Genomic DNA, 56,353 nt, shown 5'->3' with positions numbered 1-56,353 from the left:
GGCCGCGGCGTCGTGGGAGGCCGCGCCGCGCTCGCGCTGACAGCCCCCGCCTCGCCGCAGAGCGTGGGCCGCACATCACCGAAGGACGTCGTGCTCACCCCCCTGGGGAAGCCGTCCTCCTGGCAGTTGAGGGCCGACACGCGCCATCCCGTGCTCTTCGACCACCCCGTCGACCATGTCCCGGGGATGGTCCTCCTGGAGGCCGCCCGTCAGGCGGCGGCAGCGGTCCTGGAGCGCCCGGCCTTCTCCCCTTCCGCCATCTCGAGCCGGTTCAGCCGCTACGCGGAACTGGACAGCCCCTGCATGATCGGGGCCCGGCGTCTGCCGGACACGGACGACGGCACGGAACAGGTGCTCGTGACAGGCCACCAGGAGGGCGAGGCCGTGTTCTCCTCCACGGTGGTCGCGCCGGCTACGGCCCGCTGACCGCCCCGGTGCGGGCCACCCCGGGCCCGCACCGGCAGCCGGCAGCCGTCAGCCCTCGGCGGCCTTCGCGGGAGGAGCGAAGGCCGCCGCATGATCTGCCGCCCATGTGCGGAAGCTCCGCGCCGGGCGGCCCGTCACGGCACGGACCGTGTCCGCCACCGCGGCCTTGGCTCCGTCCCGCTGCCGCCGCGCACTGCTCATCAGCGCCTCCGCGATCTCCGCGGGCCAGCGGCGCCGCAGCGCGGCCTCCGCCTCCTGCGGCCCGAGTTCCTCGAAGCGCAGCGGCTGCCCCAGCACCGCGGCCAGCTGGGCCGTCTGCTGGACGGCGCTGATCGCCTCCGGGCCGGTCAGTGTGTGCACCCGGCCCTCGTGGCCGTCCCCGGTGAGGGCGCTGACGGCCACGGCCGCGATGTCCCGGGGATCGACACACGCGTTGAGCGAGGAGCCGTACAGCGCGCGAACGACACCCTCGGAACGCACGGAGGCGGCCCAGGACAGTGAGTTGGACGTGAAGGCACGGGGGCGCAGCATCGTCCACTCCATGCCGGAGCGGCGCAGCAGTTCCTCGTTGTCACGCTGCCAGCGGGTGATCAGGTCGTCCGCCGCCCCGTCCGCCACGGCGGCGGCGGACAGCTTGACCACGTGGCGGACGCCCGCCTCGCGCGCGAGCCGGAGGAATCGGGCGTCGTCGTCGGCACCGACCCGTGCAGTGACGAGGAAGACCTTCCGCACGCCCTGAAGCGCCCGGGCCAGAGAACCGTCGTCGGTGAAGTCCGCGCCGACGGTCTCGGCGGCGGGCGTCATCGTCGTCACACGCTCCGGGCTCCTGGTCATGAGTCGCACCGGGATGCCGTCAGGAAGACGGCGCACCAGTTCCCTCCCCACCGTGCCGGTCGATCCGGTCACGAGAATCATTCGCTCTTCCTTTCGCTCGGCGTCAGGCACCCTGCCCGCCCCTCGTCCGGCCCGGTCCGGATCCGGCAATGTCCGTGCACCCCCGGGGCGTTCGGCGGCCTCACGGTGTCGTCACCGCATCTCCCCATCAACACGTCGACCTCCTTGACCCAGGACTGTAAGATACAAACTTGGCGGTTTTTTTCGACTGCTGGTGAGCAAACCGTCAACCATGGGGTGGAGGTGGAGAGTGGCCAAGCAGGACCGAGCCATTCGTACACGACAGGCGATTCTGTCGGCGGCTGCCAAGGTGTTCGAGGAACGCGGATACCAGGCAGCAACGATCACGGAGATCCTCGCGACCGCCGGGATGACCAAGGGAGCGCTCTACTTCCACTTCCCGTCCAAGGAGGACCTGGCACAAGGAGTCCTCAGCGAACAGGACCAGCGCCTGGTCGTCCCGGGACGCCCCACCAAGGCACAGGAACTCGTGGACGTGGTGATGCTGCACGCCCACCGGCTGGGGACCGACCCCATGGTCCGCGCAGGGGTACGGCTGTCCCTGGACCAGCAGGCTCAGGACCTCGATCGCAGCGGGCCGTTCCTGCGGTGGGGCGACGTCGTGACGCAGCTGCTGGACGAGGCCCAGGCACGCGGCGAGCTCCTCCCCCACGTCGCCTGCACGGAGACCGCCGAGGTGCTGGTGGGCTGCTTCGCCGGCATCCAGGCGATGTCCCAGGCCGTCAGCGGTTACAAGGATCTGACGGAGCGGGTCGGCGCCATGCTCCGCCATCTGCTTCCCAACGTGGTGCTCGCCTCCGTACTCGCATCGGTGGACGTCTCGCCCTCGCGGGGAGCCAAGGTCTTCGCGGAGCTGGCGGCCGAGGAGGAAGCCACCGCGGTCCGGGGCTGAAGAGCGGGTGGCCTCGGTGCCGCCGCAGGAGCGGCAGCGCAGAGGCCACCCGTCCGGTACTCCGGTCAGACAGCCGGAGCGATCCTCCGCGCACCACCGAAGTAAGCCGTCAGCGCCGTGTCCATGGTCCCTCCGTCCGACGCCCAGCCGATGTAGCCGTCGGGGCGGACGAGGAGCGCGGCGCACGGCAGCGCACCCGTGGGAACGCAGTGGACCACGCGCAGGACATCGCTCCAGCCACGGGCCTCCCGTGCGTACCCGCTCCCCTGGTCCCCTTGCACGAGCAGAAGCGGTCTTCCCTCCTGCAGCAGCTCGGTCACTCCCGTCGGGCCCTGCGGTGTGCTGAGGACCGCGTTCGGCAGAAACGTTCCATCCCAAGGGGACGAATGCTCCGCGAAAGGCGCGATCACCGTCTCCTGCCCGCTGATCATCGCGCTGAGACAGTCGTTGACACCCTCGGACGTGAGCATGCCTCCGAGCAGTGTCCGTACCGGATCGAGCACCGGATCGGGGCGCATCAGGGCCACTTGGGCCCTGGTGTTGTCGATGACCCGCTGCGCCGCCGGTCTGCGCTCGCTGTCATAGGTGTCGAGGAGCCCCTCGCCCGCGCGGCCCCGCACCGCCAGGGCGAGTTTCCAGCCGAGGTTGAGGGCGTCGAGCAGTCCCGTGCTCAGTCCCTGGCCCCCGATGGGGAAGTGCACATGTGCCGCGTCTCCCGCCAGGAAGACCCTGTCCGCCCGGTAGGCACGCACCAGCCGCGTGAAGTCGCTGAACCGGCTGAGCCAGCGGGGGGCTGACATCCCGACATGGCGTGCGGCGATCCGCGACGCCTCCCTGCTGAACTCCTCCACGGTGGGGGGAAGACGTCTGTCGGCCGGAGGGCGGTCGCAGATGAGCGTCCGCAGGTGGGTGGTGCCGTCAGGACCGTCCTTGGCCACGATCCAGCCGCGGGGCGTACGGTGCCAGCCCTCGCGAACCGCGTCACGGTCGCCGAGCCGGACGACGCCCATGATCGCGGATACGGTCGCCGGGTGCGTGTCGGAGACGAATCCCGCCTGTTCGCGCACCGTGCTGCGGGCACCGTCGGCGCCCACCAGATAGTCGGCGGTGAACGTCTCCCGTCCGCCCGTGGCCGTGGCCACCACCCGGACGCCCTCCCGGGCGGCCTGCACGTCCGTCACCCGGCGTCCGCGGAGCACCCGCGCTCCGGCGGCCAGCGCCCGTGCCTCGAACAGGCGCTCCACCTCCACCTGGGCCACCTTGATGATCGGGTCGGGCTCCGCGGCCGGAGCGGTGATCGACAGACCGGTCATCCCCGCGAAGTGGAAGGGCATGGTGACGGCGTCACCCGAGGCCCTGCGCCGCGGACCGAAGAGGTAGCCGCGCCGGGCGAGGCACTGCGCCGTCCGGGCGTGCAGGGTGGTCGCCTTGGGCCTTTCCGACGTGGCGGCCTCGCGCTCGAGGACCAGCGTGTCGACTCCCCGGCCCGCCAGTTCCGCCGCGACGAGCATGCCGACCGGCCCTCCCCCGACCACGAGCACCTGCGCATGGCACGGAACACCCATTCCCGCCTCCCCCTCCCGGCACCGAAATCCCCTCCCGTGCGCGCCACGAGGGTGATCTGCAGTGCCGAGAGAACCGGCGTACTGCCCGCGCGGCTCCGCGGCCCCGTGCGATCGCTCATCGCCTGTTCGGCCCGAAAAATATACCGGTTGGACGGTTCTCGCTCAACGCTCTTACGGACCATGGGGGCAGGGGGTCGGCAGGAACAGGGCGGCAGGAACAGGGCGGCAGCTCGGGACGGGAGGCCGTCACGCCGTTGAAGGGCACGCCTCCGGACCGCATCTCCCGCACGGAGCGGCCCGCTCCGATCCCTGGTCCGGCGCAGGACCGGGAGCGCGCCGTACGTCCGTCACCGCGGGGGGCCGCCTTCCGCCGGTTCTCCCCCTTCGGCGGAGGGGTCCTCTACAGCGGCAGATCTATGCCCAGTTCCCGCATCGCCAGGGAGGGCGGCCCGCCTTCGGAGCGCTGGGTCTTGCGTCCCTTGCTGCCCGGGGCCAGCGTGCGCGGGTCGACGGCCTCGGCGGGAGCCCCACTGGAGTACAGGCCACCGGGATCGGTGTCCCGGTCGTGCGGCAGCAGCCAGAAGACCCGCCGGCGGAAGGTACCGGAGGAACGGGAGGGCTTGGCCGCCGGTCCGAGCAGGGCGTAGCCGACCATGCGTCCGTCACGGCGGTAGGCAGGTTTGCCGCGCCGGGTGGGCAGCCGGTCGAGGCTCTGTCGTACGTAGTCCAGGTTGCTGGGGTCCTCGAGCCAGACGAGTTCGGCTTCGTGGGCGATCTCGTCCTCTGCGATGAGGGCACTCATGCTGCCTCCTCGTCGGCGAGCAGTCCGATCCCCGGGTAGTACTTCCGCTGGTTGGACAGGATCATCTCCTTGGGCGAAGCCAGCCCCACCGTCTCGCGCACCCGGGCCGCGAAGGCACGGGAGGAGATGGCAGGAGCGCCCTCATTCTGGCACCAGGTCCTGTAGGCGGCGTAGAGCTGTGCCTGTTCCGCCCTCAGGTCCGGGTCCAGCACACACGCCTCACCGAGGAAACGGCCGGTGTGGTCCTCCGTCTCCGCGTACGCGGTGGTGGCGATGCGGACCCGCTCGGGCCCCGTGAGGTTCTTCTCGCCGCGCAGGTAGCGACGGGCGCCGTCGATCAGCCAGTTGAGGATGCCGGGGCCCTCCTCGGTCACCAGGATGTCCGCGAGGTTGTCGATCTTCCTCTCGTCGGAGACGACACGTTCGAACGGGATCAGCCGCATACGGCGCCAGAACGCGAAACCGCCCGCGCCGACTTCGGGGCGGTGGTTGCCGAGCAGCCACAGTTTGTGGGTGGGTTCGAAACTGAAGAAGTCCTGCCGCATCCGGCGGGCCTTGATGCGGTCGCCGCCGGTGAGCAGCTTGACGCGGGCCTCGTCGAACTTGTCGCCCGGTTTGACCTCGCTGCACACGATGACGCGGCGGCCGTGCAGTTCGGCCAGGTCGGTCGGGTGGCCTTCGTAGGGGCGGGACATGAGGAACCCGGGCGGCGCGGCGTCCGCGTAGTCGCCCAGGATCTTCATCAGGACGTCCAGGAGCACCGACTTGCCGTTCTTGCCGGAGCCGAACAGGAACGGCATGACCTGGCCCCCGACGTCCCCGGTGACGGAGTAGCCGAGCAGCAGGTGCAGGAAGTCGATCATCTCCGCGCCTTCGGGTCCCTCCCCCAGCGTGTCGGTGAGGAACCTGTTCCAGCGCGGCGTCGGCATCGGCCGCGGTGCCAGTGAGGTGGCCCGGGAGTGGAAGTCCTTGTTCGGGTCGGGCATGCGGATCGCCCCGGTGCGCAGGTCGACGATGCCGGCCGGGGTGCACAGGACGTAGGGATCGGCGTCCAGGAGGGCCGCGCTGAGGACCATGCCGGGCGCGGACCTGGCCTGCGTGAGCATCGCGTTCATACCGCTGGTGCTCAGGGCGCGGCGGCGGTGCTGCTGCAGCGCCGTGCTGGTGTACACCCCGCGCTGGTCGGTGGTGGCGATGCTCTCCGCCAGGTCGCCGGCGGCCCACATCACCGTGTCGTCCTCGTCGATCTGCCAGCGGGTACGGTCCCAGCGGTACCAGCCGAGGCCCGGGATGTGCCGGTAGTCGTTGGCGTACAGCCGGACGAACAGCTTGGCGTTGCCACGGTCGGTGAGGGTGTCGGGAAGCAGGCCCTGCTCGGTGGCCGCAACAGCGGCCTCACCGCCCTGGGGCGGAAGCTGCACCGGGGCCTGGGCAAGGATCTGCGCGGCGACGGCGCGGGCGTCGAAGTCGAAGAGAGTGTCGTCCTCATGAGTGGTCACGGACGGCTCCCGAAGGACAGGGGACGCAGGGAACCTGCCCTCAGGCCGCTGCGGATGATCGGGGCGTAGCGCCGCTCCTGCCCTGGGCGCGCCTCTTCCGCCGCCTCTTCGAGGATCTTCGCGGCGTCGGCCTCGGTGAGATGCCCCGCAGCCACCATTCCCCCTGCCGTGTAGGCGGCCCGGTTGAGTTTCTCGGAGAAAGCGGCTCCTTCGGGAACGGCGGCGCAGCCGACGACCTCGGCAAGCACCGTGCCGAGGGCACCGGCGGCCTTCTGACGGCCTCCCCCGGCCGCGGCGACCGCCTGCCGCGCGCGGGGCGGCACAGGCCGCGGGGCGGGCACTTGGGGGTGCCCGGCGGCCGGTTGCAGATGTCCGGTGCGCTCCAGCTCCTGCGCCAGCCAGTCGGGCAGCGGCGCCGCCTCCCGCACGGAACCCACGGGCGCATACGTGCCCGCGCCCGTGACGGTGCCGGGAGCGACGATGTAGCCGCCGTGCGCCCGTACGTCCACCTGCCAGGCCAGCGCACGGCCGTTGCTCGAGCCGGCGGAGCACTGCCAGCGGTGGCCCTGGCCGGCCCGGTACCAGACGTGCAGGCCCCCGGACGGCGTCCGTACGCGCATGGTGGCGACGTCGTCGGCCGGGCTCGTGACACCGCGCAGAGCGGCGAGCACGGCAAGCGTGTGAAAGCCGTTGGTGAGCCCGCCCAGGTCGACGCCGGCGGGCACGGGGATGCCCGGCAGCAGACGGTCCCGGTCGGGCAACCCCTGTTGATGGGCGTCGACATCGATGACGACGAGCCCTGCCGGGCCGCAGGCGACCCCCACCCCGAGCTCGGGGGTGCTCCCCCACCAGGCGTCGATCCGGGCGGGGTCGAGCGTGGCGGCGTGGAAACCGTGGCACCAGCGACCGGCGTCGACGCACTCGCATCCCTCGCGGGTGTGCCCCGGGGCCCGGCATGCCGCGCAGTTGCCTGCGGGCGTCTTGCGCCCGGGAGCCAGCGGGTGGACGGGCCAGCCCTGGCGGGCACACCATCCGGCCGTCGCCAACGACCGTGGAACGACCGGCCGCACGGAGGCAGGCTGCATTGAGTCGCGGCGCGAAACCCGCAGCTCATGAGCCATGCACAACCCCCATCAGCGACCGAAGCGACTCAATGATGAACACAGATTAGCGAAACCAGAGTGACGGGGCGGGCACTTGAGGTGGCTGAGGGTGGCTCGTTTCGATGATGGGACGATCCCCCGCCCTCAGCGACCGAGTTAATGCGCCCAGCTACCCGGGGCAGTTCGGCAGCTACTGGAGCTCCACAGGAAAGAAGCAGGTCAGGGACCATGCACAACCCGAAACAGCGACTGAAGCGACTGAAGCCTTCTATATATGACGCACACGCGCACACGCCAATGTCTTGATATACCCCGACCTAGAGTCGCTTCAGTCGCTGCATCGCTGCTCCACCCACTCTGACCTGCAGGTTTGCCAGCGACTATGCAGCGACGGAGACGCCTCTTGGTCGCTTTTCCTCAGTCGCTGCTCTGTTGCCCGGCTGACGGCGGGCAACAGAGCAGCGACTGAACCGGCGTCGGCGACTCAAGCGGTTCTGAGGGCGCTCTGAGGCATACCTGCAGTCGCGCGGCAGCGACCCAAGCGACCGGCCGCGGAACCGGCCCGTCCTTGTCCGCCTGTCCAGGGCCCCGGTCGCTTGGGTCGCTGCCTCTCTCCCAGGCCCCGGACTCCTCACTGTGATCGTGAGGGCTTGGCGAGGGAGGGGCTGGCGTGCGGCAGGAGTGGTCGCCGGAAGAGGTGGTCGAGTGCTGGCCGCCTGGCGTGCCCGAGCGATCAGGATGTACCCCTCGGGCTTCCGCGACTCAGCCCGTACGGCACGTTCCGACCCGACATGGACATCCGCCTCGACCTGTCCACGGTGACCATCCCCGGTCAGCGCGCTCGCGAGACGGAGCGTGCGGCCGCGACCGGCGCTTGACCGGGGCCCGCACCGGTCCGGAAGTCCCGCCGGTCAGTGGTGCCAGGCCTGGCGTTCTGCGGCGCGGGGGTCGTAGGTGAGGGTCCAGTCCTCGGCGATCCGCATGGTGGCGCGCCGCTCGGTGTCGTACTTGTCCCAGCCGGGGTCGCCGATGCGGGCGAAGGAGGTCCAGGCCGCGTGCATCCGCCGTGCCAGGTCTGCGGGTGGGATGCCGGTTCCCAGCAGTGCGTGGGGTCCGTGGGGTCCGTGGAGCTGTGGCAGGTGGGTGGTGTGGGTGGCGCCCAGTTGTCCGTGCAGGGCGTTTGAGCGCCAGGCGAACTCGTAGGCGTATGTGCACGCACCGCTTGTGGCGGTGGCGGTGGCGTTCACGTCGGCGAGGCGGCGGGTGCCGTTGCCGAACAGCGCGTCGCCCAGGATGGCGGAGCGCAGCTCGCCGTCGGTGGCCTGCGGGTGCCGGGCGCGGTAGGCCGCGACGAGGCCGGCGGGGGCGTGGTGGATGCGGGCGGCGGTGGCGTTCACGTCGGCGGGGGTGGAGGCGGTCAGGAGCCCCAGTTAGGTGCGGGTCGGTCGGTGCCGGGCCGGGGAGCCGGTGTGCTCCCCGGCCGGTGTGCGCTTACGGGCGCCGTGCTGAGCGAGGCTCAGTCGTTGAGGTGGGCGAGGATGAGGTTGGGGTCCTTCGCGGTGAGGTAGGCGGCGCTCATGACGTAGACGGTGTCGCCGCGCAGCGCGATGGAGGTCGGGCCCTGGAGGCCGTCGGCGGCGGTCAGGACGGTGGTGTGGGTGCCGTCGGGCCGGATCAGGGCGACCTGGTTGACGGTGTTGAGGGCGGCGATGATCTGGTCGTCGCCGTGGCCTGTGAAAGCGAAGTCGTCGATCCCGGTCAGACCGGTGGCGGCGACCCGGGCGGTTCCGGCGCACCCGTCGGCGAGGATCGGGATGCGGAAGACGGTGCCCTTGTCGAGGTTGGTGGCCCAGACCGCCCCGTTGTGGATCTTCAGCCCGTTGGCGCCGAGGAATCCGGCGGGGGCCAGCGCCGGGTCGGTGGACCAGGCGCTGGCGGTGCCGCCGGAGGTGGGCACGCGCCAGACAGTGCCGAGGGCGGAGTCGGTGACGTACAGAGTGCGGGTGCGGGCGTCCAGGGCCAGGCCGTTGGGCAGACCGGCGGCGGGCAGTGCGGCGATGCGCTGCGGTCGGCCGCCCGGGCGCAGGCGCCATACGCCGGTCAGGTCCGCGGTGCCGGTGGCGTAGAGGAAGTACAGGGTGCCGTCGTGGGCGCGGACGATGCCGGTGGTCAGCGGGAAGCCCAGGGCCGGGGTGTGGACGCCGCCGTCGGCGGGTTCGGGCAAGGTGGCCAGGATCCGTACGCTGCCGCCGCGGGAGACCGCACCGACCTGGCGGGCCTTGGCGAACGTGACGTACGCGGTGCCGTCCGGGGCCGGCGCGATGTTTTCCGGCGTCCGGCCCTTGGCCAGGTCGAAGTGTACGGCGGTACGCACGTGGCCGAGCGGTGGCGAGACGGCGGATGCCGGGACCGGAGCGGCCGACGCGACCGCGGCGGCGGCCAGGACAGCGGCCGACACGGCGGCCTTGGAGAGCTTGGTGAACACGGGGTTCCTTCACTGCTTTCGGGCATGCGGCAGCGACACGCCGACGCATGAGGGTGGATGGATGCCCGGCCGGGATCAGCACGCGCAGGTGCGGGTCAACCGGAGGGAGGGACGGTGTGTGGGGTCAGCCGGTGCTGAGCCGGCTGTCCGAACGGGCAGGGGCGGCCTGGGTGATGGCCTGGGCGAGGAGATCCAGGGCGGCTCGCGCGGGTGAGCCCGCCGCGGTGGTGGCGACCACGACACCGGGGCCCGGCCCCTGACTCAGGGTCTGCTGCATGACGGTCAGTGAACCGACCAGCGGGTGCCGCATCTCGTAGTCGGCGACCGCGCAGGCCTTGACCCGGTGATCGGCCCACATGGACGCGAAGTCCACACTCTTCGCGCTCAGCTCACCCAGCAGCGTGTGCAGTGCGGCGTCCTGCGGGTACTTGCCCGCCACCAGGCGCAGATTCCCCACCACCGCCCCGGCCTTGCTCGGCCAGTCCGCGTACAGGTCGCGGGTATGGGCGTCGAGGAACACCAGCCTGGCCATGTTGGGGCGCTCCGCCGGTACGTCCGGGGCACCGGGGTCTAGGTGTCCGGCGAACAGCGCGTGGCCCAGTCGGTTCCATGCCAGGACGTCACTGCGCCGGCCGATCACGATCGCGGGGACGTTCCCGAGCGCGTCCAGCAGTTGGGCGGTGGGCTCCGTCAAGCGCTCCGGCGCGGGGCGCCGCCGGCTGCGGGGCTTGGCCGATCGGGCCAGGTCGTGCAGGTGCCGGCGCTCGGACCCGTCCAGCCGCAGGGCCCGGGCAATCGCGTCCAGCACCTCCGGCGAGGCGTTGAGCGAGTGCCCCTGTTCCAACCGGGTGTAGTAGGAGGCGCTCACCCCCGCCAGCAGCGCCAGCTCCTCACGGCGAAGACCCGGTACACGCCGGCGCTCCCCGTAGGTGGGCACCCCGACCTCGTCGGGTCGCAGCTGGGAGCGCCGCGTCTGCAGGAAGTCCCCGAGCTGTGATTTCCCGTTCATGGCTCCGAGTATGGGTCGACCCGCAACGCACAGCCTCTCCCTGCCGAGGATAGGCACCAGCGGGTCTGGCTCCCCGGCCCGAGCAGCGATGAGCTGGGCCTCACCGCATCCCGCACTCATCCAGGAGGACGCTTTGAGCACCGCAACCCGCGAACACGAACCCTTCGAGACCCTGGACGCAGCGGATTTCGCCTTCACCAGGCGCGCATGGGTCGACGCCGCCCCCACACGGGTCTACGACCTGGTCAGCGACGTGTCCGCGATCCGCCGGTGGAGCCCCGACGCCACCGACGTCGCCTTCGACCAGGATGCCGGACCCCGAGTCGGCGCCTGGTTCAGCGGCCGCAACCACAGGGCCGGCAAGCAGTGGACCACTCGCTCCCAGATCGTGCGGGCCGACCCCGGCACCGCCTTCACCTTCGTCGTCGGCGGCGCCGAGGACGGCATCGTGCGATGGAGCTGGACCTTCCAACCTCAAGGACGCGGAACCGTCGTCCAGCAGTCCTGGCAACTCCTGCGCCTCGACCCGGTGCTGGGCACCACCCGCAGCGACCTCGACACACTGCGCGACTACATGGCGGACAGCGCCGAAACCACACTGGCCTCCCTCGCACGATGGATCGCCGAAGAACGCCACCCCGACACCACCCGCAGCCCATGCCGGACCTCCAGCTGATCCGCTGTTGCGACAGGCCGACGTTCAGTGTCGGAAGACGAACGTCTGCCGACACCTTGAAGATCACCCGACTCGACAGGCTCTCCCGCTCCGTCCTGCACCTGGTGACCCTCGGCCCCGAACTGCGGGACCGCGGAGTGGGGCTGCACATCATCGAGCACGGCATCGGCACCGAAACCGTCGAAGGCCGGGCCATGTTCGGCATGCTCCGCGTACTCGCCGAGCTTCGGCGGGAGCTGATCGTCGCCACCACCGAAGAAGACCGCCGCGAAGACCTGACGCTCGACTCGCCCTGCCCTGCCCGGCCCTGCCCGGCCCGCCGGGGTGGATACTTTGCCGGTGGATACATCAAGGACTTCCTGGCGGAACACGACGCACGACTGGGCCGGCGCCGTGGACCTCGATCACCTCGGAAGCATCCGGCGGAATGCCGCCGTGTTCGCTCCTGGCGGTACTGCGCACCTGGTCCTTGAGGTCCTCGCCTATGCGGCCGACGAGGCGGAGTGCAACAACGGGGGACGCTGTACCGTCACCCTCCACCCCGACGGCTCGGTATCCGTAGCGGACGACGGGCGAGGTACCGACACCCGCTTCGACGACCACGGCCAGGTCGTGAAGAAGCCGGTCATGGCCACGAAAGACCTGCGGTTCTTCGACTTCCCCGAGGCCCAACTGCTCCCTGATGGTCATCCGCGTCGAGGCATGTCCGTGGTTGCAGCCCTCAGTGAATGGCTCATCCATACCAACCGCCGCCCCAACGGATCCTGGACTCAGCGCTACGCACATGGCGTTCCCGTCACCGGTCTGGAACGCATCGCTGACGACGGCACGACCGGGACGGTCGTCCACTTCCGCCCGGACGAGCCCCTGCGTGCGACGAGCGAGTTGCCGACGGACGAGCTGGTTCGACCAGCCGAGGCATGGCCAGGTCTGGCCGTTGAGGTCGATGACCGGAACGTCGGCTGAAGCGACGCCGGACCCCATGTGGACGCGTGATCCGGGGACTGCCCGCCTCTCGGGGCGCCAGGTATGACCTGCCCGGGACACAGCACTGGCACCAGGCATGTGCGCCCCTGGCCCTCATCGATGTCTGAGCGCACGTCGTCGGCCAGAGGGCTCAACCGCGGACCGCAGCGCCCACCCACCGGCCGGAGCGCTCAGTCGCTGAGCCGAAGCAGGACAGTTGTCACCGGCGGTGGCTGCTGACCTGCGGCTTCGATGGCGGCAAAGCACGGCGGTTGTCACCAGGTCAGCGCGCCACCTGTCACCGACGTCGCGCGAAGCACCCTAGGTGTCACCGGCTCCAACGCTCCACCGGCCGCCCGATCTGCCTGGTGCGGTGCGGGCGGTGGGTGTTGCGGCCATAGGAGTTGTCGTCACTCTTGGACAGCCCTGGTGGCTGGCGTCTGGGCCGGCCGCGGGGCGAGTCCAGCGCGTCTGGTGCAGCTCGTTGCCCATGGTCAGGAACTGGCCCGTGGACAGCGGCCGCGGGTGCTCGTCTTGCCCTTGTTCGGGGGCGTCCAGTGGGACATGTTCTTCCTCCGCGCGGCGTGCGTGGCCCAGGGAGTCAGAACGTGAGTGGTGTGCGAGTCAGTATTGAGCTGGCCTGATGGAGGGAGTTTAGGTTCCCGGAATTTTCAGCCGGTATTTCGTGTGCCCATGGCGCGAATCGCGCTGCCGAGGATCTCGCCCTCAGGAGTCGTGCTCCGGAAAAGGTGATCTCCTTGACCAGCTTCGTTCCGAAAGAGCTGTCGAAGCTCTGGGCGATGGGGATAGCCTTCACGGCCTGGTTGATGGCGCCGGCGCCGACGGCCTTGAGTACGACCTGGTTCCTGGACTTAACGGCATGCCGCAATGACGGAGCCCAGTTCCGGCGGAGGCGTTGTCGACTTGACGCGGAGCTCCTTCTCGGAGACAGCATCCGACTGAGTCTGCACGATAATTGCTCCCTGCATTAGAGTCGATGTTGCAGGAGTCGCGGCGGACGTCGCGCACGGTGTTGAGAACTTCCTGCTGGAACTTCAGCTCCGGAGGCTCGGGGGTGGCCAGCGCGTCGGCGATGCGGGCCAGCACGTAGGCGTCGGCGACATCGTTCCTGGCCGACCCGAACTGCAGCTCGCGCCAACGGAGCCAGCTCAGGAAAGACTGCGGTGACGTCGACCGGCCGCGGCGGAGTAGTACGTACGAAGACCATACCGGCGATCCTGCCACCAGCCACCGACAGTTCCCGGCCGCCTCAACCGGCGCCAGCGCTCAACTGGCCAAGTGAACGCTCGCCGACTCAGCCACAGTGACAACAAGCCTGCCTATGTGACAACTATCGTGCTTCGGCTCAGTCGAATGAGCCGAAGCACGCTAGTTGTCACCAATGGCAGCCGCTGACCTGGGGGTTCAGGGCGGCGAGGCACGGTAGTTGTCACCAGATCAGCACGCTTCATGTCACCAACAGCACGGGAAGCAAGGTTGCTGTCACCAGCCGCTCCGACCCGCCGCACCTCTGAACTGCGCAGCGTTCCAGCTACTCGGTCCGGTCAGCGCGCGCACCGCGACCGGTCACCCGGCGGCGGCCAGGCGGCGCCGAAGCTCCTCTTCCGAGACATCTTCCACGTGGGTCAGAAATACCCACATGTGACCCGAAGGGTCCTTGAGGATGACGGTGCGGTCACCGTGAAACATGTCTTTCGGCGGCTGGAGGATCTCTGCGCCGGCAGCCTCTGCGCGCTCCGCCAGGCTGTCGACGTCCGGCACAAAAACGTGCAGCGTGACGGACGTGCCTCCGCCGAGCGAGGTCGGCGCGGTGAAGGAGCCGGCCTCAGCCTCGTCCACGCTGGCGTCGCCCAACATCAGCGCCGACCGTCCGATGGTGATCTCGGCGTGCAGAATCCCGCCGCCAGGAGCATCGATCCTGAAGTCCTCACGGGCGCCGAAGGCCCGCTGGTAGAAATCGATCGCTGCGGCGGCGTCGTCGACCATGATGTGCGGGATCACGGCATAGCGGTAACGGTCGGGAATCTCGATGTGGGCTGTGCGCTCGGCCATGGCGAACCTCCTTGAAAGGCACCGCTGGTCAGTTCCTGCGGCTCTGGAACGAACCTAGAAGCTCAAGTTTGGTTCAGGTCAAGCGGCGATGTGACCGCTGCAGGTGCCCGCTTGCAGGGCACCTGCCCGTCAGCGCGTGCGTACGTCAGCGATCTTGGTGACAACAAGCCTGCTTTTGTGACAACCACGGTGCTTTGGCTCAGTCGCACTGCCGGGTCTCAGGCAGTCCGCGGCACGTCAGAAGGACACATCGATGTAGTCGATGTCGGTGAATTCGACTTCGAGGTTGTCGGCGCGGCGTCCGTCGTCCTTGAAGTAGACCTCCTGCAGTCCCTCGGCGACGATGCCGCGCAACTGCCGGTCGCCGGCCCCCTGCTGCTGGGCCTCGAAGAGACGGTTCGCGTACTCCGGCGGGAGGTGCACGGTCAACCGCCGCATCCGCCCGTCGTCGGTCGAGCCGATCGGGGCGGTGTAGCCGAACCTGGCGCGGGTCTCCACGGTGATTCCGGTGCTGGTGGCGGCCTCCCGGCGGCGCCGCTTGCGGACCTGCGGCTGCCAGCGGCTGCGGACTTCGGCGTCGATCCGGTCGGCGATGGCCTTCGGCGGGTTCTTCCGCTCGCCCCTGAGGTAGCGCTCCACCGAGCGCTGGGTGACCCCGAGCAGGCCGGCCACGGCCCTGGTCGTCCTGAGCTTGCCCAGCAGGAATCTCACACGTGCCTGGACGGACTTCGGCGGCTCGCGGGTGAAGGTCTCGCGGTCCGCGCGCTCCAGGGCCTCGTGGATGTCCGTCATGGGCTACTCCCCTTCGTCCATGACGGCGTCGCCGCCCTTGATGTGGCGGGCGGGGTTCATGCCCTTCTCCATCAGGTCCACGGCCCACGCCGTCTCCTGGACGCCTTCCAGCTTGGCCAGACCGGGTGTGGGGCCGAGACGGAAGGTACCGGGCAGCGGCTTGTCGTCGCCGGTGCGGGGCAGGAAGTCCAGCGGCGAGGGGCCGGGTGAGGCGTAGACGACGCAGTCCGAGAGCACCGCGAGCGGGTACCGGCCGCTCGCCTTCGCCGTGTTGAGCATCTTGCGGTGCATGTTCACCCGGGCCTTGGAGATGACCGCCGCCCGGATGTCGGGCCGCCAGGTCGGGCGCTCCAGTGCGGGCCAGCGCTCGCCGTCCCGGTAACGGCGGCCCTGCGGGCGCTCGCGCAGCTTGCCGATGCCGCCCTTCACCGTGGACTTGATCGCCGACAGTACGGCGGCCATCCCCGGGTCGGCCTGCTTGTGCTGCTCCATGGCGGCGAGGAACGCGTGCTCGTCGAGGTCCTTGGTGACGCCCAGGTCGGCCATGGTCTCGACGTAGGCGTCCTTGAGGCGGTCGTGCCAGGGGTCAAGGTACGCGCCTGTCTCGCGGCGCAGGTACGCCTCGACCGGGGCGACGTCGTAGCCGAGCTCCTGCGCGTACGCCACGGTGGGCGTGGCGTACCAGGCCGGCCCCTCGGGGCGCCGCCCGTCCGGTGTGAACGGGCTGGGGAGGCGGGGGTCCAGCTCGACGTGGGAGAGGTCCACCAGCCAGCTGCCGGGGATCCTCTTGTCGAACACGGGGCGTTCGACGTGGCGGGGTCCGCCGATGCCGACGGCGAGGCGCGCGGCGGCGGCAAGGAACGCGGTGTTGATGTCGATGCCGACGGCCCAGGGCAGCAGGCACTCCTGGTCGGACAGCAGCTGCGGGTCGCGCACCCACTGGTACGCCTCTTCGTCGAGGAAGCCGCCGGTCCAGCCCTGGGCGACGGGGTGCTCGACGGGGGCCTCCGGCGGTGCCGGGTCGGTCGGTTCCGTACCGAGGGAGCCGGGGTTGTGGCCCTGGACCCACTCGCCGGTGCTGTCGTCCTTCACGGCCCGGGTCGGTGGGCGCATCGCGGTCATCAGCTCCAGGCCGGAGACGGCGGTGGAACCGCGCGGGGTGAGGACGCGGGTGGCGTACACGCCGAGAGTCCGGGCGAGTTCCGCCGGCGGCAGGTCGCCGGCGCCGCCCCAGGCCCGGATGTCCAGCGCGTCCCAGGGCAGGATCGCCAGTTGCACGCACTGCCGCCGGCCGGCCTTGGCCGGGCGGTAGATCCGGGCCCACGGGCCGAAGCCCCGCTGGGTCAGCTTCCACTTCGCGCGGGCGACCTGCTTGACGACCGGGTGGTCTTCCTCGAGCCGGAGCGAGCGGCGGGCCTCGAAGCCCTCCAGCCGTGCCGGGAGCCCCAGTCGTACGGCCGCGGCCTCGGTCAGCACGATCAGCGGATCGGCGTCCTTGCCGTTGCGGTGCAGGCGCGCTGCTCCGATCCCGGACTCGCGCAGCGTCCACTCGACCAGTTGCGGGACGGTCGTGGCAGGGCACTCCAGCACGACGCCGCCTGTGCAGTACGCCTGGCCGTCCCCGTCCAGCACGGCGAGCGGGCCGTGGGGGAAGCGCGGGTCGACGGGCGGCTCGGCCGGGGCCGGCTGCCGCGCGGGGCGCCGGGACGCCTGGCGGCGGGCGGGGGCAGGCTCCGGCTCGTCCACGGGGGCAGCGGCGGCGGGCGCGGCGTCGGTCCTGGCCGGGGTCGGCTCGGCGGGGGCGGTGAACGTCTCGGCAACGGCCGCGGCTCGGGGCTCGGTGACGGCCTCGGGCCCGGCCCCGTCACGGAGTTCCGCTCCGGGTCGCGGCTCGGGCCCGGACCCAGGCCCGTTGCCGGGCTCGAGCGGGTACTTCTCCGCCCAGCCCTCCAGGAGCCGCAGGTACGCCTGCAGACGCGGCGGGCGCGGCTCGGACCGGCCGTTCTCCCAGTTCTTCACGGTCTGCGTCGTTGATTTCAGCGCCTGCGCCAGGCGAGCCTGGGTGATGCCCGCGGCCTCACGCAGACGGGCCCTCTCGTCGGGCGACGGCAGTTGCGGTTCGCCCTCCAACAGCGCGTCCACCGCTGCGAACAGCTCTTCCTGGGTCGGCATACTTCACTTCACCTCGCTCTGGGACCCTACCAGTTTTTAGCTCTGGATTTCCCCCTTCCTTATGCCTGGATTTAGCCTCTGCTTGTGGAAGGAGAGCAGAAGTCCGTGGCCGCCCGGCAGGAACGCCGGTTGTCGACCATGGCGGACGAACTGGTGCAGGCGGCGGAGGAGGGCGACGCGTCCCTGGTGGCCCGGCTGCTGGGGCAGGGTGTCGTGGTGGACACAGCGAACAGTGAGGGGCGTACGGCGCCGGACCTCGCGGCACGTGAAGGACATCGCGAGGTCGTCCGCCTGCTCATCGCGGCCGGAGCGCCGATCCGGAAGTACGAGCGCATCATCGGCGCTCCACGGGCCGCGGGTGCGGCGGCTGTCACGGGCCCGCCCATGCGTGCCGCCTTCGAGCCGGAGAACACGGGAAGCAACAGCCGGGCGTAGCAACACAAACGCCCGAGCCCGGGGTACCGGCACAGACGATCGGCGAGCTGTGCTGTCCCGCACCCGCGAGCTCCGCGCCGGGGATGGCCTGCGATGCGGAGGCCGACAGCAGCTCGGCCGTTCGGCCGAACAGGCCGCGCCTGCCGCACCTGTGCCGTGAGCCGTGCCGGCGCTCCGCCACCCGTCCGGCAGGCCGCGGAGTATCGGCGGCGTGGCGGCCGAGAGTGGCATCGGTAGCGAACCGTTGGCCATGGGCCGCTGCCCATTCGCACCATGCCGGGTGATGGAGTGGGCCGTCGACGGGTATAGTGCCGACTGAACCTTCTTACTCAGGCACAGAGGCCCCGCCAGTCACTGGCGGGGCCTCTGTTTTTGGACGCTAGGCCACCTGCAGCTTGGGGTGTCCCTCCGGCGGCGGAACGGACGCGTACGACGGAAGCTTGAGGTTCGGAAGATCGCCGGCCTGGATGCTCTTCAGCGTGTGCCTGAACGCCGCTTCCATGTCCGCGTGGCTTTCGTACTTGGCCACCAGAGGGTGCAGGCGGTAGCTGTTGCCTTGCCGCCCTTCGTTCCGGGGGCGCAGCACGATGTTGAGGTCGCACAGCGGCGCCATGAGGTTGCTGACGGCCTGCGGGGTGATCTGGTACTCGCGCGCCATGTCCTTCTGGCGTACGGGGAGCTGCCCCCCGAAGTCCGAGCGGAAGATCAAGTACTGCAGGAACTTGACCGCCGAGCCGGAGACGGGCAGCGCCCAGATGCGCTCGGAGACGAGCGGCGACATGACCTCAGCCATCAGTGTCCCTCCTGTGTCCGGTCTTCGCTGACAGGTGTACCCCCTGTATCACCCGGTGCGCCTGCCGTACGCGTCGTCCTGGCCAAAGTCGAATTCCTCCTGGTGCGGTTGCTCGGGGCCGATGTTGTACGGGAAGGCGGCGGGGTCGTGGAGGTGCTCGTCGGCGATCTCCGCGAGGACCTCGTGCTGAGCCGTGCTGTTGCCCTGGAACCACAGTGTCGGGTTGAGGCGGACTTTCCCGTTTCCCACCTGCTCCACCCACTTGTAGCCGCACAAGGCCTTGATGGCTCGATTGACGGTGGAACGGGTGATCTGCTTGGCGTCCTTCTTCTGGGCGGCAAGCCGGTTCAGCCCATCGGTGATCTCCTGCTGGGTGTACTGGGCGATCCCGGTGCCGGGGACCTGGCCGCCGGCGACGAACAGGAAGACGCACAGCTGTGACTTGGTGATGGAGTTGGCCACGGCCAGCTGGGCGAGCAGCTGCGTGAACCAGTTGCTGGCAAGGCTGTAACCGGCGTTGCCCGCCATGTTGTGTACGGCACGCGCGTCGTTCTCGTACTCGAAGGTGACTCCCTTGAGCTTACGGCGGCCCCGGGGATCTTCGGCATGCGCGGCATCGCCGAGCTGCCTTCCGAGGATGCTCAGGATGTCGTCGAACGCGGCGTCACCCGACGGGTTGGACGGCACGATGCGTGGCCCGCCCGGTCGTCGCCGGGCGGGTGGATCTGATGTCACATGACCTCCTCGATACTCAGGCGGTCCCGACACTATCCGAAAAATCAAGCAGGGCTTGTCTTTTGACGCACCGGCGCGCCGAAGAGGCGCCCACGCGCACGCTGGTGGCACCGCCACAGTGAAAAATCAACTCCTGCTTGATCCGATGTGCCCCAAGGCTCAAGAAATCAACTCCTGCTTGAGTTCCGGTGTCGGTATTGCGACACATCTCCACGCTCTCGCTGTCACCGGCAGGAGCGGTCGCCGGGCTGTACGCGCGCGGCTGACCTGCAACGTTGGAACCGGCAGCCCACCGAAACAAAAATCAACCACTGCTTGATCCATGAGGGCAAACGTGTCGGCCAGGTATACATCTCGCCCCCCGAAATGTGCTCCCGGGGACAACACGACTCACGCATACCTGCAGGTCAAAGCCGCTATGCCGGCGCGCGCCTCTTGTAAAGAAGACACCGGTACATCCGGGCCTGTGGCTCCTCACCACTGAAGCCTGCTCGCAGGCTGCTTGACTGCCTGAACCGTTCAAGCAGCCCCTGGCGCGGGCCCAACTGATGCATCAGCACAGGACGATCAGCTGTCACGACCTGCTGATGTCGTACGGCCTGCTTGGCTTGCTGCAGGCGGTGCATGAGTTGGCGATACACGTGCTCCAGGCCCGCTTGCCCAAGGAGGGCGCCCAGCGCCCGACTGGTGCGCGGCCGACGTCAGGAGGCAGCGCAGGGCATGCGGGGAGGGATGGTCCAGCGCATCCAGGGCGCTGGCGCGGGAGTCTGAGGGGCGCGTAGCCCCTCAGCAAGGCCGGTCCAGCGCGGCCTGGGCGCTGGCGGGGTCCGGGGCTGGCCCCGGCGGGGTCCAGGGGCAGCGCCCCTGGCAACGGTCCGCACTTGGACGACTGACAAGAGGAAGTGCCGCCGGTAGTGCGGGTCCACTGCAACGACGTCTCTGGCGGAGAGCCCGCAGCTCCTCGCAACGCGTTGGCCGCCCGCATCGAACTGCCGCCGCCCAGCCGGTCGTACCGGGAAGACAGGACCGCTCCGGAGCGCGAAAGCCCTGCCGTGGTGGGGTCGTTGTGATGGGTCCAGGTCACCAGCGCGAAAGGCGAGGTTCAGGACGAGACCCGAACTTCAGGTGTGGACAGGCCGGGCAGCTCCCCGGACGTCCCCACCTCCGGCGCGAGAAGCCGCAGTTCATCCTCGACGGCAACCTGCACGGACGCACGCAGGTTGCTCAACGGCCCTGGTGCGCTGTCGCCGGCGACGGGTGCATAGGGTCGCGCGCATGACCAGGACCACACCGCCGCGTCCGCTCGACGTGGAGGCGCTCTTCCCCGAACTGACCGCACACCGTGGCACCACGACCCGGCTGCACCCGCGACCGGGAGCCCCGGACGTGTCCGACAGTTCCGTGGGCGGGCCCCTGCTGTGGCCGGTGGACGAGTCCTGGCCGGTGTGCACCGAGCCTCACGGGCGTGAGCTCGGCGGGCGCCCCGCTGACATCCACCGGCGGCGGCAGGTCCTGGATGCCTCCTGGGCCCGGAACCCGGCCTCGGGCCCCACGGAGGACGAGCGGCACCTCCTGCAGGAGCTCGACCGGGAGCACCGCGTCGCCGGGGTTGCCGACACCGACCCGCTGCCGATGATCGGCGTCGCCCAGCTGTACCGGCGGGACGTCCCCGACCTGGCGGCCGGTCCGGACGGCTGCGACCTCCTCCAGATCTTCTGGTGCCCCTTCGACCGGCACGGCACAACGGGTTACGGCATGTCCCTCGACCTGCGCTGGCGCCGGTCCTGCGAGGTCACCGACCTCATGACCACTCCCCCGCAGCCGGAGGTCGTCGGCTTCGACGGATATCTGGCCGAGCCGTGTGTGCTCCACCCCGAACAGGTCGCCACGTACCCGTTCGCCAGCCTGTTGCCGGAGGACCTGTGCGCCCGGATCCACGCATGGGAGGACGCCCTGGAGGAAGCGTTCGAAGAGGCCGGGGACGACAACGCGGCCGCTCCGCCCGCCTACCAGTACGACCTGTCCATCCCACCAGGCTGGCGCGCAGGCGGCTTCGCGTCCTGGCACCTGACCGACCCGGCCCCCATGGACTGCCGCGCCTGCGCGAGCCCGATGCACCTGCTCCTGACCATCGACAGCTCGGAGTGGGACGGCGGAAGCGGCAGCTGGATCCCCTTCGAGGACCGCGAGCTCCCCACGTATCGATACGCCACCCCGACCAAGGTGATCGTGGGCCGCGCCGGCGAGCTGAACATCTTCGCCTGCCCGGCAGATGCCGCGCACCCGCACCGCTGGAACATCCAGTGAGAGGCACGTCGGGACGGCGGAAGCGAAGGCGCAAACACGCCGCCGCCGGTGCTGCCCCGAAACGTGGTCGGCGTCGCTCGCCCTCGCACTGATCCGTCCGGGCACCTTCCTGACCACCACGCTGTCAGAAGATCAGAAGACCCGCCGCCCGCCCGGCGGGCAGAGCCGCGGGGGCGATGTGTGAGGCCGCCCGACGCTATGCGCCTCAGTCAGCCCCAGGTATCCGGCCTGCTGGGCTGCTGCCGCCCGGCGCCGGCGCGAAGGTGCGGCTTCCAGGACCCGGGGCTCCCGGCCACTCCTCGCTCTCCGGTAGCTCCGGCAGGCCGCGGAGCCGGCCGACGGCCGATCCGTACCTGTGCCGTGGCCTTCCCCAGGCGCAGGCCCGGCCTCAGCAGGCCGGTCCACCCGGCCCGCACTCTCGCAACCAGGCCGGGCGGAATTCAGGAGCTGATGCCACGTCAGTCTGTCCACCGCACGGCCGCTTCGAGCCGACCGTGAACTGCTGCCGCAGGCGGATGGCACGGCGCTCGTCAGGGCCTGTTTCGCCACGTAGGCGGTGAGCCGCCCCTCGTCCAGTTGCGCTCCTCGTGCACTCCCGGTTCCTTGCGGGCGGGGCCCGCCGCCGGGCTCTCGTTCGCCGGCGATGTGCTGGACGCCGCCGACTATCCTCACCTGGGCCAGGCGCATCTGCTCGCCGACCGGCAGGAGCAGGTCGAAGAGGCGGCGCTCGAGACAGGGCTGCGGGCCTGCTGGATGGGCCGACGATCCAGTACGAGGCGGGGGTGCGGCGGAATGTGGACGGTACAGAGCTCGTAGCGGCGGTCCGGCGGGGGGATGCGGAGGCCGTGGCCGCGCTGCTGGAGGCGGGAGCGGCCCCGGACACGGTCACGGACGACGGCTTGCCGGTGCTGTGCCTGGCGGTCGCCGCCCATGACGCTGCCGTCGCGGGCGCGCTGGTCGAGGGCGGCGCGGATCCGGACCGGAGGCTGTTGGACGGAACGACTCCGCTGGTACGGGCAGTCGACGGCGGCTCTCCAGCGGTGGCGGACGCTGTGCTGGGCCGGGAGCCCCGGCTGCGCCTCCCGGAGGCCGAACGGGAGCGGCTGCTCGCCCTGGCCCGGCACTGGTACGAGAGGGGCGCGGAGGGCGAACTCCGGTGCAGGACGGGCGCATCCGGCCCCGCGCGCCAGGCCCGGGTGATGGACGACGAGTACCACCATGTGACGCGGCTGACGCTCGGCGGCCTCACGGTCCGCGCCGGGCACGGCGCGATCCTCACAGACCTGGAGTGGGCCTTCCGCATCCTGACGCCCGTGGACGAGCTGGTGGCCAGGGCCGTGGCGCACGGCGATCCGGACCATGTCGACTGGTCGTCCGCCCGGTGGGTCCTCAGCGAACGCCGCAGCAAGGAGACGTGGTCGGCCGTCACGGCGTACCGCCACGACCCGGACCCCGAGCACCGTCGCTTCGTCCTCGAGGTCCTCCACTGGTACCTGATGTGCCCGTCGAGCCGGCGGAACTCCTACGAGGAGGACACGGCGGAACTGCTCGTCGCCTGGGCTACCGAGGGGGAGGAAGACCCCGGCGTCCTCGCCGAGGTGCTCCGCGTCCTGAGCGAGACGGGGCACCGGGAATCGGAGGCCGTGGGACTGCGGCACGCCGGTCACCCTGACCCGCGCGTCCGCGCCCGGGTCCCCGACATCCTGCTCGGCTGGGACACCCCTCGCCCTCCCCTCGGCGCGGCGGCCCGGGCCGCCCTGCTGGTGCTCGCCGGGGACGAGGACCGGGGCGTGCGTGCCGGGGCCGGCGGGGCGCTGATCGCGGCTCACGACGGCAGCTCCGAGTTCACGGACCTCATCGTCGGGCTGCTCCGGGATCCGGTGGCCGATGTGCGCGCGTGCACCGCGGAGGCAGTCGCGGACGGCGCCGACCGTACAGCGGCCGTCGCCGACGCCCTCGTGGCCTTGCTCGACGAGGACGACCTCGTGACGCGGCTCAACGCCGCCTACGGTCTCTTTCGGCGGGACGACCCGCGCACCGGGCAGGCGATCGAACGGGTAGGCCCGCTCCCCCGCCCCGGCTTCGAGCACGACCACCGGCTCTCCGCGTTCCGGAGATGGAAGTGGGACCGCGAGAACCCTTCCGCCGCCGCCGAACAGTGACTGCCCCATGCTGGGAGACCTGACTTCCTCACGGGATCTCGCCGCCGGCGCGGCGCTGCTCGCCGATGAGACCCGCGCAGCAAATGCTGCGTCACAGATGCCACAGGTGCATGGATGCCACGGAGCCAGAAGCAGCGCGCGCCCCACACACGAGAGGGCGGGGTTATTACGGCGTAATAATCGCGGCTTCGGTAGCGACAGGGTCATCGGCGATGGGCGCATCCACCTGCCACCGAGATGCCGAGCAGTCACGTCGAAATCTGATGCGGCCTGACGGGATGGTTCTCGTCTGCCTGCTGTGGCCCTCACCCAGGCAGGTGTGGCGGCCCGCTATGACGACGTAATGGTGCGTGCCTCCAGTGCGACCGCTGGGGGCGGGATTGCATGACGACGTGCCGGCCCAGTACCGAGAAAGGCCCCGCTCCCCCACCGGGCGGTGGGAGCGCGGGGCCTGAGTCAGGCGCTACTGGTTCTTGAGGAGAAGCTCGGTGACCTGCTGTCGGTACTCAGGGCTGCTGGCAGCCACCAGGTCGGCTACGAACGCTTCAGGGGATCCAAGCAGTTGCAGGTAGCGTCCGATCATCTTGTGGCGCTCGGGCTCGAGCACCTTGGAGAAGATGATGTCCATGCTGGCCACACCATCTGCCCACGGCATCTTGATCTGAGGCGGCTTGGCCGCCGGTGCCGAGCGGGGGTCAGGAACCGCCGCGGTCCGTCCAGGGTCCTGTGAGTTGGACGGGCCGACGTCCGGGTCCATTACGTCGTAATGATCGTCAACGGCTGCTGTTCCCTCGACGGCGACGGCGACGGCGACGGGCGTATCGGGCTGTGTCGGTACAGCCGTGGGCTTCGGGCTCGGCTCCGCCTCGGCGTGGCTCTGCTTTCGCGTAGTGGCCGCGGCCTGCTTGTCGGCCTTCTCCTGTGCCCTCTTGTCCTTCAGCTGCTGGAGGTGCTGCGTCTGCTCTTCGGGCTTCTTGCGCCCGACGAGCCTGAGAAGGTCGGCGGGCTCCTCCCCTGACTTGAGCTTCTGCTTCAGCTCCGGGGTGAGGCTGAGCAGGGCGAGCCGCTGGGACACCCAGCCCTGCGATCGGTGGAGCCGGGCTGCCAGGGCTTCCTGCGTGCCGTGAACGGTCAGCAGCTGCTCGAGTGCTCGAGCCTCGTCCAGGTGGTCCAGATCCTGGCGATGGATGTTCGCGACGAGGGCCGACTCCAGGATCTCGTCCGGGTTGCTGCCGAGATCCTCGTCCAGCATCACCTTGATCTTGGTGAGGCCGGCTTCGCGGGCGGCGGCCAGCCGGGAGTTGCCGTCGATGGCGACGTATTTGGTTCCGTCCTCCAGTTCGTCCTCGCGGTCGGGGTTGGCCTCGAGGTAGCTGAAGCGGGACATGATGCTGATGGCCGTCTTCTGGCCGTGGTCGCGCAGGCTGCCTGCCAGGTCCGTCAGATCGCCGAGCTTCGACCTGGGGTTGGCCGGGTTCAGGCTGATCAGGGAGACGGGGAGCTCGACCGGCGGCGGGGCGCCCTCGGTCGGGGCCTTGGTGGCTGCGTTGATGGCTGCCCGGCGAGGGCTGATGGACTGGGCTGCCTGGAACGAGCTGCCCGTGCCGAGCGCGGAGGCCTTGCTGCTCATGCGATCTCCCGTGCGAGTGCGCGCAGGGCCACTGCCTGGTCGCACCTGGGTGCGTAGGCGAGTAGTGGCCGCTTGACTCGCACCGCTTCCTTCTGTTCCTTCAGGTCTCCGATGACGCCGACGACGCGGGGATCCTTTATCGACATCCAGTTCTCGAGGGAGGAGGTGGCGATATAGCCCCGGCGGGCGTCGTAGTGGTTCACCACGATGCCGAGGTACTCGAGCTCGAGGCCCATGTCACTGCGAAGGTCTTCGATCTGGGACGTGAGGAGACCGTATGCGTCTGCGGAGCTGTCCTCTGCCTGGACGACCACCAGCACACCGGAGTTGCCGGGTTCCTCAGCCGGGCGTCGTCGGCCGTAGTAGGCGGCCGCGTCCATGCTCAGCCCGAGGCTGGGCGGGCAGTCGACGAGGATGGCGTCGTAGTTGTCCTCGAGAGGTGTGAGGGCGCGTTCGAGGGCGGCTTCCCGTGCGCGCACACCGGACAGCTTGACGTCGAGGAGGAACGCGTCTGTGCACGCCGGCAGGAGATGCAGTCGGCCTCCGAAGCGTTCGTCGGCGACCTCGACGATGAGGTCACGCAGTTCGCCCTTGCCCTCGCCTGCCATGTGCTTGGTGAGGCTGTCGCCATCAAGAGGCAGAGGCTCGTGGCCGAGTTGCTTGGTCAGGTGACACTGCGGGTCGAAGTCGACCAGCAGGACCCGCTGTCCGAGGCCGGGCAGGTCTTCGTAGTCGAAGGGGGAGTCTTCCTCGTCCTCGTTCAGGAGGGCGGCGAAGTGCTTGGAGATCCGCACCGGGTGGAGTCTGTCGGAGTCCTCGGCGAGCGCTTCACCGATGCCGGCGGTGACGGCGGTCTTGCCGACTCCGCCCTTCTGGTTGCAGACGATGCGGCGCTTGACGACAACGGGCCGTTGAACGTTGGGGGCCGGGTTCTTGTCCAGCCAGACCTGAACCGACTGGGTGAGGCCCTGGACGATCGATACGCCCCGGGCAGCGCAGTCCTTGCGGAAGTCGTCCCACTGGCCGGGAGGGAGCCAGGTCGAGAAGGACCTGGCGCCCGCGGTGTCGATGGGGGAGAGGTTCGCGCCCAGCCCGCGCCAGGCCGTGATTCCCGCCTGGACCGCGTGCTGGATGTCGATGCCGTGCTGCGCCGTACGGATCTTCAAGTCCTGCTGCAGCCCGGCTGGGAGCTTGGAGACGACCTTTTCCCGGTCGCTTTGGGAGGGCGAAGTCATGGCGGACACCTTACTAACATTCAAGATCAGATGTAGCGTCGACACGTTAGTAAGCCACATCGTGTTCTGTTCAGGTCCCCCAGGACTGTGGACAAGTCGGTACGTATCACGGCGGAATGACCCCGGACGGACAGGCGCCGCATTATTACGTCGTAATGAAGGACGCCCCTCCGTCCGTACCGATCGTCTGCGACGCGCATGTGTGAGTACCGGGCGGTGCCCGTCCAAACGCGGATCCCGGAGCATGCCGTGCCGGCCTCAGCGATGGTCTCCCGTCCCCGAGGGATCCTCAGTTGAGGTCTTCCCGCATCCAGACCCGAGGCCAGTTGCCCGAAGGAGGGGGCGGCCCAGCCATGCCAAGGTCACGTCGTGCGCAGGTATAGAACTCGTCACGTGCACGGCTCATCCGCTGCTCCGCCTGTGCCCACCCGGCAGGGTCGCCCTTCAACCCTCGCGCATACAACTCAACGTTCCACACGGCTTCGTGCCATGCGCGGGCAGCGCCAATGGTTTGAGCGTCCCCTACGAGCAGCACCGACTCCCACTCGGCCGCGCGCCGGGACTCGGCCTCGGCGAGCTGCGCCATGCCGTCGTTCGGCTCCAGAGGATCCTGCACATTCGCGAAGCCCCGGGCTGCCCCGATGCGCTGCGCGATACGTATCTGCGCCTTCAAGGTGTTCGCGTAGCGGGCATAGGTGTGGAACTTCTCCTCATCCCAGCGTTCGGCCCGGGCCCGTCGCCACCGACTCCGCTCGGTAAGGCTGGCTACTGCGAAGGAGCCGAGCGCTCCGATGACCACGCCGCTCAGAGCCGGCACTTGCTCCCATAACGTCATCAATCCCCCTATGAGTTGACTTTCGCTCCTCAGCCTCTGCAGTCCACGAGAAGAGGCCCGCAGGACTCCTCCCCATGAGGGAGTGAGAAGAGGCCTGCGCCGTCAGGAAGGTCCCAGGGTCCGCCATCGCCGCCGCGCGAGTATTACGTCGTAATAGGACGCGGCCACGAGTGAGCCCGACCCTGAACAAGCCGCGGTCCTGTGGAGGTGGAAACTCCCTGCGAATCAGGGCTGATCCTGGAGCGCCATCGCTGCCGCGATGACCAACCGCGCCTCCTCGGTCGTTGCTGCAGGTCGAGCAGTGCGCTGCTCGACCTGCTTGAGGGCACGCACGGTGGCGGCGACGTAGGTGGCCAGACTGACCTGCTGGGTCGGAGTGCGGCAGTCGACGAGCACGGCTGCGACTTCGTCCAGCCAGTCGGTGACTTCTCCGTCCTGGATGATGTCGGCGCGGTGCTCCAGGAGCTGGCGGGCGATCCGTTCCGTCAGGACATGCACCCGCCGTGCCCCGTCCTCACGTCGACGCTCTGCTCGCTCGGCGGCCGCAATCCGGCGTTGGGCTTGAGCTACAGCTTCGGGGGTTCGTCGCACGGGCTTGCCATCGAGGGTGCTGTCGGTGAGCGATGAGGTTCTCATTCGCTGGGTCTTGTTGTACGCGGCGCTCGCGGCGCCGACGGAGAGCGGACTCGCCAGCTGTGTCCACTCGGCGCCGGCACTGCGTGCGTGGTCCACTGCTTGCAACTGGTGCCGGTCAATCTGCTCGCGCAGGTACTGCCACAACAAGACGCGCTTGAGCGCGGCTGCTCGTCGAGCTTCCTCCTTGGCCGCGTCGAGGATGTTGACGTTCTTCTCCATCCAGATCAGCGCGCCGTAGAGCTCGTTGTCCTCGGGCATGCCGTCGGCGGTGCCGGCTCGCTCGTACATCTCCCGCAACTCGCCCACGATCGCTGCAGCGTCAACAGAGCCCACGCGCAGAGGGCCCCTGACCAGTGGGGCATCGGGCCTGGGAACCTTGCGTCGCCTCGTCTGCATGCCGATGATTCTCCACCGGTGAGCGATTCACAGTCTGTGAATCGCCGGAGTTGAGATCCTGTCGCACAGGTCTCGGTGCGTCCGGGCCACAGGCATGAGCCCTCTGAACTGCGGCGCATGGGCCGCGCATTCGCACGGAGCGTGGATCCTGCTGGCAGCCCAGTGGTTCTGTGGGCTGCCTCCGGAACGGCGGGAGCGTTCGTGGTGAGGAGCGTTCAACTGCGGAGCGGTCGCCGCCCGCGTCTGCGGACGACGAATATTACGTCGTAATAGAGGTGCCTCATCAGCCGTAGCCGTTCGCTGCGTCGCAAAGGTTCGCGAGGAAGGGCCTGCTGACGTTCCCCGGTGTGAGTTCGACACCGAGGTCGGCGTGGCCGTCGTCGATGATGCGGGCGATGCGGGAGCAGGTCGCGGCCGGCGCGGGTGTCGGCGATGCGGCCGGGTTTCGCGTCGATGGCCTTGAGGCCATGCCGGGCGGGGAACTCGAGGTGCCCATCGTCGCGGTCTCCACCCTGGAACGCGGGCTCCGCGCAGCGAACCGGCAAAGTGCCGATGCTCAGCGACCTGCGCGACTCCGGCGCCTTGGATTCATTCGCTGGTCTGCTGGAGGCTGATGAGGAGGAGGGCGATGTCGTCGACGTGGGCGGGGGCGTGGTGGATCAGGGTGTCGGCCATGGCACCGAGGTTGCCGGGGTCCGTGTGCTCGAGGAGGTCGGCAAGTGCGGCCATGGCGTCGTCGGGGTCGATACCGGGTGCTTCGATGAGTCCGTCGGTGTAGAGGACGAGGACGCAGCCGGGCGGCAGGGGGAATTCGAGGGCCTGGTAGTCGGCTTCGGGATCGATGCCGAGCAGGAGGCCAGGAGGAGGGTGCAGGACTTCGCTGCGGCCGTCGGCATGGCGCAGCAGGGGTCGGGGATGGCCGGCGCTCGCCAGGCAGGCGGCTTGGCGGGCGAGGTCGAGGTGGGCGTAGAGGCAGCTGGTGAACAGGCCCGGGTCGAGGTCGATGAGCAGACGGTTGGTGCGGCTGAGGACGTCGCCGGGGGGTGTGCCACCGGTGGCGTGGGCGTGGACGGCGGTGCGGACCTGTCCCATGAGAGCGGCGGCGTCGATGTTGTGGCCTTCGACGTCGCCGATGGCCGCGGCGGCGTTGGTGTCGTCCAGGCGGATGAGGTCGTAGAAGTCGCCGCCGACTTCCAGACCGTGTCCGGCGGGCAGGTAACGGGCGGCCACGTTCAGGCCGCGGATGTGGGGGAGCGTGTGGGGCAGCAGGGCGGCCTGGAGGCGACGGGCAACGTTGTGCTGGGTGTCGTAGAGACGGGCGCGGTCCAGGGCCTGCCCGACCAGGCCCGCCAATGAGGTCAGGACCGCGCGTTCGGTGGGCGGGAAACGCTGGGGCCGGTCGTAGGCGAGAGCGAGCGAGCCGATCGTGCGGCCGGAGGCGATCAAGGGCAGAAAGGCCCAAGAAACCATGTCGACCTGTACGGCCGGAGGATAGGCGGCTTTGAGGTCGGCGAAACTGGCGAAGAATCTCGGGACGCCGGTGGCCAGCACGCGAGTGGCGGGGGTGTCCCACGTCAGGGGGATGGCGTCGAATCGCTCCATGAGTGCGTCGCTGTAGCCTCGGTGACCGAGGATCTTCAGACGGCCCTCCTCCGCGGCCATCAGAGCCATGGCCTTCGCGCCGAGTGCGGGCATGAGCTGGTCGGCGGCCTGGTCCACGACGTCCTTCACACCGACGGCCTCGGTGAGCGTGGCGGCCAGATGCATCAGGTGGTAGAGCACGGTGGCACGGCTGGGCCCCGCGGCCGCCGCGGGCCGGGTGGCAGGACTTTCCTCGGCGGGGCTGTGGGGGGTCATGCGGACGCTGATGCCGGAAGAGTCCGGATACAGCTCGAACGACAGCAAGGTATCCGGCGGGCGCAGCGCGGTGAACGAGGTGGGCTGCTGGCCGACCAGCGCCGCCCGGTAGCGGTCTTCGACTTCGGGAACGTCCATCCACGGCAACGCCTCCCAGGGCCGGGCGCCCAGCAGATCGTCGGCGTCGGCTCCGACGAGGTCGGCGGCCTCGGGTGTGACGAAGGTGATCCGACCGCTCAGGTCCAGCGCACAGGACCCACCGGGCAGGCGGCCGATGAACGCGGCTATCTCCCCGGCCGGCCCCAGTGCCCGGCCGGGTTCGGGTAGCAGGATCCGCGGTCGGCCCGGCGACAGCGGGTCGCCCTGACCGGCAGCCTCCTGCAGGATGCGGCTCAGACGCAGGCAGCCTGCATCAACGATGTCACGCTCGCCGCGGCTCAGCTGCGGCGGATGCGCCCCGGCCCACAGCAGAACCAGCCCGCCCCACACGGTGCGGCCGGCAGCAAGAGGGGCAGCCGCCAACGCGAATTCATAAGGCAGCACGAGCGAAAGCCGCGGGTAGCGGCGCGCCATCTCCTCCATGTCGCCGACCCAGACCAGGCGCCGCTCCCGCACGGCGTCCGCCACCGGAATCGGATCGGTCAGCCCCACCCGCGTCCACGGAGCCGCGATCTCACGCGGAGTCGCCGTCACCGCCGTCAGCCACAGAGCGTCCCCGCCCTGCGGTAGGACGTAGAGCATGCCCCTGGACGCGCCGCTCTCCCGCACCACGTCCATCAGCGCCCTGTCCGCCAACGGCCTGCCGGGGCCCGAAGCGGCACGGAAGCCGGCCCGGTTCTGGCTCATTCAGCCTCCCCGGGCATCGGCCGACGCAGAACCCCGCATCCGTCCGAAACGCGCCCTGGCCGCCTCGCCACTGATGCCCAGACCTGCCCCGATCTGCGCCCAACTCGCACCGGCCTGCCGGTCGGCCAGCACCGCCGAGCGCACCAACTGCCCCGCCAACAGGGGGACTTCGGCAACCGCAGCACAGTGACATCCTCCAGCCGGCCCCGGCGGGAAACCGAGTTCGCCCACCCGCAGCGCCAGGGACTGCACCTCACCCAGGAGATCGGCACCCACCGACGCCATTTCCTGACGCGCACCGGCCGCCGCCTGCCACCGACGCCGCGCCCGCCACGCCGCCTGACGATGCGCAGCACGGCAATACCGGCGGCCACGTCCCGCCGACTCCGGCAGGACTGCGCCGCACCAGCCACACCGAACATCACCCATATACGGACAATACGCCCGCCAGTCTGTGACGACACCCGGAGACCGGGGCTCAAGCGGTGCGCGCGGCTGCGGCCGGTCTGCGGCAGCCGAGCACTGGAGGGAAGGCCGGCTCTGGTCGTCCGACGAACTGCTCGACTTCCCGTCGCCCGGCGACGTGCTGGAAGCCGTCGATCGACTCGCCCTGGGGGTTTCGTCGAACGGGCCGGCCCCAGGAGTGCTCGCATCAACCCCCTCGCGGCGTGCATCATCGAGCGCCGCGAGCTTCCCGCCCGGTATGGAGTGGAAGGCGGCCGAGGTCTGAGCGGGCGCCCCGCTGCCGGCCCCTGAGTCTGCTGCTGCCCAGCTGCGCTCGCGGGACTTGTCGTAGCCGGTGGACATCGCGGCTACGGTGACGGCGAAGCTGATGACGGTCAGGGTGACGGTCTGTCAGGTCGACTCCATGCCGGTGTCCAGGGCGGAGGCGACCGAGCTGGTGGGCGACGGATGACGTGCTTGTCAGGCCCGCCCCACGGCCGCTCCCTGATCGTCGGGCCTTCACCTTCATCCAGGATGTACGTGCGTATCCAGGATGTACTCGCGGACCACCTTGAGGATCCGCTGCCTCGTCGCGGTCGGCTCGGTCATGCCCCATCCCTCCAGTCGCGTACGCGGGCATGGTCGCGCAGCTCCGCCCGGGACGCCGATGACCGGCCCGCCTCGGTCCAGAACGGGTGCCCCTCAAGCCGGCACGACAACCGGAGCAGGCGACGCCTGAGTGTCGTCGTGCTCTGCGTGGGGATGCAGCGGGCGAGCGCCTCATACGTGCGGATCCACTCGCCCTGCGTCTGCACCAGGTCGTCGGGGAAGTTTCGCGGCATGGCTTGATTAGAGCACGTGTTCGATTTCATGTGCACGGAGACACGCTGTGTCAGCGAGGGCGGGGAGGGGAGCCGTCGCGGCTCATGGCAAGGTTGCCGAAGCTGCTGCCGAGGTTCAGCCGGTGGTCCAGTCGCGGAGCCGGCGGGCGATTCGGGCGACGCCGAGTGTCCCTGCGGCGGCATCGCGGACGAGCGCGACGGCCGCTTTGGGCGGGTAGTCGAGCCGGTGACCGCCCAGAGCGAGGTAGGCCTCGGTCGAGTGCCAGGCGAAGGCCTCGTTCGAGTGCTCCAGGCAGGGGAGTTTCGCCAGGGTCTGCAGCAGGGCGGCGGCTTTGAGGGGCAGCGAGCCGTAGATGTCGCGTTCCATGGCCCGGGCGTTGACGCGTGCGACGGCGGCATACAGCGGGCCGAGGTCGTCGACCTGCGGGTCGCCGTCGAGGAGCTCGGCGGCGTGCAGCAGGAACGTGACGTCGAGCGGGTGCACAGGTTCGGACTGGGTCACGCGGCCTGGCCCCGCTCGGGCTGCTCGAGCTCGACCCTCGCCTGCTGCTCGGCGGCCCGCTGCTCCGCACCGGGGTCGCTGCTGCCGGGTTCGGCGGCGAACGCGGCGCCGCTGCGGGCCATCGACTCCTTGAAGCCCTCCAGGTACCGCTGCTCGACGGCGGTCGCGCGGGCGTACGCCGCGGAGAGGATGTACTCCTGCATGCTCACCCCCTCCTGCCGTGCGGCAGCCGCGATCGCGGCCCGCTGCTCGGGGTCGGGGAAGCGCAGATTCATTGCCTTGGGCTCCGTCACGGCACCAACGGTACCAGTGGTACCGGCTCACGGACAGATCGCTGTCCCCGTTGCGGGATGATCAACTGTGCGCCCACCCCGGGAGCCGGGCAATGGTCAAAGATCCCGGGTCTTCCTGCAGGAGTCCGAGCACCGCCTCGGACGGTGGAAGGACCGGCGGGGCGTACGCATCGTCGGCGCCAGTTGCAGCAGCAGGACCGGCGCGACAGGAATGGCCCCTGACGGGCCTGGAGGCCGACTCCATGCCTTCGGCTGTCGCCCATGGGCAACATCCGAGGGCCGACGCCCGAGAGCCTGCACGGAGCCGCGCAGCACCTGCTCGGCTCGCAGCAGCGTCGCCATCCGGGTCGTCGGCTGCCGCACCTGCGTCGATGGGTACTCGGGGGGCGGCTATGCGGTCACCGGCTCCGGTTCCAGCGAAGGCAAGCGGGAGACGCGGGATTTGTCCTTTATGTGGATGGCGCCGAGCGCTTGGCGGTTCCATCAGTTCAACGGCCTTGCCCCTGCGCCGTGGGTACGGGCCGTCCGCCTCCGGGCGCCCTCGGCGGAGTGCGATCGGGCGTTCCGCGCCATCTGCCGCAGGCAACTCGTAAGTTGGGGTCCGCAACCGTCGGACGGGGTGGACACATGGCGGACCGGGTCGATGTCCTGATCGAACTCTGGAAGGACGAACGTCAACAGGCGTTGCAGGCCGAGGGGCAGCGTGCTGCCCTGACCAACATCGTGATCGTGGTCGTTGCCGCCGGCCTCGGCTTCGTCTCCCAGAAGAGACTCGGTCCATCACTTCTGGTGGTCACCCTGCCGATGATGCTGCTCGGACTCTACGGGGCGCTCAGCTGTCTGAAGTACCGGGAACGCTTCTCGTTACACAGCTCTCAGGCACGTCGGCTCCGCATCGAACTGGGTCGGATCGACCCGACTTTCTCGATCGAGGCAGGGCGGCAGGAGACCAAACGCCGGCACAGGTCACGGTTTTCGTTCCTCGTCAAGATACGTCTCTATGCGTTGTGGGTGGCCATTCATGCCGGTGTAGCGGTCATCGGTGGCATCTTGTCCATCTGCGCGCTCCTGGGCTGAAGGCTCGGGAAGGTCGTGTCCGGCTGCACCGCACGGGTACCTGAGAAGAGGAACTGTGCCGGTTGCTGGGTGTGCGTGACCGGGAACCGCGGTTCCATCCACGACCTGCGGTCCTGCAATCTCAACGCCCGGGCCCGCTCCTTGAAGATCAAGCGCAATGACTGCAGTGAGGGTCGGAGAACCGAACCGGTTGCTCAAGGGGCCGGTGGACGGGTTGTGCACGCTGCCTTGGCGTGAGGAGGCTGCCCCGGCCGCTCCCGCCCCAGGCACGGTGACCGCTGTGGTGCCGTTGCCGACGGCCGGCCGGTCGACGCTCGTGTGCGCCATGCACGCTCAGACGAACCTCCGCGCGGGGCCCCACTGCCGAGCGGGAAAGGACTCGGCAGCGGGGCGCGTTGGTGCGTGTGCCCTGTGAATACGGGCTACGGATGTGGCCTGCGAATCCGGGTCGGCCGGGTCAGCCGTCCAGTCCTTCGGCCGCCTTCTTGATGTCCTCGGCGAACGTGCTGACCTCGGTGTAGATGCCGGGCTTGCCCGGGCGGGCGCAACCCTCGCCCCAGCTGACGATGCCGACCTGAGCCCAGGCTCCCGCTTCGTCCTTGCGGAACATGGGGCCGCCGGAGTCGCCCTGGCAGGTGTCGACACCGCCGGCGTCCAGGAGGCCGGCGCAGAGCTCTTCGCCCGGCGTCAGCTGATCGCCGTACGCGTTCTGGCACGTGGCGTCGTCGATGAAGGGCACCTTGGCCTTGAGCAGGTAGCGCTGCTGGCTGCCGCCCTCCTTGTCCGCACCCCAGCCTGCTATGTCGAACTCGCCGTTGTTGAGCCCGTCGTCCGCTGCGATCGGCAGGGTCGGCAGGTCGATCGGCTTCTCGAGCTTGATCAGTGCCCAGTCCTTGCCCTTGCCGTTGTATCCGGGGGCCTGGAGGACCTCGGTGGACTTCACGCTGACCGCGTTGGGATCCTCCAGGTCGACCACGCCGGCCGTCGCGGTGATGCCGGTGTTGGGACCGCTGCCGTCGACACAGTGGGCGGCGGTCAGCACGATGTCCTTGGCGTACAGCGCGCCGCCGCAGCCCATGGACAGCCGCACCATGAACGGGAACTCACCCTGATCGGCCTTCGTACCGCCGACGACAGTCGCGCCTACCTCACCGCGTGGGGTCGGTTCGGAGGCGGCGTGGGCCGCGCCGGGCTGGAGGCTGAAGGCCGCGAGGACGACGGCACCGGCCGCGGTGGCGCGCTTGAGGTGCTTGAGGTGGTTCGTCAACAGACTTCCTCTCGTGGGGGGATACGCGTCCCGAACCCGGCCCACGAGCATCGGCACACCATGCCGAGGACGGCATGGCAGAGCACCCGCGTACGGCCGTTGTGTCATGGCAGCACGCAGTCGTGCGTCCGAACCCAGTGGGGGATGAGTTCGCAATGCGCCTAGCGATTATGGGGAACATCTGCGCGAGCATCAAGGGCGTTCACGGTCCAACACCCTTTCTTTCCAGGGCTGTTGCGCGTCGCCGCAACAGAGGATCGGCCGTCCGCCGCAGGGGTACAGCGCGTCAGTTGGCCACCGTGGCGCTCAGAAGCGGCCCGCATGACCGGGACAGAGAGACCGTCCGCCCATGACGGCCGCTACTCCAGCCACGCTCCGTCGCGCATGATGACTCTGCCGCGCAGCTCTGGTTCGCCTCGCCAGGCGCGTACGGTCTTCGGCACCACGCGCACATGGAGAAAGGGGCCATCCTCCGTGCGCGGGTCCCATCCGAACTTGCCGGCGAACGCGTCCGCTGCGTCTCCAGGCACGTCCTGGTCGGTGAAGCACTCCGCCTCGCCCTGCAGAAGCACCACATCGAAGGTGTCCGGCAGCGACAGGCGCACCCGCGGTTCCTTGCGGACGTTCCGCGCGGTCACGGAAGTCGCGCTGGTGCACACCCACACCGCTCGACCGTCCCACGAAAACCACAGCGGCACCTGGTGCGGCCCGTGATCAGGGTGAGCTGTTGATACCCATACATCCCGCTCTGTGGCAAGCCGTTCCAGAGAGTCGCGCCTACGTTCCGTCACCTGGCGAGGAACGAATTCCGTGTTCTGCATGAGTGCCGACCCTAGCCAGCAGGCTCGGGGCGCACATGGGGCGTCGGTCCTACTCCCAACGACCGACAACCCCTTCAGCCTTCGCTTCGGGGCGGCGACCGAGGTGCTCGGTGTGGCCGACCGGAGCGCTCAGCCACATTGGTTCGAGGCTCAGGTGTCGCGCCGGTTCACATTGGATTCTCGGGTGAGTGTCGTCGGCCTACGAGGTCGATGACCTTCTTGCCGGCGTCGATGCGCTGGCCGACCGCGGGCACGTTCGCGGACGACTTGACGCTCCGAGCATCCAGCACACACGCGCCGGGTTCGTCACCCCGGTCCTCGGCCTGCCGAACCGGTCGGCGGAGCAGTCCCTTGAGCTGGGCGAACACACCTTCCTTCTGTGCCTCCCCGGGGCGCAAACGATGCCAGGCGGGGGCGCCTTGCGCCTTGGCATCACCAAACACTTTCTCCGGCACAAAAGGCCGTTCGGTGGCCTGTTCGGCTACTTCCCGGACACGGTCACCACATGCTTGCCCACTACGCCGCCTCGCTCGAATGCCTGGTGCGCCGAGGCGATGTCTGACAGTGGATACACGCTGTCGATCACGGGACGCAGTCCACCAGAGGCCACGTGGTCGGCAAGGTCACGCAGCACGACGGTGTCGGGATTGGAGCTCAACGTGCGGATGCGGCGGCCGCCGTGCACACTCGACTCGGCGATCGCCGCCACGGAGGACGCCGACAGTGCGATGGTGGCCATCCGGCCTTCGCGGGTCAGTCGACGCCGGTAGCCGTTCAGTTCCGAGCCGACCGTGTCCAAGATGGCATCGAACGGCCCGATCTGATCCGGCGTGGTGGTGCCGTAGTCGAAGACCTCGTCAGCTCCCAGCTCACGCAGCGCCCCGGCGTGGCTGCGGCGGGCCAGCGCGGTGACGTGCCCGCCCATCGCGTGGGCGAGTTGCACGGCAGCCGTGCCGACTCCGCCGGCGGCGCCACGTACCAGGAGGCGTTCACCGCTCGTGAGGTGCAGCGTGTCCCGCAGTGCGGTCAGCGCTGTTGTGCCCGCGACGACCAGGGAGGCTGCCTCCACGGGCGGGACGCCCGCCGGTGCGGGCCCGATGCGGTCTGCGGGGACCACGACGTATTCGGCGGTCCAGCGACAGTGTGCCGCTTGAGCGGGTGCACCGTGCCCCACACCGGGTCCCCGACCCGGTACTGATGGACATCGGTGCCGGTTGCGGCGACGACACCGGCGAAGTCCAGTCCCACGCCTGTCGGGAACCGGCGTCCGGTGATGATCCGCAGTCCCCCTGCGCGAACGATCGTGTCGAGTCCGTTCACGCTTGACGCCTCGACCGATACGAGGACCTCACCCGCACGGGGGGCGGGGCGGTCGACGTCGTTGATCCGCAGGACATCTGGTGCGCCGAAGCCGGTGATCTGAGCGGCCTTCATTTCATGTTCCTATCGGTGGTTTGCTGGTCAGGGCGGTAGAGGTCGTGGAGTTGCCTCAGGCGACCGGCGGAGCGCAGCGGGTGCGGCTTTCCGGGGCAGCGTTCTCGGGGCGCAGGCGCCTGTGGGGGGTGTGGTGGCCGCGGCGCCGCGTACGCCTCGCCAATGCGATCGTGCGAGGTGGGGCTCGAGCCAGGGGAGGGGGACGACCTTGCCCTGGTTACGGCGGGCTTCGATGCATGCGTGGGCCTGGGCGGCCCCGGCGAGCGGGCAGGCTGCCGGACGGGGACGCCGCGCTCGGCGGCGGCGATCAGGCCGGGCAGTTGCGGCAGAGCCCCGGGATGGCGGTCGGCCGGCTCCATGCCGGTAACCGCATGCCGTGCTGGGCGGAAGCCAGGGTGAGGACTTCGGGCCCGGCGTTCCCGGGGAGGGTGATTGCGGGGGACATCAGGCACTTCCTGGAGGGAACCGCACACACGATGAATCATCCAGTGCGTGTGATTCTTTTGTATCACACGCAGCGTATGATTCGAGTTGTGGCTTGAATCACACGATCTGTATGATTCACCGGTAGAGTGGGGTCCATGCAGCAACCCCTCCATCGCCGCCGGCCGACCTCGAGCAACCCGCGCGTCCAACGCACCCGCAACCGCGTCCTGGCCGTCGCACGTGAACTGCTGCCCCAGGTCGGACCGACCGGGCTGACGTACGCACTGCTGGCCGAGCGCGCCGATGTCACCCGCCAGACCCTCTACCGCCACTGGCCCAACCGGGCCGCGCTGCTCTTCGACCTGATCCTGGAAGGCCCCGACCTCGGCAACTACCCCGAGCCGGGCAGCGACGTACGCACCGTTGCCACCGATTGGCTGAAGAGCCTGCGCGCCGGCATCAGCGAACCGGCCATCCGCACCGCAGTGCTGGCCGTCACCGCCCAGGCCGACCACGACCCCGACAGCGCCCAGGCCCTGCTGCGCATCGGCCAGGACCGCCACGCGGCCCTGAACAAACTGCTGGAACCCTCAGGTGTCCAGATCGACGACGCCGAGTACACCCTGCTCTACGGGCCGGTCCTCGCCCGGCTCTTCCTCGACCGCAGCCCGGTATCCGACGAGTTCATCGACGCCGCCGTCACCCAGTGGCTCACCACGCTCGAAAGGCCGCAGCCGCCGGGAACCTGACGAGCACGGAGGGCACCGGGACCAACGGCGTGACCGGTGAACGGCGGCGCAGGTGGAGACAGACCGCGAACATGGAAGCGAGTCTGCCGTTGCGGTCTCCTCAGCCAGAAGCGAAGCCCGATGCCACTGTTGCGGTGTTCAGCTCAGCCCATGCGGCCCATGCGCTCACCGGCGCCCGCCCGGCCGCGGCCAGGTGGTGCCCGGCCGCGGCCAGGTGGTGCCCGGCTGCGTGGGCCTGGTTACCTTCGATCGGCTCAGTCCCCGAGGCTGTCGTCGTGGACCGGGCGCACGTGGCGTCGGGCCTCTTCTTTACTGAGAAAAGCCGCTGCCGACCCGGCTGCAAGGGGTGTCCGGCGGATCCGGGTGGGGTGAGTTGCGCCTGTCTCTGTGCACTGCCGCCGAGTTGGGCGCACCGGGTGCGGGCGCTCGCGGTTATGACGCGGGCATAAAGATCAATGGACGCAAACGGAACATGGCGGTCGACACGCGCGGCTTGCCGCTGCTGGTCATCACCTGGGCGCCGATCACGCTGATGACGAAGCGTCTGACCCGCACGGGCCCCACCGCCTGGTCGAAGAAGCCGGTGTTCACCGCTGACGTTCCGCCGCAGTCACCCCGTGACCTACTCGTCGGAGTCCTGCTTGCCGAACTGCTGGCGCCAGCGCAGGAAGTCGATGTTCTGCCAATCCCGCCGGCCTCGAACTGGCCCAGGCCCAGGCCGGTGTGTGGATCCGTCGGGATCCACACAGCCAGCTGACTTCGTCGCTCTACCCGACACGCGCGTAATCGATGAACGCGGTCAACGCGTCCACAGTTGCGTCGGGCTGCTCGTCGGGAATGAAGTGCCCGGCCTCCGGGATGACGACGCCAGTCACGTTCTCTGCCCAGGGGCTGATGGAGGCGGCCATGTCGGGGATCGAGCCGTGGGAGCTGGAGATTCCCAGGACCGGGATGGTCAAGTGCCCTGGTCCGCGAGCGAGAGCGTCCTGGTTCTTGCGCGCTGATTCCGCGGCGTCGCGGAAGTAGGCGAGAGACGCTCGGAGCCCTCCCTCGGCTGCGATGGCGGCGGCGTAGTGGTCGATATCGGCGCTGTCGAACGTGTTGGGGGACAGCGTCTTGAACCTCAAGAACCAGTCCACGTAGTCACGCTCGCGGCCGGTGATCAGCGTCTCTGGCAGTTCGGGCACCAGGTGGAATGCCAAGTGCCAGGTCTTCCAGGCCCGTTCGGGATCCGTTGGGATGGCGTCCGGGAGGGTGACTCCGGGAATGCCGGCGTCGAGCAGGGCGACGCCGTGCAGGCGGTCTTGGTACCTCAGGGCGAGCGAGAAGGCGACGCAGGCCCCGATGTCGTGGGCGACGAGCCAGTACTTCGGCACGTTGAGTGCGGTCAGCGCGGCCTGGACGCGCGAAGCGACGGTGTGAGTGTCGTAGCCCCCTTGGGGACGATCGGAGTGGCCCTGTCCCGGCAGGTCGATCGCGATCACGTGGAAGCGCTCGGCAAGGCGCGGCATCGCCTTGTGCCAAGCCCACCAGGTCTGCGGGAATCCGGCAAGCAGCACGACGGTGGGGCCGCTCGACCGGCCGCCTTCCACGGTGTGAAGCCGGATTCCCTCCACGTCGACCCAGCGGTGGGTGAAGCCCGCGAGGTCGCGCAGCGGCAGCCCGGGGACGTGGCTCTGGTCGGGAGAGCGGTTCGGGGCGGTGTCGGTCACGCCTCGAGTCTAGCGCATCTTGGACTGTTCAGTTCAAGATAGGATGGGCAAGGCCACGATGGGCTGGCTCAAGAACGGGGTGCACGCGGGATGGCCGGGAAGAAGCAGTTCGACGTGGACATCGTGCTCGACGCGGCGATGGTCCAGTTCTGGCGGGCCGGGTACGCCGACACCTCGCTCGACGACCTCTCCAGGGCGACCGGATTGAACCGAAGTTCCATCTACTCCTCGTTCGGCGACAAAGACTCGCTCTACCTGCGCTGCCTGGACCGCTACGCCGTCCGGTATGGAAACAGGTACGACCAGGCGCTCTCCTCCGGTGCGTCTGGGGAACCGCTGCGGGCGATACAGGCGTTCTTCGAGGTCACCCTCCAACGCATCGCCGACCCCGACGTGCCGGACGGATGTCTGGTCGCTCAGACCGCGATGGCGACACCAGTACTCAGCCCCGCTATCGCCACGCGTGCGATCGAAGCTGTGGGGCTTCAGCGTGCGCGGCTGCGGACCGCCTTGAACACCGCGGAGTTGGCCGAGGGCGACGCCGAGAATTACGCCACTCACATCACGGCGGTCAACCAGTCGCTGGCCGTGATGAGCAGGGCCCGGGCGAGCCAGAAGCAGCTCCGCACGATCGTCGACATCAGCATGAGCGCGCTCTCGCAGGCATTGCACACCCAGGGCTAGATGTATTGAGCACGAGCGTTGTTGACAGTCGTAAGGCTTGATCATGGCGAAGGCCCCCCGTGTGTGGTGGAGGTGTCGAATCTTCACCGCACGGAGGCCTTCGTGTCCCACCGTCATGCCCGGCCGACCTACTTCGGGAGGCGACTGCTGGTTGAACGCGAGGGCCCGCGGGGCGGTGGTGCACGGTCACCGAAGGGACCCGCGGGGTCGGGGCTCCCCGGGGGGCTCGGGGACGTCTTCGGGGAGGAATTCGGTGAGGGTCGGCGCGGCGGGGGTGTTGCGGACGTAGCGCGTGGCCATGCGGGAATCCATGAGTTCGAGGAGTTGCCGGACGGCGCGGGCGTTGCCGAAGCGTGGCGGATCGACGAGGCGGGTGGCGTCCAGCCAGGCCGCGGCGCGGGCCGGGACACCGGGAGCGAGGGTGCAGTCCTGCTCGGCGGCCATGCGCCGGAGCATCTCCACGAGGTCCGCGGTGCCGTAGTGCGGGAAGGGCACCCGGGTGGTGAAGCGGGACGGCAGGCCGGGGTGGGCGGCCACGAAGGCGTCCATCTCCCGGGGGGAGCCTGCGGCGATCACCACCAGGCGTCCGCGCCACTTCTCCATCTCCAGGGTCAGGGTGTCGATCGCCTCGGAACCGGCGTGCTGCGTGTCGTGCACCAGGCTGTACGCCTCGTCGATGAACAACACCCCGTCCAGCGCGTCCTGGACGGCCTGCCGGACCAGTGGCGCGGTGTGCCCCAGGTACGCGCCGATCAGCGTGGCACGGCCGGCCTCGACCACATGGCCCTTGCGCAGTAGGCCCAGATCGTGGAAGAGCGCGCCGACCAGCCGGGCCACGGTGGTTTTGCCCGTACCCGGCGGCCCGGTGAACAGCAGGTGCGGCGGAGCGGAGGCACCCTGGTCACGGGCCTGGTTCAGCCGCAGCCGGTTGGTCAGGTCGGTCAGTACCGTGCGGACCGGGTCGAGTCCCACATACGCGTCGAGCTCCGCGAGCAGCGCCGCCGGGTTCGGGGCGGGGCGGTTCCGATAGCCCCGGTAGTGCTCGGGGATGTCCTCGAGGGTGACCGGTTCGTCGACCTGGCGGCGCACCCGGACGGCCCACTGCTTGAAGACGGCGTCGGCCAGGGTGCGCATCTCACGGGCGTTGCCGAACGACGCGTCCCTGGTGCGGTGCATTTCGCCGACGATCTCCCGCAGCCGGTCCACGGTCTCCGGCGCGGCCCGGACTCCGCGTTCGGCGAGCCGGCCCAGGGCGATCGGCAGCAGGACGTCCGGCGGGAAGTCGGGGAAGGCGATGATGTTGCCCTGTGAGAAACGGCTGACCAGGCCGGGGTTCGCGGCCAGGAACCCGCGCATCTCGTCCGGGTAGCCGGCCAGGATCACCACCAGCCGGCCGCGGTCGTTCTCCATCCGGGCGAGCAGCGCCTGGATCGCCTCGCCGCCGAAGCCGTCATGCAGGTCGCTGAGCCCGTATGCCCCGTCGATGAACAGCACGCCGTCCAGCGCCCGGTCCACGGTGGCGTCGATCAGCGGGACGGTTTGGCCGACGTACCCGGCGACCAGATCCCGCATCGTCGCCTCGACGACATGTCCGCGGGCGAGCAGCCCCAGATCGCGGTAGATCTCCCCGACCAGCCGGGCCACGGCGGTCTTGCCCGTACCAGGGCTGCCGGTGAACACCAGGTGCAGGGAAGGCGGTTCGACGGCAACGGCCGGGTCGTCGGCGCCCAGTTCCTCCATCGCCTCCACCTCGGCCCGCAGCCGCTCGAAGTGGGTGTACAGCGCGTCCAAGCCGGGCATCGTCGCCAGCCGCTCCCACGGGCTGCGCCGGTCGGCCACCTCGCCCCCGCCCGCGTTGCGCATCGCCGCGTCGCTCGGCGGTGGGCCCCCCGGCGCGGCCAGATCCGTCAGCTCGTCGATGACCTGTCGGGCGGTGGGCCGCCGGCTCGGTTCAGGATCGAGGCACCGTCCGATCAGCGCGCGGAGGCCACCCAGGTGGCTCGGCAGCCGAGACAGGGCGCGGGGATCGTGCGTCATCCAGCTGTCGCGCGTCGCCTCACGGAGGAGGATCGCCCCCAGCCCGTAGATGTCGAACGAGGGGTCCAGCGGCGCGTCCTGCGGGTATTCCTCGGGCGGCAGGTAGCCGCTGGCGTTCTCGCGGTACTGCGGATATGGGTGAGGGCGTCCGTCGAACTGGGCGTAGACCCAGCTGATGAGGACCACCGCGTCCGGGACGAGCAGTACGGCGTGAGGCGAGAGATTGCCGTGGACGATGCCTGCAGAGTGGGCCCGGTCGAGGGCCTGGGCGATTTGGCGTGCCAGGTGGGACAAGGCGTAGAAGTTGTCCGGGGGACCGTTGCTCCACCAACGGGCACCTAAGAGGTTCTTTGCCGCGTCGCCCGAAACTGAAGTGACGTAGCCCATCGCCAGCCAGGTCGATGCCACCTGCGGGTCGATGCCGAGAAGTGGTGGCGCGTACTGGCCGTCCATACGGCGCAGTGACTCCGCCTCGACGTGCACGAGCGCGCGGAACACTTCGGGTCCCGGGCGGGAATCGTGTGGCTGCACCTTCACCACGGCCCGATTGCCCTGGGCGTCGGCCCCGAGGTAGACATTGGAGAAGTCCGCGCTGACGATGAATTCGATCAGTCGGTACGGGTTGGGCGCGGCGTGAACGGCGCGGTCCGCGTTGTCGGCGACCGAGGTCCGCACCCGTGCGGCGGGCGCTGCCAGGCCTGCCCGGACGAGTACCTCCTCCCGTAGGAGCGCCCAGGGAATTCCGTCGGCGGGCAGCTCCGTGCTGCCGACGGGGTCGATCAGCAGACCCGAGACCCGTCCTGCCGCACTTTCGGCGCCGCGCTCGACGAAGCGCGTGACCTCGCGGAGGATCTGGTCCACTTCGTGGGCGCGTAGCGACTCCAGGAGAGCCGCGCGCACGCCAGGAAGGAAGTCGTGTGGGATGTCCGCCGGTGGGGTGGCGCCGTCTGTCATCGCCGGGGTGATGAGGCCGCTGAACAAGACCTCGGCAAGCACGCTGGGCGGACTTCCCGGCAGCACGGCCGCCTGCACCACCCGCATGATGGCCACACTGAGCGGTACGGCGGCCAGGCAGGCCATCAGCCGGAAGGCCTCCGGCGTGGCCGTCGCGTGGAAGTCCTGGAGGCGCCGGGCCGGCGACCTGGCATCGGCGAGGGCCCGCTGTGGCTCGGGGCGGGCGGCGAGGAGCGTGACGGCGGCATCGGTGCTCCCGGAGACGGATCCGGCCACCAGCTTGGCCCAGGCCCTGAGCCACTCCGGGCTCAGCTCCAGTACGGGGACGGGGATGCTGCCCGCGGGCAGCCTACGTGAGCCGCGCTGGCGCCCAACGTACGCCAGGTCGGTGTTGGCCGCTGAGACAAGCCCGCGTCGCAGCCGGGCGGGGACGGCCGGAAGGGCCGTACGGCGCCAGAGGGCTTCCGGCAGGGCCTGGAGCACAGCGAGGGGGCCGGCCGCAGCCCACTTCCTCATCGCCTTCCGGACGGAGGGGTCCTGCCAGCCGGAAGCCACCCCGTCGGTGAGGACGAGTACCAGTCGGCGACCTGACGGGTCGTGGATCTCGGAGGTGTCCCGTATACGGTCCGGACGGGGCGCGGGGTGCGCGCTCAACCCCGGTGAGCCGTCCGGCCGGGTGTGCAGAAAGCGCATCCGTACGTCGCGGAAGGCCCCGAGCTGGATGAGAAGGCGGTGCACCTCACGGGCCAGGGGCGTCCAGAGCAGCAGGCCGGTCGGGTGGCCGTCCACCACGAGGACGGCGTCGAGCCAGCGTTCCGGTGCGGGTCGCAGCACCGGCAGCAGGGCGCCCCTGCGATGCGGGGCGGACCGCTGCGCCATGGAGTCGAGGGTGGCTTCCTCGTCGAGCTCCCCGACGTGCCGTGACGGCACCCGGCGCTTGAGCGGCCGCAGGGCGCGCAGCAGCTCCAACTGCTGAGGTAGAGGCGGATCGGCGGCCAACCGTACCGGTCTGGCGGACAGGCGGTAGGCGTCGCCGATGGGAGGCGCGGTCGCCGGGGCGTGGACGGGGATCGTGGGCACACCATCCGGTGGTGCCTCTTCGTCCGGGAGCGCGGGGGCGGCGTCGCTCGCCTTCTCGGCCGGTACCGGAAGGGAGCCGGCTTCGCCGGCGTCCGCAGCGCAGGACGAGGGGGCGCCGGCGGGCAGCCGGGTGGCGAGCCAGAGGATCTCGGCGACCTCCCTCGGCGTGGGGTCCGGCCCGAGCCTTGCGAGGACGGACCGGAACAGCTCCACGCTCATGTGCGGTCCTGGTTGAGGTACTGCAGGACGAGATCAGCGAGGTGGTCGCGATCGGCGGCCGTCTCGCCGGCCGCGTGTCGGGCGAGATACACGGCCTGCAGGAGCTGGTCGGTGGCCAGCTCACCCTTGCTGCGCCGGTCGAGGAAGAGCGAGATGAGATTCTCCGCGTGCGAAGTGGTCTCGCCCAAGTGGGCGTGCACGATGGCGCGCAGCCGCTCCGGAGTGGGCGCCGGAAGGTGCAGGCGCACGCAGCGGCGCAGGAAGGCGGGCGGGAAATCACGCTCACCGTTGCTGGTGAGCACAACGAACGGGAAGGCCCTGCACCGCACCCGGCCGGCGCTGACCGCGACTCGCGCGCCGTCGTCTGCGGGTCGCACCTCAGCGTCGGCGAGCGTGTCGGCGAGCCGCGACAGCTCGGGGATCTCGAAGATGCCTTCCTCGAAGACGTCCAAGAGGTCGTTGGGGAGATCGATGTCGCTCTTGTCGATCTCGTCCACGAGCAGCACCCGGGGCAGAGCGTAGGGCGCCATGGCGGTGCCGAGCGGACCCAGGCGGAAGTACCGCCCGACGTCGACGGGAGCGGCCGGAGATACCGTGTCGACCTCCTCCAGACGTCCGATGGCGTCGTACCGGTAGAGCCCGTCCTTGAGGGTGCTGCGGCTCGTGATCGGCCATCGGAGCACCGGACCGAGCCGCAGTTCATGGGCCACCGCATAGGCCAGGCTGGACTTCCCCACTCCTGGATCGCCGGTGACGAGCAGTGGACGCCTGAGGTACAGGGCGGTGTTGACCATCTCCACCATCTGCGGGTCTGCCTGGTAGGCGACGGCCCGCAGCGGCCAGCGGTCGGAGAGGCCGTAGGCGTGGCCACGGTCGAAGGGGGTCGCCTCGTCCGAGTAGAAGGCACGCCAAGGCGGCGGCTCGGGGAGATCCGCGATGCCGTCGTGGGGTTCGCCACTTCCGCGGTAGATCAGCCAGTCGCTCATCAGGGCCTCTTCTTCCTACGCGTAGCGCAGCGGCGCATCGGGGAGCCGCCGCTCAGGGTCGTCCCACAGCAACACGAGATCCTGGGCGTGGTGTCCGCTCGCGGGGGTAGCCGCCGCCTTCCCCCGGAGCTGCCGCACCCGCTCGGGCCACTGCGACGGCGGAGCGACCGCCACATCGGTGCGCAGGTTGGTGAAGAACGCCTCGGCGGGGCAGGGCTCGGCGTCTTTGCTGACGGGGCAGCCGCGTGGAATCCGGGACGGGCATTCGGAATACGCGGAGCTGGAGCAGTCGTGGAGATCCGACCGGCGCCACAGGATCACCGGGACCCCCGAGGCCAGCGCAACTTCCAGCACGGCCCCCGATGAGGGGCGACGCAGGGAACTGGCGAGCACCAGCGCGGCCAAGGACGGCTCGGACTCGATCCACCCTTCGAGTACTTCCTGGTCAGCCTCGTCGTTGCAGGCGAGCGCCATTGGCAGTCCGCCCGACGCAACCTCGGCGGTGAACCGATTCCAGCGGCTCCGCCAGTACTGGTGCAGTTCGTCGTCGTCGAACCGCTCCAAGTCCCGCAGCACCACCGGGTGTCTGCGGCCCAGGCTGGACCAGGCCTTGCGAGCCCAGGGCTTCCACCCGTCGAAGTCCTGCTCCATTAGTTCCTGAGGAACGATCAGCTCCACCATCACGGGGTCGCCGCTCGACCGGCCCAGGATGGCGAGTTGTTCCGGGAGCAGGCCTCGGGCCTGCGCCAGTGCCTCCAGGAGTGGGAGCGCGGCCGACTCTGCGGCTGCGGGCGAGATGGCGTCCGGGCCCTCGTAGCGCCACATCGCCACGTGGTAGCTGCTCGGATCGACCGCGGACGGTTTGAGGCGGATCATGACCGATCGCATGACGGCGGGGTGCGCGGCGGGGGCCTCCAGATGCCGGGCCAGGTCGTGGACGTCCAGTCCCAGTGAGTCTCCTCGCATCTGGATCCAGAAGCGCAGCTTCTCGGCCGACAGGCCGGGCAACTCGCGGGCAACAGCGGCGACATGCAGGAGCGTGCCCGGGATGCGGTGGTTCCACGCTGCGAATGCCTCTAACTCGCTGATGACATCGCGGTGTTCGTGCAGGGGCATTTGGGGAGCGGTCGCGTAGCGCCCGGCAGCGTCACGGAAGGCCGGCAGGAGGCTTTCCGGCGCGGGCGTGGGAGCCGCGGCCAGCAGGCCGAACAGCATGCGTTGAGCTCGCGGCGGGAGCCGCGTACGCCCATGAGATGCGCCCTCGGGTGCCGGGACGTCGGGCCATCGCAGATCCGCCGCGTGGAAGGCGTCATGGGCCCGTACCAGTGCCCGGTACGCGGTCGGGTCGAGGCATCGCAGTGCCCCGACGGGCGTGGCCAGACCGCCCATGTCCGTGCTGTCCATCCGCGTGGCCTTCACCACGGCGCAGACTCCGCCGGTGCTCAGATTGAGCACCGGGCCGCCTGACATGCCGGGGGTGACCTCGTCCTGCTTCAGCCGGAGCATCAGTCCGCCGTCGAGGAACTGGTCGCCCTGGTAGGTGAAGGCTGAGGTGAGGACTTCGGGTTCGTAGCGGTACTTGTCGGAGTATCCGACGGCGGCCAACTGCTGCCCGCCCAGGGGGATCTGGTCGTGCCACCAGGCGCAGGGGTGGCCCTGGGGCGGATCCTGGAGCTCCACGATCGCCAGATCGGGATACGGCCACAGGCCGTCGTAGGCGGGGGCGGCCGAGGCGGCCAGCACCGTGCCCCGGAGTTCGCTCCCCTGCCAGAACAGCTGGATGAGATTTCCCGTAGCGCCCGCGACATGGGCACAGGTGACGACATACCCGGGGGCGGCGAGGAATCCGCTCCCTGCCGTCCTCCCTCGGACCTGGACGAGGCAGTGCTGCGCCGCTCCGGTCAGCTGTGCTGTCGGCATGGGTCGATCCCCGGTTCGAGCCAGCAGGGCCTCGTCACTGCTCTGCCTCACTCCGCGCCGACCCGCTGCTCCACGAAAGGGTCACTTTGACGGCCGCGGTGCCGCTCGTCCCGGCCAGCGCGGCGATCAACCCGTCCTTCCCAAGGGCCAGTTCGACGCCGAATTCCACGTTCACCTCGTCGGGAGCTGCCTGCGCCACGGCGCTGCGGACATTGGTGGCCACCGACCGCAGCGTCGCATCGAACCCACGCAGCACCCGGGCTCCGCCGTCGAAGAGGCCGGAGTCCTGCGGTCCCCCGGGGGATTCGACCCGTGCCCAGATCGCCTGTCCGTCAGGAAGCTGTACTTCCACCAAGTGCTGCATGTCCCCCGCCCGAACCGTACCGACCTTGCCCGGCCTCCACGATAAGGCTGTCGCCTGGTACCCCGCAGGGCTTTCGCCTGCATGAGCCCGCCGACCAGGGACTGGCCGGCCGCACCAGTCTCGATCCGCCACAGCGCTCGATCAGCCCAGCTCGACGTCTGGCCGGCCGGGGTGTCCGGCCTCGGCGACGCCCGGGCTCCGGGTCCCGGGGCGAGCCGGCGCAGTGTCAGGTTGGTTCGCCAGTACGCCGCGACCAGCAGCTCCGGCAGACTCCACAGCCGGCCCCTGCGGACCCCCTTCGCCCTCACGCCGCACCGTGGTCACCGACCTGCCGAGGTGGCGTGGGCTCAGCCCGGTGAACGGGGCAACCCGAGGGTTCCGACGCCATGATCACACCAGTCACGCGCAGATCATTTCGCCCTGGACGAGGTCTCCACAGTGCCGGAGCCGTTCCTCGATCACCCTGACGACGGTGGCGGGGAGCTCTCGCCTGCCGAGTGCGCCGTGATCCTGCCCGCATAGAGGCGATCACCGCTTACTGGCAGGAGGAGGCCGATCCTCTTTTGCATGAGCACATTGATGACGCCTGACAACTGACGCTTGTCCCGTGTCCCGCGGTACGGCGTACCCCCGGTGACAGCTGCCCTGCTGATCCCACCGTTGGTGCTGGATGGCGCACCGATCCTTGTGTCGAATACCGTGCCTCGCCCGGTGCAGCGCTACGGGTCAACTCCAGCCTTCCGTGCATCTGTCGTCTGTGGGAGCTGACCCTCGAGGCCGGAACTGGGCGGGGGCGATTCCCATCCCACGCTCGTGGTGATTCTTTCCCAGCCCGCTGTTCGGTGTGTGGGCGAAGCCAGGACTCTATGGCCACCTGACCTCGCCGTCTCGAACCACGGTCGCACCCGTTGTACCTGTTCAGTAGAGAGATCGAGCGTGGAAGCTTGGTGATCCTGCGGCTCCGGTGCCGGCGAACGTCTGCAGCCCGGTCCGGCGTGGGCAGCACCCATTTCGGTCACGATGAGCTCAGTCCGATAACTGACTACTGTCACATATGGAGGAACAGTAAGGATTGCGGAGTTCTTGTGCGGCCATCGATGAATGGGGAGTAACCAACACCATGGTCCGTCTGCGTTCGGCCTCACTGGCCCTCATGACCGCTGCCGCATGCGTCGCGCTCACCATGCCATCGGCCTCTGCCGCCCCTGGCGACACCGCGAGCATGTGCTCGAGCTCCTTGACGCCGTCCGGCTGGGTCGATGTGCAGTGGTGGAACAGCTGGGCGTGCGGCACCACGTTCAATCCCAACATGAAGAAGATCCAGCAAGTGTCCGGCATGCCCATCGGCTCCACCGTGAACGCCTGCGCCTCCACGCTGCCCCCGGACGGATGGGTGCAGGTGAACCGCTTCTACAGCGGCGCCTGCCGCTACTCGGCGGTGCCCAGCCATGACCCCAACACCTGGACGATCAAACGCGTTTCCTGAGGCCGGACATCTCCCCCCGAGACAAACGCCGAAGTACACAGGTGACTTGGAAGCCATCCGCTTTCCGATCAGCGGGCTTGTCTGGTGGAACGGGGGCCCTGATCGGGTGATCGTGGTGGCGTAGGCGCATGGGGCAGGGCCTCCCGCACAGCTCTCGGGTGTCGAACCGAGCGTCAGGAGGCCCTGGTGTCGCAGTGTTCCGCGTCCGTGCCGACGCAGTCCGACTCGGTGACTCCGTCATGCGACCGAGAGCTGGTCTCATGCGGTCTGAACGTGGCTGGGCTGCGGGGGCATGGACCTGGTGCAGCGGCTGGTGCCGGACGGGTTGTGGGAACTGTTCCAACGGGTTGTTCCGCCCGCACCAGCCCGGCCGCAGGGCGGTGGTCGGCGTCGTTACGGGGACCGTGTGGTCCTCGCGGCCGTCGTCTACGTGGCCACCTCGGGTTGCACGCGGCGGCAGTTGCCGCCGGTGTTCGGCCCGTCCGGTCCGACCGCGCACCGCCGCTTCACCGAGTGGAGTGCTGCCCGGATGTGGGCCAAGCTGCACCGGCTGCTCCTTGAAGAGCTCGGTGGCCGCGGTGAGCTCTGCTGGTCGCGGTACGCGATCGACTCGGTGGGCGAGTTGACGGGGCCGAACCCTGTCGATCGGGGCAAGAGCGGGTCGAAGATCCACTTGATCACCGAGCGCACCGGTCTACCCTTGTCCTTGGGGATCTCGGGAGCGAGTCTGCACGACAGCCGGGCGCTGCAGCCGCTGGTGTGCGGCATCCCGCCGAACCGCTCACGCCGCGCTCCATGGGGACAATTGCTACGACTTCGCGCGCCTGCGCCGCCGCGGCGTGGAGTCCTCCAGCCGGCTGGGCCGGCACCGCTGGACCGTCAAGCGGACGGTGTCCTGGCTGGCCGGATGCCGCTGCCTGCACCGCCGTTACGGGCGCAGGGGCGAACACTTCCTCGCCTTCGTCGGCATTGCCTCAGCCCTCATCTGCTAACGCCGACTCACCCGATCGGAGCAGCTCAACAGCAGGACTCCGAAATGAACATGGGCACCAGCCGCTGCCCGTCCGCCGACTCCGTCACGGGCAGCAGCAAGCCGGCCACGCCGTCCATGTCGGCGATGTCTTCCAACAGGTTCCGTCGTCAGGTGAGTGGGGGTCGCCTCGGCCTGTCGCGCAGTCAGGGCTGAGGTCCGGTCCGACTCGCCACGTCACTTCTCGTGCATCCAGGCGAGCGTGATGTGCATGTCGCTGAATCGCCAGGCCGCCGGGGTCCGCACGGCGGTGCACGCCGTGCGCAGACCGCTTGTCCGATGGGGCGCTTCGCCGTTTCGGTAGAAGTACACGAGCTGGTTCGCGGTGGCCTTCGCGCGGTCACCGTCAACGTGCACCAGCACGTCTCCGTGCACGTGTTGGGTGTGCTCTCCCTCGATCTGGCTTCGCTTCAGGTGTGCGGTCACCTCATCGAGGCCGTGCAGCTCGCCCCGCGGTGAGCGCACCACGATGGCGTCGTGATAGACGGTGGCGGCGTTTTCGTGGCGGCACTCGTCCAGCAGGTTGAACAGACGGGCGAACAGGTCGGCGATCTCGGCTCGGTCGTTGGTCCGGGCGGCAGCGGGCACGACGGCTCCTTTGATGGTTGCTCCAACATTGGAGAGTCCAACACTATGGGCAGAGTGTTGGTCTTGCCAACACTCATAACGATAGAGTGGCCGCCATGGATGAAACCCCTGAACGCCTGGCAGCGAAGCCGAGTTGGCTCATCACCCAGCTGGCCGTGCACTCCCGCCGGCTGATGTTCGACGGCTTCACCGCTGCCGGGGCGCGCGGGTATCACTACCGCATCCTGGCGGCACTGCACGAGTTCGGGCCCGCGAGCCAGGCGGAGCTCGGCCGCCGGTGCCGCATCGACCGCAGCGACGTCGTGGCGGCCGTCAACGAACTGGTCGAGCAGGGCTGCGTCGACCGGGCGCCGGACCCGGACCATGGACGGCGCAACAGAGTGACGCTCACCAGGAGCGGTGTCCGGCAACTGCGGCGCATGGACGGGGTACTCGATCAGGTGCAGGACGACCTGCTCAAACCGCTGTCGGCCGAGGACCGGCAGACTCTGACCCGCCTGCTCGGCCGAGTTCTCGCCCAGTACGAACCGGAATGACTGCCGGTCTCGCGCAACCACCCTGGATGGGCTCCGAGCCAGCTTGCTGATGAGGCATCCGGATCCATATGGCCTCCGCCCGCAGCGTAGCCGCGATCACGCCAAATGAGACCAGCTCTGAATCGCGTACGCGTACCGGCAACGCTGCGGACCGGCGGGGCCGCTGTTCCAGTCAAGCGCCCGGACAGGGCCTAGCCGACTCCTTGGAACCTTAGGGCGAAGAGCCCCTGTTCAGTCGAGGACCGCGATGGCTTCGACCTCCACCAGGAGGTCGGGCTCGGCCAGCGCGGCGACGCCCAACCCGGTGAGCGGCGGTACCGGGGTGACCCCCAGCTTCGCGGCTGCCCGGGCGACCCCTTCCAGGAACAGGGGCATCTTGTCGGGGGTCAGGTCGACCACGTAGACGGTCAGCGTCACCACGTCGGCGAAGGAGCCGCCGACCTCGGCCAGGGCGGTGGCGATGTTGAGGTAGCACTGCTCGACCTGGGCGGCGAGGTCACCTTCGCCGACTCGGCCGCCGTCGGCATCGCGGGCGACCTGGCCGGCGATGTGGACCAGCCTCGACCCGGTCGCGATCGATACCTGCCGGTAGATGTCGACCTTCGGCAGTCCTTCGGGGTTTACCAGGGTGATGGCCATGCTGCCTGCTTTCTTGCCTGAGAGCCCGCGGGCGCTCCCACAGAACCCGAGATGCAAAACGCTCTCTGGTGGTTACCCGGAAACCGTAGGAGAGAGTGTGCTGACATGGAAGAACGCACTTTTCGGTGACTGGGGAACTTGACGGTGACCGAGTGGTTCGCGGATGCATGCCGAGATTCCCGCCTTCCGGGACACCGGATACGGATACGGATACGGATACGGATACGGATACGGATACGGATACGGGATACCGGACGCGGGGCACGGAATACGTGGCCCGGGACTCGGTCGAGGGCGACGGCCGTCCCCGGGGCCTTGCGACATCGAGCAAAGGTGCGTCACGACGCGGTCGCGCCGACGACGTCGGTCTCGACGGAACGTGCGCACCCTTGTCGACGACCCGAGCCTGGTATCCGTGCAGGCGGTCCGTGGTCGACCGCGACCGGCACCGCGTCCTGGCCGGCAACGTGGACGACGGCCTTGCCGACCGCTCGTCCAAGGACACCACGTTCCGTGTCGCCAGAGTGGGCAGCTACGACCTGACCGGTGGAAAGCGCCGCTGGTACGCCGATCTGGCCAAGGTTGCCGCCGACGGCAAGCAGCACCTGATCGCCGACGTGACGGTGGCGCCCGACGGCACTGTGTACGCGGTCGACCAGCACACCCCGACGGTGTTCCGCATCGACCGCAACGGCCGCGCTTCGGTCTTCCTGCGCAGCGATCTCCTGAAGGGAACGGTCGACGTTCCCACCTTCCTGTCCGGCATCGGAATGACCGCGGTGGCGTGGACGCCGCAGAACCACCTCATCATCGCCAAGGCTGGCGGCTGTCTGGTCCGGATACCGGTCAAGCACCGCGACTAGCCCGCAGGGACAGGGACGGCACAGTGCCGATGCTGGAACGGCTGCGCAAGTTGTACTTCTCCGCCCGCCTCGTCTGGGCGGACGGCGACTATGCCGGCCGGCTCGTCGACCGGGCGGCCGAGAAGTTGCAGCTCACTCTCAACATCGTCAAACGCTCCGACAGCACCACGGCTTCGTGGTGATGCCGCGCAGGTAGGTAGTGGAGAGAACGCTGAGCTGGCTGATGCGCTCGCGCCGCCTGCGCGATGTCGAGACGCCGCCCATCATGCACGAGGCCAGAGGAAGGGTGCCCTTCAGGGACGCGGTGACTTCTCGCCGTGGACGACCGCGTATTCGGCGGCAAGCCAAGGGCCCAAGTCGTCGATGAGCATGCTGAGTACTGCCGGATCGGCCGAGAGGGTGCGGCCGGTGGCCGCGGCGATGCGCATCTGGTCGACGCGCTCGGGGTAGTAGCGGCCGAAAAGTTCGGCGGACTCGTTGAGGTCGCTGGTCCAGCCGCCCCAACGGGGCATGATCAGAGTGAATCCTGTGCGCACGATGCGGCGGGCGGCAACGCGGCAGAGTGTCTGGCGGTCGGCATCCGTGGCGGCTTCGGCGGCTCGCGTGCGCCAGCGTTGCAGCGCGAGGGCGAGGTCGCCGTTCGTTTCGCGGGCGAGCAGGGCTGTGGGGCGGTAACGGGGCAGTCCTTCAGCGAGGTCGGCACCGAGCAGCGGAGTGCACAGGCAGGCGATGAAGAAGCCGGCATCGTGGCGTTCGAGGTCGCTCAGCAGAGTGCGCCTGCTGGTCAGCAGGATGCCGACGCCATCAATCTGGGGGAATGCGCGGTCGAGTGCGGCCTCGATCGCTTTGGCGTCAGCGCGGTCGGCTTCGGTGGGCTCGTGGTGGAGGGCGAGCTGGAGGTCGAGGTCGGAGACTCCGGGTGTGGCGGTGCCGCGCGGGATGCTGCCGTAGATGTAGGCGCTGTGCAGCCGCGCGCTGTCGAACGTCTCGGTGATATGAGTGCGGGCGGCCTCGACGACGGGGGTGAATGCTGCTGGCACTCGGTCCAGTGCGCCTTCGCGTGCGATCGTTCCGTCGTGGTCCAGCCCTCGTTCGCTCATGAGGTCACTGTGCCTTGCACTGCTGTGCGCTGCCGCGCGGATAACGATGCACGTCGCAAGAGTGCCGCAATCCGGTCTTCACGTCCCAGTCATGGACTGCACAGGAGACTGCTCCCCTCCCGACGACCCAGGGCTGAGACACGCGCCAGTCATCACTCATGTCAATGGCCCGGTGCCTCGTGACACACACCAAAGTCCGGAGAACGACGGCTCCCCGCTCCTCGTCTTCGCCAACCCGGTCGGCGAGGGGTTCCTGCCGTCCCGCAATGGGCACAACCTCACCAACATTCTCTCTCAACTCTGTTCTGTTGCTGCAGGTGTCACGCGCTGTGAAGAGGCGCAGTTCATCAGCTGGGTGGACATGGCAGAGCGAGCAACAGGGCAGAGAGGTGACCTGCGCTGCCTGCGGTTGAGTGGGACAGGTTGGTGGTTGGCGCCCCGCTCAACCGCAGCCAGCGTGATCATTCACCCGCAGAGCCAAGCCAGCAGGCGCCGTGGAGACGGTCGCGACATGTTGACTGCCATGGCCCGGGGAGCCTGCCTGGCTCTCCTGATTTGTCGGGCGAGCCGGTACTCGTCGGCTTCACGGATGAGTTCCTGAGAGCGGCTGGTGCAAGTCGAAGTGCATGCCGCTCGCCCCTACTGCTGCAGCTCCAGGACGTCGGCGACTACGCAACTCGTTGTCGGGGCCGTCGGAGCCGTTGGCGAGGGTGATGAGTTCGCGGATGGCCTGCTCGGGCTCCCGGATCTCGGAGAGCACCCGTCGGACTTCTTCGGTCGGCATGACGGTGGACAGACCGTCGGAGCAGAGCGGTATCGGTCTCCCTGCTGGGCGTCGTGCACGCGCATGTCGGGTGTGGCGTCGGCTCCTTGGCCCAGGGCTCGTATCAGCAGTGACCGCTGGGGGCGGGAGGCGGCTTCTTGCGGGCTGATGCGTCCTTCGTCGACCGTCGACTGCACCAAGGCGTAGATGGTTACGGGCTCCTGCCCGTGCCAAAGCGCCAGCTGCACGGGATTCGTCGTGCACCGCACCCGCAGGTTCCACAGCCCCGGATCGT

The 56,353-nt window shown here is 69.3% G+C and carries 49 protein-coding genes and 6 pseudogenes (1 of these 55 cut by a window edge); 18 read left to right on the top strand and 37 right to left on the bottom strand.

Going from position 1 to position 56,353, the window contains the following annotated elements; all coding sequences use genetic code 11:
- Positions 1–426, top strand: the final stretch of a protein-coding gene (locus tag ACFU5O_RS32610) for a ScbA/BarX family gamma-butyrolactone biosynthesis protein (protein WP_384245907.1). Its footprint begins 513 nt before the window's first position; 426 of the gene's 939 nt are visible here — the last part of the coding sequence; its start codon lies beyond the left edge, outside the window; the stop codon is at positions 424–426.
- Positions 427–474: 48 nt separating this feature from the next.
- Here ACFU5O_RS32610 and ACFU5O_RS32605 read toward each other — a convergent pair whose 3' ends face one another.
- A complete protein-coding gene (locus tag ACFU5O_RS32605) occupies positions 475–1,341 on the bottom strand; it encodes an NAD(P)H-binding protein (protein ID WP_384245906.1) in 867 nt (288 codons plus the stop codon).
- Between the two features lie 229 nt (positions 1,342–1,570).
- Between ACFU5O_RS32605 and ACFU5O_RS32600 the strand changes: the two genes are divergently transcribed.
- Positions 1,571–2,233 (top strand): ScbR family autoregulator-binding transcription factor, encoded by a 663-nt coding sequence (locus tag ACFU5O_RS32600; protein ID WP_384245904.1) that lies wholly within the window; start codon positions 1,571–1,573, stop codon positions 2,231–2,233.
- Positions 2,234–2,298: 65 nt separating this feature from the next.
- On the opposite strand, the gene ACFU5O_RS32595 is transcribed toward ACFU5O_RS32600, so the two are convergent.
- The 7 genes from ACFU5O_RS32595 to ACFU5O_RS32565 all read right to left on the bottom strand — a co-directional run bounded on the left by ACFU5O_RS32595 (position 2,299) and on the right by ACFU5O_RS32565 (position 10,696).
- Entirely contained in the window at positions 2,299–3,798 is a 1,500-nt protein-coding gene (locus tag ACFU5O_RS32595; protein WP_384245903.1) for an FAD-dependent monooxygenase, read from the bottom strand.
- Positions 3,799–4,198: 400 nt separating this feature from the next.
- A complete protein-coding gene (locus ACFU5O_RS32590) occupies positions 4,199–4,600 on the bottom strand; it encodes a DUF6009 family protein (protein WP_384245902.1) in 402 nt (133 codons plus the stop codon).
- Positions 4,597–6,099, bottom strand: a complete 1,503-nt coding sequence (locus tag ACFU5O_RS32585; protein WP_384245901.1) for a phage/plasmid primase, P4 family — start codon at positions 6,097–6,099, stop codon at positions 4,597–4,599. The genes ACFU5O_RS32590 and ACFU5O_RS32585 overlap by 4 nt, the downstream gene beginning before the upstream one ends.
- Positions 6,096–7,220 (bottom strand): bifunctional DNA primase/polymerase, encoded by a 1,125-nt coding sequence (locus tag ACFU5O_RS32580; RefSeq protein WP_384245899.1) that lies wholly within the window; start codon positions 7,218–7,220, stop codon positions 6,096–6,098. Before ACFU5O_RS32580 ends, ACFU5O_RS32585 begins: the two co-directional genes overlap by 4 nt.
- Before the next feature lie 893 nt (positions 7,221–8,113).
- Positions 8,114–8,599: a carboxylesterase family protein gene (locus ACFU5O_RS32575; protein ID WP_384245898.1), complete on the bottom strand. Its 486-nt coding sequence runs from the start codon at positions 8,597–8,599 to the stop codon at positions 8,114–8,116.
- Between the two features lie 119 nt (positions 8,600–8,718).
- Entirely contained in the window at positions 8,719–9,687 is a 969-nt protein-coding gene (locus tag ACFU5O_RS32570; RefSeq protein ID WP_384245897.1) for a hypothetical protein, read from the bottom strand.
- Positions 9,688–9,811: 124 nt separating this feature from the next.
- Complete coding sequence (locus tag ACFU5O_RS32565; protein WP_384245895.1) at positions 9,812–10,696, bottom strand: helix-turn-helix domain-containing protein; 885 nt, start codon at positions 10,694–10,696, stop codon at positions 9,812–9,814.
- Positions 10,697–10,829: 133 nt separating this feature from the next.
- Here ACFU5O_RS32565 and ACFU5O_RS32560 point away from each other — a divergent pair, with 133 nt between their 5' ends.
- Genes ACFU5O_RS32560 through ACFU5O_RS32550 form a run of 3 tightly spaced genes read left to right on the top strand, consistent with a single transcriptional unit; the run spans position 10,830 to position 12,338 of the window.
- Entirely contained in the window at positions 10,830–11,372 is a 543-nt protein-coding gene (locus ACFU5O_RS32560) for an SRPBCC family protein (RefSeq protein ID WP_384245893.1), read from the top strand.
- Positions 11,312–11,845 carry a recombinase family protein gene (locus ACFU5O_RS32555; RefSeq protein ID WP_384245892.1) on the top strand — a complete coding sequence of 178 codons (534 nt, stop codon included), beginning with the start codon at positions 11,312–11,314 and terminating at the stop codon, positions 11,843–11,845. Before ACFU5O_RS32560 ends, ACFU5O_RS32555 begins: the two co-directional genes overlap by 61 nt.
- A complete protein-coding gene (locus ACFU5O_RS32550) occupies positions 11,808–12,338 on the top strand; it encodes an ATP-binding protein (protein WP_384245890.1) in 531 nt (176 codons plus the stop codon). Before ACFU5O_RS32555 ends, ACFU5O_RS32550 begins: the two co-directional genes overlap by 38 nt.
- Positions 12,339–12,939: 601 nt before the next feature.
- Here ACFU5O_RS32550 and ACFU5O_RS32545 read toward each other — a convergent pair.
- The 4 genes from ACFU5O_RS32545 to tap form a co-directional block, all read right to left on the bottom strand.
- Positions 12,940–13,293, bottom strand: coding sequence for a stage V sporulation protein S (locus tag ACFU5O_RS32545; RefSeq protein WP_384245888.1), 354 nt, complete (start codon positions 13,291–13,293; stop codon positions 12,940–12,942).
- 632 nt (positions 13,294–13,925) lie between these two features.
- Positions 13,926–14,411: a VOC family protein gene (locus ACFU5O_RS32540; protein ID WP_384245887.1), complete on the bottom strand. Its 486-nt coding sequence runs from the start codon at positions 14,409–14,411 to the stop codon at positions 13,926–13,928.
- A 237-nt stretch (positions 14,412–14,648) separates the two neighbouring features.
- Entirely contained in the window at positions 14,649–15,203 is a 555-nt protein-coding gene (gene tpg / locus ACFU5O_RS32535; protein WP_384245886.1) for a telomere-protecting terminal protein Tpg, read from the bottom strand.
- A gap of 3 nt (positions 15,204–15,206) precedes the next feature.
- On the bottom strand, positions 15,207–17,375 hold the full coding sequence (tap, locus tag ACFU5O_RS32530; protein ID WP_384245884.1) for a telomere-associated protein Tap: 2,169 nt from the start codon (positions 17,373–17,375) through the stop codon (positions 15,207–15,209).
- An 84-nt stretch (positions 17,376–17,459) separates the two neighbouring features.
- Here tap and ACFU5O_RS32525 point away from each other — a divergent pair, with 84 nt between their 5' ends.
- The gene (locus ACFU5O_RS32525; RefSeq protein WP_384245883.1) at positions 17,460–17,810 is read left to right on the top strand and encodes an ankyrin repeat domain-containing protein; all 351 of its coding nucleotides are present in this window, start codon (positions 17,460–17,462) and stop codon (positions 17,808–17,810) included.
- A 379-nt stretch (positions 17,811–18,189) separates the two neighbouring features.
- Here ACFU5O_RS32525 and ACFU5O_RS32520 read toward each other — a convergent pair whose 3' ends face one another.
- Positions 18,190–18,603 (bottom strand): hypothetical protein, encoded by a 414-nt coding sequence (locus tag ACFU5O_RS32520; protein WP_384245881.1) that lies wholly within the window; start codon positions 18,601–18,603, stop codon positions 18,190–18,192.
- A gap of 48 nt (positions 18,604–18,651) precedes the next feature.
- Entirely contained in the window at positions 18,652–19,338 is a 687-nt protein-coding gene (locus ACFU5O_RS32515) for a hypothetical protein (protein WP_384245880.1), read from the bottom strand.
- A gap of 1,275 nt (positions 19,339–20,613) precedes the next feature.
- On the opposite strand from ACFU5O_RS32515, the gene ACFU5O_RS32510 reads away from it, so the two are divergent.
- From ACFU5O_RS32510 to ACFU5O_RS32500, 3 genes are all read left to right on the top strand, one after another.
- Positions 20,614–21,645 carry a hypothetical protein gene (locus tag ACFU5O_RS32510; protein ID WP_384245879.1) on the top strand — a complete coding sequence of 344 codons (1,032 nt, stop codon included), beginning with the start codon at positions 20,614–20,616 and terminating at the stop codon, positions 21,643–21,645.
- Between the two features lie 603 nt (positions 21,646–22,248).
- Positions 22,249–22,461, top strand: a complete 213-nt coding sequence (locus tag ACFU5O_RS32505) for a hypothetical protein (protein WP_384245878.1) — start codon at positions 22,249–22,251, stop codon at positions 22,459–22,461.
- On the top strand, positions 22,440–23,807 hold the full coding sequence (locus ACFU5O_RS32500) for an ankyrin repeat domain-containing protein (protein ID WP_384245876.1): 1,368 nt from the start codon (positions 22,440–22,442) through the stop codon (positions 23,805–23,807). The genes ACFU5O_RS32505 and ACFU5O_RS32500 overlap by 22 nt, the downstream gene beginning before the upstream one ends.
- Before the next feature lie 463 nt (positions 23,808–24,270).
- On the opposite strand, the gene ACFU5O_RS32495 is transcribed toward ACFU5O_RS32500, so the two are convergent.
- The 8 genes from ACFU5O_RS32495 to ACFU5O_RS32460 form a co-directional block, all read right to left on the bottom strand.
- Entirely contained in the window at positions 24,271–25,437 is a 1,167-nt protein-coding gene (locus ACFU5O_RS32495; RefSeq protein ID WP_384245875.1) for a ParB/RepB/Spo0J family partition protein, read from the bottom strand.
- Positions 25,434–26,672 carry a ParA family protein gene (locus ACFU5O_RS32490; protein WP_384245874.1) on the bottom strand — a complete coding sequence of 413 codons (1,239 nt, stop codon included), beginning with the start codon at positions 26,670–26,672 and terminating at the stop codon, positions 25,434–25,436. Before ACFU5O_RS32490 ends, ACFU5O_RS32495 begins: the two co-directional genes overlap by 4 nt.
- Positions 26,673–26,961: 289 nt before the next feature.
- Positions 26,962–27,507 carry a hypothetical protein gene (locus tag ACFU5O_RS32485; RefSeq protein WP_384245873.1) on the bottom strand — a complete coding sequence of 182 codons (546 nt, stop codon included), beginning with the start codon at positions 27,505–27,507 and terminating at the stop codon, positions 26,962–26,964.
- Positions 27,508–27,732: 225 nt separating this feature from the next.
- Positions 27,733–28,449, bottom strand: a complete 717-nt coding sequence (locus ACFU5O_RS32480; RefSeq protein ID WP_384245871.1) for a hypothetical protein — start codon at positions 28,447–28,449, stop codon at positions 27,733–27,735.
- A 373-nt stretch (positions 28,450–28,822) separates the two neighbouring features.
- Positions 28,823–29,050 carry a hypothetical protein gene (locus ACFU5O_RS32475; RefSeq protein WP_384245870.1) on the bottom strand — a complete coding sequence of 76 codons (228 nt, stop codon included), beginning with the start codon at positions 29,048–29,050 and terminating at the stop codon, positions 28,823–28,825.
- A 77-nt stretch (positions 29,051–29,127) separates the two neighbouring features.
- On the bottom strand, positions 29,128–31,242 hold the full coding sequence (locus ACFU5O_RS32470) for a SpoIIE family protein phosphatase (RefSeq protein ID WP_384245869.1): 2,115 nt from the start codon (positions 31,240–31,242) through the stop codon (positions 29,128–29,130).
- 1,401 nt (positions 31,243–32,643) lie between these two features.
- Entirely contained in the window at positions 32,644–33,030 is a 387-nt protein-coding gene (locus ACFU5O_RS32465) for a fic family toxin-antitoxin system, toxin component (protein ID WP_384245868.1), read from the bottom strand.
- Positions 33,027–33,305: a DUF1778 domain-containing protein gene (locus ACFU5O_RS32460; protein ID WP_384245960.1), complete on the bottom strand. Its 279-nt coding sequence runs from the start codon at positions 33,303–33,305 to the stop codon at positions 33,027–33,029. The genes ACFU5O_RS32465 and ACFU5O_RS32460 overlap by 4 nt, the downstream gene beginning before the upstream one ends.
- Before the next feature lie 645 nt (positions 33,306–33,950).
- Here ACFU5O_RS32460 and ACFU5O_RS32455 point away from each other — a divergent pair.
- Positions 33,951–34,400, top strand: a complete 450-nt coding sequence (locus tag ACFU5O_RS32455) for a hypothetical protein (RefSeq protein WP_384245866.1) — start codon at positions 33,951–33,953, stop codon at positions 34,398–34,400.
- Positions 34,401–34,857: 457 nt separating this feature from the next.
- Here ACFU5O_RS32455 and ACFU5O_RS32450 read toward each other — a convergent pair whose 3' ends face one another.
- The 5 genes and pseudogenes from ACFU5O_RS32450 to ACFU5O_RS32430 form a co-directional block, all read right to left on the bottom strand.
- On the bottom strand, positions 34,858–35,667 hold the full coding sequence (locus ACFU5O_RS32450; RefSeq protein WP_384245865.1) for a S1 family peptidase: 810 nt from the start codon (positions 35,665–35,667) through the stop codon (positions 34,858–34,860).
- Positions 35,668–36,026: 359 nt separating this feature from the next.
- Complete coding sequence (locus ACFU5O_RS32445) at positions 36,027–36,488, bottom strand: pyridoxamine 5'-phosphate oxidase family protein (RefSeq protein WP_384245864.1); 462 nt, start codon at positions 36,486–36,488, stop codon at positions 36,027–36,029.
- Positions 36,489–36,700: 212 nt separating this feature from the next.
- Positions 36,701–36,868: pseudogene (locus tag ACFU5O_RS32440) on the bottom strand (IS5/IS1182 family transposase); the annotation flags it as partial.
- Positions 36,869–36,969: 101 nt separating this feature from the next.
- Positions 36,970–37,922: pseudogene (locus ACFU5O_RS32435) on the bottom strand (NAD(P)-dependent alcohol dehydrogenase).
- 307 nt (positions 37,923–38,229) lie between these two features.
- Positions 38,230–38,367: a hypothetical protein gene (locus ACFU5O_RS32430; RefSeq protein WP_384245863.1), complete on the bottom strand. Its 138-nt coding sequence runs from the start codon at positions 38,365–38,367 to the stop codon at positions 38,230–38,232.
- A 136-nt stretch (positions 38,368–38,503) separates the two neighbouring features.
- On the opposite strand from ACFU5O_RS32430, the gene ACFU5O_RS32425 reads away from it, so the two are divergent.
- Both ACFU5O_RS32425 and ACFU5O_RS32420 read left to right on the top strand, forming a co-directional pair.
- Positions 38,504–39,097, top strand: coding sequence for a TetR/AcrR family transcriptional regulator (locus ACFU5O_RS32425; protein ID WP_384245862.1), 594 nt, complete (start codon positions 38,504–38,506; stop codon positions 39,095–39,097).
- A 418-nt stretch (positions 39,098–39,515) separates the two neighbouring features.
- Positions 39,516–39,608, top strand: a pseudogene (locus ACFU5O_RS32420) (IS5/IS1182 family transposase); the annotation flags it as partial.
- Positions 39,609–39,864: 256 nt separating this feature from the next.
- On the opposite strand, the gene ACFU5O_RS32415 reads toward ACFU5O_RS32420, so the two are convergent.
- Positions 39,865–40,809: an alpha/beta fold hydrolase gene (locus tag ACFU5O_RS32415; protein WP_384245861.1), complete on the bottom strand. Its 945-nt coding sequence runs from the start codon at positions 40,807–40,809 to the stop codon at positions 39,865–39,867.
- A 90-nt stretch (positions 40,810–40,899) separates the two neighbouring features.
- Between ACFU5O_RS32415 and ACFU5O_RS32410 the strand changes: the two genes are divergently transcribed.
- Positions 40,900–41,493: a TetR/AcrR family transcriptional regulator gene (locus ACFU5O_RS32410; RefSeq protein ID WP_384245860.1), complete on the top strand. Its 594-nt coding sequence runs from the start codon at positions 40,900–40,902 to the stop codon at positions 41,491–41,493.
- A 186-nt stretch (positions 41,494–41,679) separates the two neighbouring features.
- On the opposite strand, the gene ACFU5O_RS32405 is transcribed toward ACFU5O_RS32410, so the two are convergent.
- From ACFU5O_RS32405 to ACFU5O_RS32385, 5 genes and pseudogenes are all read right to left on the bottom strand, one after another.
- On the bottom strand, positions 41,680–45,783 hold the full coding sequence (locus tag ACFU5O_RS32405; protein ID WP_384245859.1) for an SAV_2336 N-terminal domain-related protein: 4,104 nt from the start codon (positions 45,781–45,783) through the stop codon (positions 41,680–41,682).
- Positions 45,780–46,769, bottom strand: coding sequence for an AAA family ATPase (locus ACFU5O_RS32400; protein ID WP_384245858.1), 990 nt, complete (start codon positions 46,767–46,769; stop codon positions 45,780–45,782). Before ACFU5O_RS32400 ends, ACFU5O_RS32405 begins: the two co-directional genes overlap by 4 nt.
- A gap of 15 nt (positions 46,770–46,784) precedes the next feature.
- Complete coding sequence (locus ACFU5O_RS32395) at positions 46,785–48,689, bottom strand: trypsin-like peptidase domain-containing protein (RefSeq protein ID WP_384245856.1); 1,905 nt, start codon at positions 48,687–48,689, stop codon at positions 46,785–46,787.
- A gap of 34 nt (positions 48,690–48,723) precedes the next feature.
- Positions 48,724–49,053: a CU044_2847 family protein gene (locus ACFU5O_RS32390; protein ID WP_384245855.1), complete on the bottom strand. Its 330-nt coding sequence runs from the start codon at positions 49,051–49,053 to the stop codon at positions 48,724–48,726.
- 206 nt (positions 49,054–49,259) lie between these two features.
- Positions 49,260–49,456 (bottom strand): annotated as a pseudogene (locus ACFU5O_RS32385) (IS5/IS1182 family transposase); the annotation flags it as partial.
- A 717-nt stretch (positions 49,457–50,173) separates the two neighbouring features.
- Between ACFU5O_RS32385 and ACFU5O_RS32380 the strand changes: the two are divergent.
- Entirely contained in the window at positions 50,174–50,539 is a 366-nt protein-coding gene (locus ACFU5O_RS32380) for a hypothetical protein (RefSeq protein ID WP_384245854.1), read from the top strand.
- Positions 50,540–50,831: 292 nt separating this feature from the next.
- Positions 50,832–51,531, top strand: a pseudogene (locus ACFU5O_RS32375) (IS5 family transposase).
- Positions 51,532–51,746: 215 nt separating this feature from the next.
- Here ACFU5O_RS32375 and ACFU5O_RS32370 read toward each other — a convergent pair.
- Entirely contained in the window at positions 51,747–52,157 is a 411-nt protein-coding gene (locus ACFU5O_RS32370) for a nuclear transport factor 2 family protein (RefSeq protein ID WP_384245852.1), read from the bottom strand.
- 95 nt (positions 52,158–52,252) lie between these two features.
- Between ACFU5O_RS32370 and ACFU5O_RS32365 the strand changes: the two genes are divergently transcribed.
- Entirely contained in the window at positions 52,253–52,693 is a 441-nt protein-coding gene (locus ACFU5O_RS32365; RefSeq protein ID WP_384245851.1) for a MarR family winged helix-turn-helix transcriptional regulator, read from the top strand.
- Between the two features lie 231 nt (positions 52,694–52,924).
- Here the strand turns inward: ACFU5O_RS32365 and ACFU5O_RS32360 are convergent, their stop codons facing one another.
- Positions 52,925–53,332: a RidA family protein gene (locus tag ACFU5O_RS32360; RefSeq protein WP_384245850.1), complete on the bottom strand. Its 408-nt coding sequence runs from the start codon at positions 53,330–53,332 to the stop codon at positions 52,925–52,927.
- Positions 53,333–53,721: 389 nt separating this feature from the next.
- On the opposite strand from ACFU5O_RS32360, the gene ACFU5O_RS32355 reads away from it, so the two are divergent.
- Together ACFU5O_RS32355 and ACFU5O_RS32350 are read left to right on the top strand one after the other, a co-directional pair.
- Entirely contained in the window at positions 53,722–54,195 is a 474-nt protein-coding gene (locus ACFU5O_RS32355; RefSeq protein ID WP_384245848.1) for a hypothetical protein, read from the top strand.
- 23 nt (positions 54,196–54,218) lie between these two features.
- Positions 54,219–54,377, top strand: a complete 159-nt coding sequence (locus ACFU5O_RS32350; RefSeq protein ID WP_384245847.1) for a hypothetical protein — start codon at positions 54,219–54,221, stop codon at positions 54,375–54,377.
- 111 nt (positions 54,378–54,488) lie between these two features.
- Here the strand turns inward: ACFU5O_RS32350 and ACFU5O_RS32345 are convergent, their stop codons facing one another.
- Both ACFU5O_RS32345 and ACFU5O_RS32340 read right to left on the bottom strand, forming a co-directional pair.
- Positions 54,489–55,295: a nucleotidyltransferase gene (locus ACFU5O_RS32345; protein ID WP_384245846.1), complete on the bottom strand. Its 807-nt coding sequence runs from the start codon at positions 55,293–55,295 to the stop codon at positions 54,489–54,491.
- A gap of 639 nt (positions 55,296–55,934) precedes the next feature.
- Positions 55,935–56,264, bottom strand: a pseudogene (locus ACFU5O_RS32340) (PP2C family protein-serine/threonine phosphatase); the annotation flags it as partial.
- Positions 56,265–56,353: the final 89 nt, after the last annotated feature.

It is taken from the genome of Streptomyces sp. NPDC057445 (assembly GCF_042802855.1).
Classification (GTDB): Bacteria; Actinomycetota; Actinomycetes; order Streptomycetales; family Streptomycetaceae; genus Streptomyces.
The sequence above is the reverse complement of the archived record's forward strand: the minus strand, read 5'-3'. Positions and strand labels throughout refer to the sequence as shown.

Excerpts from the sequence above, each read along its gene's own strand:
- ACFU5O_RS32605 (WP_384245906.1), bottom strand. The coding sequence starts at position 1,341 with ATGATTCTCGTGACCGGATCGACCGGCACGGTGGGGAGGGAACTGGTG.
- ACFU5O_RS32595 (WP_384245903.1), bottom strand. The coding sequence starts at position 3,798 with ATGGGTGTTCCGTGCCATGCGCAGGTGCTCGTGGTCGGGGGAGGGCCG.
- ACFU5O_RS32590 (WP_384245902.1), bottom strand. The coding sequence starts at position 4,600 with ATGAGTGCCCTCATCGCAGAGGACGAGATCGCCCACGAAGCCGAACTC.
- ACFU5O_RS32580 (WP_384245899.1), bottom strand. The coding sequence starts at position 7,220 with ATGGCTCATGAGCTGCGGGTTTCGCGCCGCGACTCAATGCAGCCTGCC.
- ACFU5O_RS32565 (WP_384245895.1), bottom strand. The coding sequence starts at position 10,696 with ATGAACGGGAAATCACAGCTCGGGGACTTCCTGCAGACGCGGCGCTCC.
- ACFU5O_RS32555 (WP_384245892.1), top strand. The coding sequence starts at position 11,312 with ATGGATCGCCGAAGAACGCCACCCCGACACCACCCGCAGCCCATGCCG.
- ACFU5O_RS32545 (WP_384245888.1), bottom strand. The coding sequence starts at position 13,293 with ATGCTGTCTCCGAGAAGGAGCTCCGCGTCAAGTCGACAACGCCTCCGC.
- ACFU5O_RS32540 (WP_384245887.1), bottom strand. The coding sequence starts at position 14,411 with ATGGCCGAGCGCACAGCCCACATCGAGATTCCCGACCGTTACCGCTAT.
- tpg (WP_384245886.1), bottom strand. The coding sequence starts at position 15,203 with ATGACGGACATCCACGAGGCCCTGGAGCGCGCGGACCGCGAGACCTTC.
- tap (WP_384245884.1), bottom strand. The coding sequence starts at position 17,375 with ATGCCGACCCAGGAAGAGCTGTTCGCAGCGGTGGACGCGCTGTTGGAG.
- ACFU5O_RS32520 (WP_384245881.1), bottom strand. The coding sequence starts at position 18,603 with ATGGCTGAGGTCATGTCGCCGCTCGTCTCCGAGCGCATCTGGGCGCTG.
- ACFU5O_RS32510 (WP_384245879.1), top strand. The coding sequence starts at position 20,614 with ATGACCAGGACCACACCGCCGCGTCCGCTCGACGTGGAGGCGCTCTTC.
- ACFU5O_RS32495 (WP_384245875.1), bottom strand. The coding sequence starts at position 25,437 with ATGAGCAGCAAGGCCTCCGCGCTCGGCACGGGCAGCTCGTTCCAGGCA.
- ACFU5O_RS32490 (WP_384245874.1), bottom strand. The coding sequence starts at position 26,672 with ATGACTTCGCCCTCCCAAAGCGACCGGGAAAAGGTCGTCTCCAAGCTC.
- ACFU5O_RS32485 (WP_384245873.1), bottom strand. The coding sequence starts at position 27,507 with ATGACGTTATGGGAGCAAGTGCCGGCTCTGAGCGGCGTGGTCATCGGA.
- ACFU5O_RS32470 (WP_384245869.1), bottom strand. The coding sequence starts at position 31,242 with ATGAGCCAGAACCGGGCCGGCTTCCGTGCCGCTTCGGGCCCCGGCAGG.
- ACFU5O_RS32460 (WP_384245960.1), bottom strand. The coding sequence starts at position 33,305 with ATGAATCTGCGCTTCCCCGACCCCGAGCAGCGGGCCGCGATCGCGGCT.
- ACFU5O_RS32455 (WP_384245866.1), top strand. The coding sequence starts at position 33,951 with ATGGCGGACCGGGTCGATGTCCTGATCGAACTCTGGAAGGACGAACGT.
- ACFU5O_RS32445 (WP_384245864.1), bottom strand. The coding sequence starts at position 36,488 with ATGCAGAACACGGAATTCGTTCCTCGCCAGGTGACGGAACGTAGGCGC.
- ACFU5O_RS32430 (WP_384245863.1), bottom strand. The coding sequence starts at position 38,367 with ATGTCCCCCGCAATCACCCTCCCCGGGAACGCCGGGCCCGAAGTCCTC.
- ACFU5O_RS32425 (WP_384245862.1), top strand. The coding sequence starts at position 38,504 with ATGCAGCAACCCCTCCATCGCCGCCGGCCGACCTCGAGCAACCCGCGC.
- ACFU5O_RS32410 (WP_384245860.1), top strand. The coding sequence starts at position 40,900 with ATGGCCGGGAAGAAGCAGTTCGACGTGGACATCGTGCTCGACGCGGCG.
- ACFU5O_RS32405 (WP_384245859.1), bottom strand. The coding sequence starts at position 45,783 with ATGAGCGTGGAGCTGTTCCGGTCCGTCCTCGCAAGGCTCGGGCCGGAC.
- ACFU5O_RS32400 (WP_384245858.1), bottom strand. The coding sequence starts at position 46,769 with ATGAGCGACTGGCTGATCTACCGCGGAAGTGGCGAACCCCACGACGGC.
- ACFU5O_RS32395 (WP_384245856.1), bottom strand. The coding sequence starts at position 48,689 with ATGCCGACAGCACAGCTGACCGGAGCGGCGCAGCACTGCCTCGTCCAG.
- ACFU5O_RS32390 (WP_384245855.1), bottom strand. The coding sequence starts at position 49,053 with ATGCAGCACTTGGTGGAAGTACAGCTTCCTGACGGACAGGCGATCTGG.
- ACFU5O_RS32380 (WP_384245854.1), top strand. The coding sequence starts at position 50,174 with ATGGTCCGTCTGCGTTCGGCCTCACTGGCCCTCATGACCGCTGCCGCA.
- ACFU5O_RS32365 (WP_384245851.1), top strand. The coding sequence starts at position 52,253 with ATGGATGAAACCCCTGAACGCCTGGCAGCGAAGCCGAGTTGGCTCATC.
- ACFU5O_RS32360 (WP_384245850.1), bottom strand. The coding sequence starts at position 53,332 with ATGGCCATCACCCTGGTAAACCCCGAAGGACTGCCGAAGGTCGACATC.
- ACFU5O_RS32345 (WP_384245846.1), bottom strand. The coding sequence starts at position 55,295 with ATGAGCGAACGAGGGCTGGACCACGACGGAACGATCGCACGCGAAGGC.